Here is a 45,582-nt window from a genome sequence, read left to right as displayed (position 1 = left end):
CAAGTAACTGTCGTTTTTTGCGTGCACAGCGCGGCTCGCCGGCGCCCTTGTCGCGGTCGCGCAACAAGGCCCGAAGCGGTCGTGCGAGCGTGCCTCGGACGCCTGCGTCACAGTCTTGGAGGGGCAGGCGCGAGCCGAGGTGGCGTGCGGGATTCTTGGAGATAAGGCGAGATTCTAACGCCAAACGCGGCCACAGCGGGACTTATCCACAGGCTGGGTTTGTGGGTCGCGGGGCCGGATCGGAGCGGCCCGGCACAGGCGAGCGACTCGTAAAGTATTGACCATCAACGGAAAAACGGTTTAAATAGCGGGTTCCGCGAAAACCAATCCTGTATTCCCGGCGATTGCGTTCGCCCGAATGCCTCCGGTTAAGGGCACGCGGTCCCCTGAATTTCGACATTCTCGAACAAGTGAGAACATCATGAAACGTACTTACCAACCGTCCGTGACGCGCCGCAAGCGCACCCATGGCTTCCGTGTCCGCATGAAGACGGCAGGTGGCCGCAAGGTCATCAACGCTCGCCGCGCGAAGGGCCGCAAGCGCCTCGCCATCTAAGGCAGGTTGCGCGCTGTGTCCGCCGTCCGCAGTCCTGCGGAAGGTGCCGTCGAGCCGGGTGCGAATCCGTCGCAGACGAAAGCCGCCTTCCCGAAAGCTGCGCGACTTCTGAAAACGGATGAATTTTCATCCGTTTTTCGTTTGCGCCCCTGGCGGCGCTCCGCGCACTTCGTGATCTACGGCAAGCCGACCGGTCAGCCTGCACGTCTGGGGCTCGTCATCGGCAAGAAGTATGCGCCGCGAGCGGTTACCCGTAACCTCGTGAAGCGGCTGGCGCGCGATCAGTTTCGCCTGCGCCGGGCCGAATTCGCCGGTTACGACCTGCTGCTGCGGCAGCACACGCGCTTCGACAAGAAAGCGCTGCCGAGCGCGGCCTCCGCCCCGCTCGCGGCGATGTGCGCGGCCGAGATCCGCGAACTGCTCGACAGGGCAGTCCGGGAAATCGCGCGCCGTGCGTCGAAGCCCGCGTCCGAGTGACGCATCCGCGCCCGGCGCGGCGTTCGCGCCCGCCCGGCCGGTTTTGACGCGGCGTCGTACGGCGCCGCCCAAGGTATGGAAACGGTATTGATCGCCTTGCTGCGCTTCTACAAGGTTGCCGTGAGCCCGATGCTCGGCAACCGTTGCCGTTTTTATCCTTCCTGTTCGGATTACGCGCGCGAGGCAATCCAGTATCATGGCGCCGCGCGCGGCACGTATCTCGCCGTCAGGCGCGTGTGCCGATGCCACCCGTTTTCCGCGGGCGGCGTCGACCTCGTCCCGCCGCCCAACTCCGACACTCGCGCTCGCGGCGAAGCCGACGCGCGGTCCCATCGACTCTGAGACAACGCATGGATATCAAACGCACCGTCCTATGGGTGATCTTCTTCATGTCAGCTGTCATGCTGTACGACAACTGGCAGCGGGACCATGGACGCCCGTCGATGTTCTTCCCGAGCGCCACGCAGACGGCCCCGGCTGCTGCCGGCGGCGCATCGGGCACGGGCGCGACGAAGACCGCAGGTGACGTGCCGGCCGCCGCAGCCGGCGCCGCACCGTCGACGACGGCCCCGGCCGCGCAGGCGCAGCTCGTGAAGTTCTCGACCGACGTGTACGACGGCGAAATCGACACGCGCGGCGGCACGCTCGCGAAGCTGACGCTGAAGAAGCAGGGCGACGGCAAGCAGCCCGACCTGTACATCACGCTGTTCGACCACACGGCCGGCCACACGTATCTCGCACGCACGGGCCTGCTCGGCGGCGATTTCCCGAACCACAACGACGTCTACACGCAGCTGAACCCCGGCTCGACGTCGCTGACGGGCGACCAGAACACGCTGAAGCTGTCGTTCGAATCGCCGGTGAAGGGCGGCGTGAAGGTCGTGAAGACCTACACGTTCACGCGCGGCAGCTATGTGATCGGCGTCGACACCAAGATCGACAACGTCGGCACGGCGCCCGTCACGCCGACGGTCTACATGGAACTGGTGCGCGACAACACGGCCGTCGAAACGCCGATGTTCTCGCATACGTTCCTCGGGCCGGCGGTCTATACGGACGCGAAGCACTTCCAGAAGATCGATTTCAGCGACCTCGACAAGAACAAGGCGAACTTCGAGAAGGCCGCCGACAACGGCTGGGTTGCGATGGTGCAGCACTACTTCGCGTCGGCCTGGATTCCGCAGCAGGGCGCGAAGCGCGACATCTACGCTGAAAAGATCGATCCGACGCTGTATCGCGTCGGCGTGAAGCAGCCGGTCGCCGCGATCGCGCCGGGCCAGTCGGCCGACGTGCAGGCGCGCCTGTTCGCCGGTCCGGAAGAAGAGCGCATGCTCGAAGGTATCGCGCCGGGCCTGGAGCTCGTGAAGGACTACGGTTGGGTGACGATCATCGCGAAGCCGCTGTTCTGGCTGCTCGAGAAGATCCACAGCTACGTCGGCAACTGGGGCTGGGCGATCGTGCTGCTGACGGTGCTGATCAAGGCCGTGTTCTTCCCGCTGTCGGCTGCGAGCTACAAGTCGATGGCGCGCATGAAGGAAATCACGCCGCGCATGCAGGCGCTGCGCGAACGCTTCAAGAGCGATCCGCAGAAGATGAACGCCGCGCTGATGGAGCTGTACAAGACCGAGAAGGTCAATCCGTTCGGCGGCTGCCTGCCGGTCGTGATCCAGATCCCGGTGTTCATCTCGCTGTACTGGGTGCTGCTCGCGTCGGTCGAAATGCGCGGCGCGCCGTGGATTCTGTGGATTCACGACCTGTCGCAGCGCGATCCGTTCTTCATCCTGCCGGTGCTGATGGCCGTGTCGATGTTCGTGCAGACGAGCCTGAACCCGACGCCGCCGGACCCGGTCCAGGCGAAGATGATGAAGTTCATGCCGATCGCGTTCTCGGTGATGTTCTTCTTCTTCCCGGCTGGCCTCGTGCTGTACTACGTCGTGAACAACGTGCTGTCGATCGCGCAGCAGTACTACATCACGCGCAAGCTCGGCGGCGTCAAGAAGAAGCCGGCCTGACGCTTGATGCATTCGCGGGCGGCCAGCCGCCTGCGATGCTCGCAAAAAAAGCCGCATGGTTCGCGACCATGCGGCTTTTTGTTTCCCGGTGACGGTGACGGCGCGTGCGGTGGCTGTCGCTCAGGCCTTCTTCGCTTCGAGTTTCGGATCGCCGTAGAACTGCTCGACGAGTTCCTGAACGAGGTAGCGCTGGTGTGGAGACAGCGCCTCGATCTTCGATGCGAGTTCAATCGTCTCGGGCGTCGGCGGATAGCGTTCGTCGCGCGGCAGCGGTTGCGGCGTCGGATGTTCGACCACGCTCGGCGACGGCCCGTAATGCAGCCAGTGCACTTCAACGCGCAACCATTCGGCCAGCGTTTCGAGTTTGTCCGACGTCGGGATCGTGCGGCCCGTCAGCCATTTGTGCGCGGTTTGCGGCGAAACGGGGTGCGTTCCGCGGTGACGCAGATTGAATCGGTTCGCCAGCTCCGTCGCGCCCGTGACCTTCTCCGGGCTGCGCCGCAGGGCGAATTTCAGGCGTTCCGAGAACGCGGCTTTTTCTTCGGATGTCGGCATGGGGGAGATTGTGCAATTTCATCGCCGCATTTCAGACAACCATATAAGATAAACATATCTCATTCGGACGAATCCCGACCGGGATCAGGATGGTGGATGAAATTGAGGGACGCAGTGTCGAGCCGCTCCAGCAAACATACTTGTCCGAAATGGCGGGTGGCTCATCACGCTGGACTGATACTTAGCTTATCCCCGGCGGGATAAATTCGGGCGAGTCCGAATCGGGCGCCGCGGCCGGTGGCTGATGAGCCCGCACGCTACAATGCCGGCGTTCCTCTGCCCGAACTGTTGCGCGGGCGCACCATTGACTCGCTGATTACCCGATTGCTCTGATTGCCATGCTCGCTACCGATTCCGATCCGATCGTCGCCATTGCCACTGCTGCCGGCCGGGGCGGCATCGGCGTCGTCCGCGTGTCGTTCGGGCGCGGCGGCGAGGCGGCCGCGCTGCCGCTGGTCGACGCGTTGTGCGGGCAGACACTCGCGCCGCGCCATGCGAGCTACGTGCCGTTCCTCGACGCGCACGGCGCGCCGCTCGACCGCGGGATCGCGCTGTATTTCCCGGCGCCGCATTCGTATACCGGCGAGCACGTGCTCGAACTGCAGGGGCATGGCGGGCCGATCGTGATGCAGTTGCTGCTGCAGCGTTGCCTGGATGCAGGGCGCGACTTCGGGCTGCGGCTCGCGGAGCCGGGCGAATTCACGCGGCGCGCGTTCCTGAACGACAAACTCGACCTTGCGCAGGCCGAGGCCGTCGCCGACCTGATCGAGGCGAGCACCGAGGCGGCCGCGCGCTCGGCCGGGCGTTCGCTCGACGGCGCGTTCTCGCGGCAGATCCATGCGCTCGTCGAGGACGTGATCACGCTGCGGATGCTGGTTGAGGCGACGCTCGATTTTCCGGAGGAGGAAATCGACTTCCTCGAAGCGGCCGACGCGCGCGGCAAGCTCGCGAGGATTCGCGAACAACTCGCACACGTGCTCGGCGACGCGCGGCAGGGGGCGCTGTTGCGTGAAGGGCTGTCGGTCGTGCTGGCGGGGCAGCCGAACGTCGGCAAGTCGTCGCTGCTGAATGCGCTGGCGGGCGCCGAGCTGGCGATCGTCACGCCGATCGCCGGCACGACGCGCGACAAGGTCGCGCAGACGATCCAGGTCGAAGGGATTCCGCTGCACATCATCGATACGGCCGGGTTGCGCGAGACGGAAGACGAAGTCGAGCGGATCGGCATTGCACGCACGTGGAGCGAGATCGAGCGTGCGGATGTCGTGCTGCATCTGCTCGATTCGCGCACGGGGATGACGCCGGACGACGGGACGATCGCCGCGCGGTTTCCGGCCGGCGTGCCGGTGGTGCGCGTGCTGAACAAGACGGATCTGACCGGCGTGCCGGCGTGCGTCGAGCATCCGGCGGCGGAAGGCGATCTGACCGAGGTGCACCTGTCGGCGAAGCGCGGCGACGGGATCGATATGTTGCGTGCCGAGCTGCTGCGGATTGCGGGGTGGCAGGCGGGGGCGGAAGGCGTGTATCTCGCACGCGAGCGGCATCTGATCGCGCTGCGGGCCGCGCAGGAACATCTTGCACAGGCGGCGGATCATGCGGAGCAACGCGCTCAGTCGCTCGATCTGTTTGCCGAGGAGCTGCGGCTCGCGCAGGAGCAGCTCAATGCGATTACCGGGGAGTTTACGTCGGATGATCTGCTGGGGGTGATTTTCAGCAGGTTTTGTATCGGGAAATAGAAACGAAAAGGATTGCAGGCCGGGAATGGCACGGCCATTGCCCGGTTATAGCGCATGTCTGCATCCGCGTGACGACTGCCAACCAGGTTGCCACAGTGGTTTTTACAGGCGCGGACGTGCCGCTAGCAGCCGATCGATGAACGCTGGCGGAAGCGGTATATATACAGAATCATCTCCGCCGTCGCCTTTTGAAAAGGCCACGTAGGCATCGCTATAGCTATTCCAGGAAATTTCGGGAGTAGGTGTGTTAAATGTGTGCTGAGCTAGCAACCTTCCGGTTTGCGCGCGGTATACGCGGCCAACGTACCGAGAATCTCCACCCGGAACCCAGGCTAAAAGGCACAGGTCGGCAATATATATTCCATCTGGAGATGTCGATTTTCTACATTCTTCCCCTTGAGGGGTTCTGTCAAAGGCAAAGATGCCGATCAGTGCCGCAAAGAGCAGTGCGCAGATAATTTTTGAACAATTCGTCATGATTTGTTGTTGATTTTGATCATAGCCGAATTTTTATGAATGGGGAGATTGGAATGTATCTTTTGTCGGAGTAGATGATAAAGTCACCACCTCTGCCATGCATTTCAGACCATCTTCTAAAATCGCTGTTCTCCACTGGATAGTAAACATTCCCTTTGATGGATGGATTGCCCCTGGCGACGGCGTATTTGACATATGGGACATGCTCGGAGTTCAAGAATGCAGCGGTTGCACTGTATGGGACGACGATGATGCCGTCGCTACTCCAGTGCCCTAAATATTGAGATCGCTCGCCTGACTTGTCGGTAAATGTATAGGTGTCTTTCACATACACCCACAGTCCCGTCACTTCGGCTGTCGTTCGGCGCGAATCCACATCCCATGAGAAGCGCGCACTTCCGAGCGCTGCATATATATTAAAGGAACCGAGCGCCCCGGATAAGTCATCGGGTACACCATTGTTGCGAAGCTGTGCATCCAGTTGAGTTCCAATTTTTTGCCCGAGCGTGCTGTCTACTCTTGAGTATTGAAATTGAAATCGTCGGTGGATGCTGCGAAGATCATTCCCGCAAATGTCGTCGGTATAGAGTCGCGTTGCACAGTCTTTGTACGGGAGCAGCAGCTTGTAGAGTTGGTTTATGGATTTTTGTGAGCGAATTTCTTCATTGATCAGGTGGTCGAATTGCTGCTTTGCCCGGGGGAAACGAAGAACCCAATCCAATTTAACGGTAGACATGTCGTACATGTCGGAGGGGTATGATAGTCCGTCTTGATTGATTTCCACCTCTTCGTCCGAAGAGGTGCGCGAGTAACTTAATTTTCCGGAAAACCATCGCTCCATCAGTGCGGCAGATGTCGGGAGGTATATCTTGCGCATTGTTGCGGGAATTTCCTGGATATCGAACGCTGGTACGGAATCGTCCCTTTTTAGTTTCACGATGGTGGGTTTGGGAGAATCGGGGGCATTGAGCCATGCTTGAAAGCGTGCCAGCGACTTGCCGACCCTCTCCAAACCATCAACCATTTTGTCAAGCGAGTCGCGCTTTGGCTCGGTGGATGCATGCTTGGGTTCGGCTACTTTCGGTTTTTGTAGTATCGGAAGCGGTGGTGCAGGCTTATCCATGGAAAGCGCGATGTTTGGAACGATTTTGCACCCATCTGCGCCGTCATGAAATTTCCATTTCCAAATGAACTTATTTATTGTGAAGTAGGGAATTTTATCCAGATCTGATGGAATTTCTGCTTTAGCTCCGTTGATGTTGGGCGGTATGCGTAATGCCTGTTACGCTAACGTGCTCATGCCCCGGAAATCAATCGAACTAGTTTGAAATGGTTATCCAGATGGTTGAGTTTCAGACGAAATATTCTTTGAACTTTCCCGGCCATCTAAGCGCGCTGGGCGCATGAGATCGCCGATGGGTAAGTCGATACCCGCAGGAACTGCGCTCTTTAAAATTCTTCTTGGCAAGGCAGTTGGAGCGAGCGTTAGCCCGCATCTAAACCACGAACTCGAGGAGAGGCCTAACGTTTCGTGGAATGGGCGTCTGTGGGTCGCCACGACGCTCGTGCCGCTGATGTCCACCGGGGCGGTGCCGACACGTCGGGTCCTTTCGAACTTCTCGCTGTCAATTTCGCCGCAGCGAGGGCGATATGCTGGACGACGGTCGAGGCATGACTGATCGAAGATCAGCCCACAAAGATGCGCGCCTCGAGCGTCCGGACCGTCACCTCTATCAATCCCAATGCCGATGATGGTGATAATACCCACCCCCACCGTAATACCCGCCACCATCCGGCACGACGATACAGCCGCTCAACAACACGGCGACGCCGGCAATCAGCAAAAGGGCCTTCTTCATCGCGTTCACCTGCTCGGGTTCAATATGAAACCCAGCATAGCGAGCGGCCCCGGCCCGGGCTGTAAGCGATCGTATCCCCGCGCCGCAATCCGTAACGGCGGATTATTCCGGTCACAATGACCGTAACAATTGGCCAAACAACAGACGTTTTCAGGCGACGACGACCCGGTTTCGCCCCGTATCCTTCGCCCGATACAGCGCGGCGTCGGCGGCTTCGATCAACGCGTCGGGGGTCGACAGATCGTCGGCCGACACGGTCGCGCAACCCACGCTGACGCTCACGCGTCCGGCCGGCGAGTCGGGCATCGCGAGGTCGAGCCGCAGCACCGCGTCGCGCACTTCGTCGGCCACCACCCGCGCACCGCGCGCGCCGGTGTTCGGCAGCACGACCGCGAACTCCTCGCCGCCGTAACGCGCGACGATATCGGCCGGCCGCCTCACCGCGCCGGTCAGTGCATTCGCGACGGCGATCAGGCACGCATCGCCCTTCACGTGACCGAACGCGTCGTTGTATGCCTTGAAGTGGTCGACGTCGACCATCAGCAGCGACAGCGGTTCGCCCTGCCGCCGCGCCTGCAGGAACAGCGTGTGGAAATGATCGTTGAAATGGCTGCGGTTGAACGCGCCCGTGAGCCCGTCGCGCGCGGACGAGCGGATCAGCGTCGCGTGCGCTTCGAACAACTGCTGATACAGCATCGTCACTTCCCACGCGAGCACGCACACGAGCACGCCGGGCGTGAACATGCTGAACACGCGCGCGACATACCAGCCGACCGTGAAGCGGTTCGTGCTCAGCAAGTTCAGCGTCGTATCGGTGAGGCACGCGAGCACCGCGATCGCGAGCCACAGGTCGAGCGTCGTGCGCAGCCGGCCGGTGACCAGTACGGCCACGAGCGCGAGCACATTGAGGATCCACACGACGAGCGCGATGCCGTTGACGGGCAGCACGGCAGCGTCGCGGGGCGGATGGAACGCGGGCGGCAGCGACACGTTCAGCGCGATCGCGCACAGGAGCGCCGCGGCGACGGCCGGGCCGCCGACCAGCGCGATCGTCCAGCGGCGCGTCTCCTTCGCGCCGACCGGGGCGCGCGTCAGCCGCTCGCGGGCGAACAGCGCGGCCATCACGAAGCACGGAAAGCCGGCATGCCAGAAGATCCACATCCATGCGGCGCTTTGCGGGCGCGCGCCGAGCAGGCCGTGCGGCGCGAACACGCCGGGAAAGGTGAGCAGTTGCAGCGCGACGGCGAGCGCGGTGAACGCGTAGGCGCCGCCGAGCGCACCGAGCACGGGCTGGCGCGTGACGGTGAATTGCGCGCCGAGGAAGAACGCCGCGATGCTCGCGGTCGTGAACACGGTGAGCGCGCACATCGGCATGAACGGCTCGACGGGCGGCAGCGCGACGTTCGCGTGCGGCGCGGCGATCCCGAGCGTGAGCAGGATGACGAGCGCCGTCAGCGCGCCGAACCACAGCTGACGTTGCGTCGTGTGCTGGATCAGGATGCCTTCCATGGAGTCCCCCGGACACGCGTGCGAAGCGCCCGATCTTGCGCCGGGCGGCACGCATCCCGATCGCGGCGCGACCGGTGCGGCCCGATCCTATCGCGTTATTGGCATCCGCTCAAATGCCGAGCCCCGGGCCGAAGTTGCCGGCGACGCAGCGCGTGACGGCGTCGACGTCCGCGTAGTCCTGTTCGGGCAGGCCGTCGAGCATCGACAGCACCTCGTTGCTGGCGCCGGCGTCGCGCGCGGCATCGACGATCGCATCCTTGTTCGCTGGATAGCGGACGGCCGCCAGCACATCGGCGATCTGCAGATCGATCGTTTCGTTCGGGATATCGTGCGGGGGAATGGCGGGCTTGTCGTTCACGTCGGTGTCTCGCGGGTGGGGCGGGAATGGGATCGAGCGCAAGAGCTGTACCCGCATCGCATGTTACCCGGTCCAGATGGCCCGGCCGGCGCGGGCGGCGAATCGGCGGTGATCGAAGTCAGTGCCCGCGTCGCACGCGGCGCCACGGATGCTTCCAGTCGATGTGCGGCGCGTTCTCGTCGCGCGGATGCTGGCGACGGTGCTCCTGCCAGAGTTCGTCGGAAAACAGCGCCGCCACGATGACGAGCGGCAGCACGAGGAAAATTCCGAGGATGACTTGCTCGATCACGATAGCCTCCTTGCGGTGGCAGGAACCCTTGCTCCCATTCTAGGCTCTGAACTGCGCCCGCGTTCAAATTCTTACAGTGCGAAACGGGCCCGAACGCGGCCGCGCCGCGCGGGCGTTCCGCACGTGCGCCGGCCTCAAAAAGGACATGACCATGCAACTCCAGAACGATACCAACACGCTCGCGCTGCGGCCGCTGGAGCGCCAGGACCTGCGCTTCGTCCACGAGCTGAACAACGACGCGAAGATCATGCGCTACTGGTTCGAGGAGCCGTACGAAACCTTCTCGGAACTGTCGCAACTGTACGACCGCCACGTGCACGACCAGCGCGAACGCCGTTTCGTCGCGGTCGACGCGCAAGACGAACTGGTCGGCCTCGTCGAGCTGATCGAGCTCGACTACATCCACCGCCGCGGCGAGTTCCAGATCATCATCGCGCCGCAGTGCCAAGGGCGCGGCTACGCCGGCCAGGCGACGCGCCTCGCGATCGAGTACGCGTTCAAGGTGCTGAACATGCGCAAGCTTTACCTGATCGTCGATACGTCGAATGCGGCGGCGATCCACGTGTACGAAAAATGCGGATTCCAGCACGAGGCCGAATTGAAGGAAGAATTTTTCGGGAATGGCGCGTATCACAACGCTTATCGCATGTGCATTTTCCAGCGCGATTATTTCGAGCGCCAGCAAATCGGGTCGAATAAGGCAGGGTAAACACCACGCGGACGAAAGGCGCTTGCGACGGGGCTTCAAGGCGCCGAATGGATGCGGGGAACTACGGATAAATACGGATGCGCTTATACCTGGCATTTTTCTTGTATAAGGTAAATGCGATTCCGCACTGCGGTAAAGGCGAATCGTTTCGGATGACTTTATGTGCAACGCATCAAAATGATCCGGATAGCGAAATGGATTATCCAAACCGTTCAATCGATGCATTGTAACTTTGCTGAAAGCCTTGCCGGATAACGGTTTCCGCCCGGCGGCCAAGGCCTATCCGCCATTCGGCGACGCTTGCCGCGCGCGCCCGTCGCGCCAAAAGCCGCCTGCGCACGGGGTGCGACAATCCGCCGCTATTGCGGTCGCACAACAAATGTGCTTGCTATCGTTTACCGGTCTTCTAAAGTGAAAAACGTGGGTTCACGATCACCTTTAAACACATAGCTAACCCGGCCTGGTGCCCGCAAGCCTGGAGACAGAACATGACGAAGCGTACCGGTGTCCTTTTTGCCCTTCTCGGCGCATTTTGCGCTGTGTCGATTGCGCAGGCCGGCGGCGATTCGGCCGTCAAGCCGAAGCAGGAAATCCAGCTGACGAAGAATGCATGGGGCTGCCTGTCGAAAGACAATCTGGATTCCGTACTGAATCACGAACGTGACGGCAAATCGCAGGCGAAGCAGCAGTACTTCGACGACTTCCGCTGCCTGTCGGTGCCGGAAGGCCAGCGTTTCCGCGTGGTGGCGGTCGACCAGGGCGACGTGCAATTCGTCAGCGCGGACAACAGCGACCAGCAAGGTCTCTGGACCGATTCGCGCTTCGTCAAGCAGTAACCGTCCATTCGCCGCGCAGTCGTACGACGCGCGAGCGCGCCGGCCCGACGAGCGGGTGGCGCGAACCGAACACGGCCCGGCGCATGCCGGGCCGTTGCGCTGTGAACGGCGCATGACGCACGCCGGACGGCGCGCATTCGGTATCATCACGGCCCGACCGAACCGAATGCCCGCCCGGGCCGCATCCGCATGGCGCTGAAATCCACGATCTACAAAGCCGAACTGCAAATCGCCGACATGGATCGGCATTACTACGCCGATCACGCGCTGACGGTGGCGCGCCATCCGTCGGAAACCGACGACCGGATGATGGTGCGCATCGTCGCGTTCGCGCTGTTCGCGCATGAGCGGCTCGAATTCTGCAAGGGGCTGTCGGACGTCGACGAGCCCGACTTGTGGCAGAAGGACCTGACGGGCGCGATCGACGTGTGGATCGAGGCCGGCCAGCCGGACGAACGGCGCATCTCGAAGGCGGCCGGCCGTGCCGGGCAGGTCACGGTGATCGCGTACGGCGGCAAGACGTCGGATATCTGGTGGCAGGGCGTGCGCAGCAAGGTCGAACGGCTGCGCAACGTGCAGGTGCTGTCGCTCGCCGACGGCGTCGCGGCCGCGCTCGGGCGGCTCGCGGCGCGCACGATGCGCCTGCAGTGCACGGTGCAGGACGGCACCGCGTGGGTCTCGAGCGCCGACCACGATCCGGTCGCGGTCGAATGGACGGTGCTGAAGGCGCGCGAGGGCGCGTAAGGGTCCGTCAGGGCCCGCGCGTCGGCCGCGTTCAGCCGAGCGCGGCCGGCGGCCCCTTGAATTCGACCATGTTCCCTTCGGGATCGAACAGGTAGATCGACGGCCCGTAACCGCCGGCGCCGTAGCGTTCGGCCGGCGCGCCCGGTCGCGCGCCATGCGCGGCGAAATGGGCGATCAGTGCGTCGGGATCGAACGGCTCGACGCGCAGGCACAGGTGGTCGAGGTTGCGCCCGGTGCCGGGCGGCCCGCTGTCGGGACGGTCGATCGGGCCGCCGACCGTCAGCAGGTCGATCAGCGCGTCGCCGGCGCGCAGTTGCACGAGGCCCAGATCGGGCTGCTCCTTTTCCACATGGCAACCGACGGCATCGCAGTAAAAGCGTGTCATTGCCGCCATGTCGGTCACGCGCAGCACGATGTGATCGATTCCGCGGATGGTGGGCTTCATGGGCGGGACTCCTTCGCAGTCGACGAGCATCGAGTGTAGACGCATCGCGCCTGCGCTGCCGGCCGGCACGCGACACAATCGACGGACGAAAAAAAGCCCGTTCACGCAGTGCGGAACGGGCTTAATCCATATCAGGAGGAGACATGGAGGAGACAGTTCCAACTATACACACGGCGATGGTGCGACGCAATATTCCGATTGCAAAAAAACGTCAGGACGGCGATTTGTCGCATCCGCACTGCAGCAAAACGGTGACGGGACGATGACGAAAACCGCGCCGGAGCGGCCGCCGCGCGGGTTTCGTCGGATTTATTTCGATCGATACGGCCCCGATTCGCCGACACGAATCACAGAGCAAGATTCAGGGCGCGACGGCATGTGCCGATGGCTAGAGTAGGCACCATCTACACTAGAGAGTGCGAGGTTCAGATGAAAACCGCCTATCCGACCGACGATGCCCGCTGGGCCGCCGTGACCACGCGCGATCCGCATGCGGACGGCGCGTTCTTCTATGGCGTCCGCACGACCGGTGTGTTCTGCCGCCCGACCTGCGCGTCGCGGCAGCCGCGCCGCGAGAACGTGTCCTTTTTCGCCGATCCGGCGGCCGCCCGCGCGGCCGGCTTCCGGCCCTGCAAGCGTTGCCAGCCGGAAGGGCTGCCGCGCGAGCTGGAAATCGTCAATCGTGCGTGCGCGGTGCTCGACGCGCAGGCCGAGCGGCTCACGTTGCAGCAGTTGAGCGACGCCGTGCACGTGAGCCCGTTTCATCTGCAGCGGCTCTTCAAGCGCGTGGTCGGCGTGTCGCCGCGGCAGTACCAGGCCGCGCAGCGCGGCGCCGCGCTGCGCCAGGCGCTGCAAAGCGGGCAGCCGGTCACGCAGGCGGCCGTCGATGCGGGGTTCAACTCGCCGTCGCGGCTCTATGCGTCGGTGCCGCGCGAGCTGGGGATGGCGCCGTCCGCGTTCCGTCGCCAGGGCGCCGGCCTGCGGATCGACTTTGCGACCGCGTCGACGTCACTCGGCACGGTGCTCGTCGCCGCCACTGAACAGGGCATCTGCCGGATCGCGTTCGGCGACGATGCGGCGTCGCTCGTCGGCGAACTCAAGGACGCATTCGCGCGCGCCGAACTGGTCGAATCGTCCGCGCGGCTCGCGCCGTTCGTCACGCAGATCCGCGCGTACCTCGACGGCACGCGGCACGCGTTCGACCTGCCGCTCGACATCGCGCCGACCGCGTTCCAGCAGCGCGTGTGGGAAGCGCTGACGCATATCCCGTACGGCGAAACGCGCAGCTATTCCGAGATCGCGGAGGCGCTCGGCTCGCCGCGCGCGGTGCGGGCGGTCGCGTCCGCGTGTGCGTCGAATCCGGTCGCGCTCGCGATTCCGTGCCACCGGGTCGTGCAAAAGGGCGGCGCGCTCGCCGGCTATCGCTGGGGTGTACGCCGCAAGGCGACGCTGCTCGCGGCCGAGGCGCGTCATGTTCACAACGATGAAGCCGAAGCCGAGACGGAGGGCAGTGCGGTTTGAGCATCGACACGATAACGATCACGTCCGTCGGGAACGGCGGCCTGGTGCCGCCGTCCGCGCAGATGGAACTGCGCTACAAGGCGCCGTACGACTGGGCGCGCGTGCTGCGCTTCTTCAGCGGGCGCGCGATTCCGGGCGTCGAGCAGGTTGCCGACGGCGTGTATCGCCGCATCGTCGATCTGCACGGCGAGGCGGGCCGCCTCACCGTCAAGAAGCATCCGCGCAAGCATTGCCTGATCGCGATCGTCGAAGGGGCGGTCGCGCGTCGCGTCGACGATGCGTTCGCCGCGCGCGTCGCGACAATGTTCGACCTCGGCGCCGATCCGGCCGCGATCGGCGGCGGCCTCGCGCGCGATCCGTGGTTCGCGCCGCTCGTCGAGGCCGCGCCGGGGCTGCGCGTGCCGGGCGCGTGGTCGGGGTTCGAGCTGGCCGTGCGCGCGATCGTCGGGCAGCAGGTGAGCGTGAAGGCCGCGACGACGATCGTCGGCCGGCTCGTCGAACGGGCCGGCGAACGCGTGATGCCGGAAGACGACGGCGCGCCCGCGTGGCGTTTCCCGACGCCCGACGCGCTGGCCGCGTGCGATCTTGACAAGATCGGGATGCCCGGCAAGCGCGTGGCCGCGCTGGCCGGCGTGGCGCGCGCGGTGGCGGCCGGCGACGTGCCGGTCGATCGCGCGCATGCCGATCTCGCGACGCTGCGCAGCGCGTGGCTCGATCTGCCCGGCATCGGCCCGTGGACCGTCGAATACATCGCGATGCGCGCATGGCGCGATCCGGATGCGTGGCCGGCATCCGATCTCGTGCTGATGCAGTCGATCGCCGCGCGCGACCCGGCGCTCGACCGGCTCGCCAGCCAGAAACGCCGCAGCGAAGGCTGGCGGCCGTGGCGCGCGTATGCGGCGCTGCATCTGTGGAACGAAGTGGCCGACCGGGCGGGCGGCGCGCGCGGCGGATAAGCGCGGCGGCCCGCGGCCGGGTGCGACCGCAGGAAGGCGGGCTGCAACCCATTGCGCGGGCGGTGCCAGCATGCGCCGAGTGCCGGCGTGACGCGGCCCGTCATGGCGATTCCATGCCTTCGGCACCGGCCGGAGGCCGCGCGTGCGACGCCTCCGCATGCGTCGTTTTCCGATCCATTCCGCGACACGGTTGCACCTGCCGCCAACCGTTCGCCGTTCCCATTCCGTCCGACGAATTCCGCTGACCGGCGTGCCGATCGCCCTCGTCCCGACCCGGCGATATGCGCCAGCGCTACCGCGCCCGGCCCGCCCGATCGCCCGCTCAGGCCCGCGCGCCGTGCTCGCGGCCACCTCAAGCGCGGGTTCCGGCGAGATGTTAAAGTGCCCGCTACCAACGAAGCGACCAACAATCCAGTCGGCCGCGCGCGGCGTTCTGCGCGCGGCCGTCACGCACTTGCGTCTCCATGTCGAACACCATGACTCACCGCCAGTCCGAACTGTTGCTGAAACGCCTCGACGCGCTGAGCTCGGGCCCGACGCGGCAGCATCTGCCCGACGGCCTGCGCGGCATCGAAAAGGAAAGCCTGCGCGTGACGCGCGACGGGATGATCGCGTTCACGCCGCATCCGCGCGCGCTCGGTTCGGCGCTCACGCATCCGGCGCTGACAACCGACTATTCCGAAGCGCTGATCGAACTGATCACACCCGCGGAGCGCGACGCCGCGCTCACGCTCGAGCGCCTCGACGATCTGCATCGCTACGTGTATGCATCGCTCGGCGACGAGATGCTGTGGAACGAGTCGATGCCCGGCTTGCTGCCGGCCGACGACGAGATCCCGATCGCCAACTACGGCACGTCGAACATCGGCCGCCTGAAGACGGTGTACCGGCGCGGCCTCGCGTACCGCTACGGCCGCACGATGCAGTGCATCGCCGGCATCCACTACAACTACTCGCTGCACGAGGAAGTGTGGCGGCGCCTGCATGCGGACGAAGAGTCGACGGCGACGCTCGTCGATTACCAGTCGGAACGCTATCTCGCGCAGATCCGCAACTTCCGCCGCCGCAGCTGGCTGCTGATGTACCTGTTCGGCGCGTCGCCGGTGCTCGACACGAAGTTCCTGCGCGGCAAGCCGCACAAGCTCGACACGTTCGACGCCGATACGCTGTACCGGCCGTATGCGACCAGCCTGCGGATGAGCGATCTCGGCTACTCGAACACGACGGCCCAGGCCGCGCTGCACGTCGACTACAACACGCTGCCCGGTTATCTCGACGCGCTGTCGAAGGCCGTGAGCGAGCCGTATCCGGCGTACGAGGCGATCGGCACGCATCGCGACGGCGAGTGGATCCAGATCAACACGAACGTGCTGCAGATCGAGAACGAGTTCTACTCGACGATCCGGCCGAAGCGCGTCACGTATTCGGGCGAGCGGCCGCTGCATGCGCTCGCGTCGCGCGGCGTGCAGTACATCGAAGTGCGCTGCCTCGACATCGACCCGTTCGAGCCGACCGGCATCGCGCTGGAGACCGCGCGCTTCATCGACGCGTTCCTGCTCGCGTGCGCGCTCGACGAAAGCGCGCCGCTCGACTGCGACGCGTACAAGGAAGCGAACGCGAACTTCGGCAGCGTGACGCTGGACGGCCGCAAGCCGGGGCTCACGCTGACGCGCGAAGGTCAATCGGTCACGCTGCAGCAGTGGGCCGATGAACTGATGGCCGATATCGAGATCGTCGGCCGCCGCCTCGACGAAATCCGCGGCGGCGACGAGCATGCGCGCGCGATCGCCGCGCAGCGCGAGAAGCTCGCCGATCCGGAACGCACGCCATCCGCGCGCGTGCTGCGCACGATGCGCGAGAACGGTCAGTCGTTCCTCGCGTTCGCGCTCGCGCAGAGCGAAGCGCATGCCGCGCATTTTCGCGCGCGCCCGCCGTCGGCCGAGACGCTGCACGCCGAGCAGGCGCTTGCCGCGAAGTCGCTCGCCGAGCAGGCCGAGCTCGAAGCGAAGGAGGCCGGATCGTTCGACGCGTTCGTCGCCGCCTATCGCGCCTATACGCTGAACCGCTTCAGCGTGTGACGGTCGCGCATGCGGCCGGCGCAGGGTGCGCCGCGCCGCTGCCGCGCGATCCATCCGGTTCCATCAGTGATCCGGTCAGTGATGCGCATACGTGCCGCGATCGACTGCGTGCGGCAGCGCCGGCTTGCCTGATTCCCCGTGCGCCCGGCCGTCGCTGCCGTAACCGGCGGCGTCGCCCTCACCGCGCGCCTGCGCGGCGCGCTGCATGAGCGCCTGCATGTTCCGCGGAAAGTCGGGACTGCTTGCGAGGCTCGCCCGGTAGCCGGCGGCCTGCAGTTCCACCAGTTCCTGACGGACCTGCGCGCGGGTGAGCGTCGACGCGGCTTGCGCGTGAGCGGCGAACGCCGCGCCGATCAGCACGCACGCGCATGCCGCGTGTTTCATCGTCTTCATCGTGTTGGCTCCGTGAGGTTCCGCCGCCGCGCCATCGGCGGCGCGGGCGGAAACGATGCAGCCAGTCTAGGCTTCGGACGCCAAACGAAACATCCTCGTGGCGGGCAGTCACCTTTTCCGGTCGCGCAACATTGCGCGCACCGGTGAGGCGGCCGCGGCGGGCTGCCTGTCGAACGCGACAGCGGCGCGCCATCTGCCGGCCATCGTGCGGCGGCCGGTTTACATCGGCTCGCCCGCATCGGGCTTCTCCCCCTTGTACAAGCGCGTTGCGCCTCCTAACCTCTTTTAAGCGACCGATCGGTTGGCCGCGCAACGTCGTTGCGTACGCAAGCGCCCGAGCGTGGTCGTGACCGCAGGACATCGCCTTGTACCGAACCCGGCGCATCGACATGCGAACCCGGGTCGGCCGCACAAGGCATGGGACCCGAGTAGACGCTGAAGCGCCGACTCGGGTCGACATCTGGAGACACGATGAACCCCACCGACGCCCTCCCGCCCGGCATCGTCTTCGCGCAGCCGCTGACGCCCGTCGCGCACTCGCTGCTCCTGTCGTTCCTCGTCGCCGCGATCCCGATCGCGGTCGCGCTGATCGCGCTCGGCGTGCTGCGCCGCCCCGCGTGGCAGGCGTCGCTCGCCGGGCTCGTCGCGGGCCTCGCGGTCGCGATCGGCGCGTGGGGGATGCCGGCCGGGCTCGCGTTCAACGCGGTCGGCGCCGGCATGGCGCTCGCGGTCGTGCCGGTGATGTGGATCGTCTTCAACGCGCTGCTGCTGTACAACATCGCGGTGAAGTCGGGCCGCTTCGACCAGTTCCGGCAGTGGATGCTCGACAACCTGCCCGACGACCGCCGCCTCGTGCTGCTCGTCGTCGCGTTCTCGTTCGGCTGCCTGCTCGAAGGGATCTCCGGATTCGGCACGCCGGTCGCGATCACGAGCGCGCTGCTGATCGCGCTCGGCTTCCCCGCGCTCGAAGCGCTCACCTATACGCTGCTGTTCAACACGGCGCCGGTCGCGTTCGGCGCGCTCGGCGTGCCGATCACCGTGCTCGGCGCGGTCACGTCGCTGCCGCCCGCGACGCTCGCGCAGATGGTCGGCCGCCAGTTGCCGTTCTTCGCGCTGCTGCTGCCGTTCTATGTGGTCGGCGCGTATGGCGGGCTGCGCTCGATCGCGAAGCTGTGGCCCGCGCTGCTCGTGTCGGGCGGCAGCTTCGCGATCGCGCAGTTCGTCACGTCGAACTTCCTCGGCTACCAGCTCACCGACGTGCTGTCGTCGCTCTCGTCGCTGATCGTGACGATCGGCTTCCTGCAGCTGTGGAAGCCGCAGCCCGATCCGCAATACGCGCTCGCGCGCAGCGTGCCGGCCGCCGCCGGCGCCGCGCGCGCGGGCTTCGGCGGCTGGCTGCCGTGGCTCGTCGTGTCGGTGGTCGTGATCGTGTGGGTGCACGCGAACATCGCGGCGATCGGCGACGTGAAGATCAAGTGGCCGGGCCTGCACAACGCGGTGTACGTGTCGCTGTACCACAAGCCGTATGCGGCGATCTGGGATTTCCAGCCGCTCGGCACGGGCACCGCGATCCTGCTGTCGGCGATCATCACGGCCGCGCTGACGCGCACCGGGCCCGGGGCGTTCATCGAATGCGTGGGGAAGACGTGGCGGCAGACGTGGATCGCGATCGTCACCGTGATGATGATCGTCGGCCTCGCGTACCTGCTGAACTACTCCGGCATCAGCTATACGCTCGGCACCGGCGTCGCGTCGACGGGTGCGTTGTTCCCGCTGGTGTCGGCATCGCTCGGCTGGATCGCGGTGTTCCTGTCCGGCAGCGACACGTCGGGCAACGCGCTGTTCGGCAACCTGCAGGTCGTCGCCGCGCGGCAGCTCGGCCTCGACCCGGTGCTGATGGCCGCGACGAACTCGTCGGGCGGCGTGATGGGCAAGATGATCTCACCGCAGAATATCGCGACGGGCGTGTCGACGACGGACCTGAAAGGGCAGGAAGGCGTCGTGTTCGCGCGCACCTTCTGGCACAGCGTGATCCTCACGCTGCTGCTCGGCGTGCTGGTGTTCCTGCAGCAGCACGTGCTGACCTGGATGATTCCGGCGCTGCCGAAGTGACGCACGGCGCCACGACAGAAGAAAGGCACGAGGAAAACAACGAGGGAAGGCGCGGGAAGAGCGCTAGGTCATGTGCGGAAGCGGTGAACGCGCGGCGGCTCAGCGTGCGTTCGCCCGCCGCGCCGGTTGTCCGTGGTCGGATGCGCCGGCTGCTTCAGCACGGCCCGGCAGGATGCACGCGAGGAACGCGTCGATCGCGGGGCTCTGGCGGCGCGCCTTCAGGTAGTACACGTATTCGTCGATCGTCGTGTCGACGCCGCGCAGCGCGATCACGCGCAAGTCCGGATGGCGTTCGGCTTCGCCGAGCGGAAAGAGGCTCCCGCCCACGCCATGCAGGATCGCCTCGCGAATCGCTTCGCGGCTGCCGATCTCGGCAACCGACGTGGCCGCGACGCCGGCCGCTGCGAGGATCGTCTCCGTGCAGCGGCGCGTGACCGACCCTTCCTCGCGGATCAGCAGCCGCACGTCGGCGAGCTGCGCCGCGTCGATCGAATCGAACCGCGCGAGCGAATGATGGCGGTGCACGACGAGCACGAGCGGATCGGTCGAGATCACCTTGCGTTCGAGGCCGTCGGCGTCGTTGCGCTGCGACGAGACCGCGAGATCGATGCGGAATTCCTGCAGCGCCTGCAGGATTTCCTCGGAGTTGCCGATCCGGCACGTGAGCGCGATCGACGGGTGCGCGCTCGAGAAGCGGCCGACCGCGTCCATGATGTAGTACGGGCCCGTCGCGCCGATCCTCAGATGGCCTTCGAACAGGCCGCCGATGTTGCGTAGCATGATGTCGGCCTGCGCCTCGAGCGCGATCATCTTCTCGACGAGCGGCAGCAGCTCGATGCCCGTCTCGGTCACCTCGAGCTTGCGGCCGCTGCGGTAGAACAGCTCGACGCCGTACAGTTGCTCGACCTGCCGGATCTGCGCGGCGATCGTCGGCTGGCTCACGCCCAGGTGGCGCGCGGCGCGCGTGATGCTGCCCTGCCGGACGGTCGCGTGGAACGCCTTCAGCTGATCGAACACGACTCGGCTTCTCCCCCCTCTTCATCGCGCGTCAGCGTAGCGTACGCATGTGTCGGCCGGATGAAAGGCGCGCCGTGCGAGACTTCGAAAAAAAGCTGGGGATGACGGCAAGAAACCTGCGGGAACCGGTCACGGCCGGGACATGCCGGTGCGGGGTAATAACGACGACGCAGATCGCCGGCCCCGCTCGCCCGGCGCCCCCACTCCCACCGACCACAGGGTGCTCTTCATGTCCTCGAACAATCGACGCGATTTCTTGCGCCTCGCCGCGCAGTCGGCCGGCGCGATGGCCGCCTACGCGGGCTTCCCGCCCGCGATCCGCAATGCGCTGGCGATGCCGGCCGCCTATCGCACCGGCACGATCCGCGACGTCGAGCACGTCGTGATCTTCATGCAGGAAAACCGTTCGTTCGACCATTACTTCGGCGGACTGCGCGGTGTACGCGGCTTCGACGACCCGCGTCCGCACCTGCTGCCGAACGGCGCGCCGGTGTGGCAGCAGCCGCCGGCGTCGGTGTTCACGAAGAACTACCATTCGCGCGGCCTCGATCCGCAGGCGCCGTACGTGCTGCCGTTCTACCTCGATCCGAAGCAGACGACCGAATTCCAGCCGGGTACCAATCACGGCTGGAGCAGTGGCCACCTGTCCTGGAACAACGGCCAGTGGGACCAGTGGGTGAACCAGAAGCAGGACGTGCTGACGATGGGCTACCTGAAGCGCCAGGATCTCACGTACCACTACGCGCTCGCCGACGCGTTCACGATCTGCGATTCGTACTTCTGCTCCGCGCACGCCGACACGGCGCCGAACCGCATCTACCTGTGGACCGGCACGGTCGACTCGCGCAACGTCTACGGCAGCGCGACGAACGGCCCGGGCATCGGCGAGCGCAACGACGTGAACGGCTACACGTGGACGACCTACGCGGAACGCCTCGAGAACGCGAAGATCAGCTGGAAGGTGTACCAGGGCGGCACCGGCATCCCGGGCGACCCGACCGACAACTACACCGACAACTCGCTGATGTTCTTCAAGCGCTTCCAGGTGAAGGAAGGCGCGAGCGGCCCGCTGGTCGACAAGGGCGCGTCGGACCACACGCTTGCCGAGCTGAAGGCCGACGTGCAGGCCAACCGGCTGCCGCAGGTGTCGTGGATCGTGTCGCCGTACAAGTACAGCGAGCATCCGCAGGCGTCGCCGACGGACGGCGCGTTCTACATCAACATGGTGCTCGAGGCGCTGACGTCGAACCCCGAAGTGTGGGCGAAGACGGTGTTCATCCTGAACTACGACGAGAACGACGGGCTGTTCGACCACGTCGTGCCGCCGGTGCCGCCGGCCACGAGCGGCGTGGGCGGGCAGGGCATCGTGTCGTCGAACCTGCTGTCGAACCTCGGCGACGAACTGCTCGACCTGAACAAGTACCCGGGCGAAATGAGCCCGCTCGTGCCGGGCGCCGACCCGGGCGGCATCCAGCCGATCGGCCTCGGGCCGCGTGTGCCGCTGATCATCATCTCGCCGTGGACGAAGGGCGGCTGGGTCTGCTCGGAGACGTTCGACCATACGTCGGTGCTGCGTTTCCTCGAGGCGCGGTTCGGCGTGAAGGAGCCGAACATCAGCGCGTGGCGCCGGTCGATCTGCGGCGACCTCACGTCGGCGTTCGACTTCTCCGCGCGCCCCGACACGCGCACGGTCAGCTTCACCGTGCCGCAGCACATCGCCACCGCCGGCCAGGCGTACCAGGTGCCCGCGCAGCAGTCGATGCCGACGCAGGAGCCCGGCACGCGTCCGGCGCGCGCGCTGCCGTACGAGCTGTTCGTGCACAGCCGCGTCGGCGCGCATGACGACACCGTGTCGCTCGACTTCGCGAACACCGGCGACGCGGGCGCCGCGTTCTACGTGTACGACCGCCGCAACCCGGCGACGCCGCCGCGCCGCTACGCGGTGTCCGCGCGCGACCGCTTCGTCGATACGTGGAGCACGTCGGCCGCGCGCGGCGACTATCATCTGGCCGCCTACGGCCCGAACGGCTATCTGTGCGAATTCCAGGGCAACACGCGGCTCGCCGCCGACGGCCGCCACGCGAACCCCGAAGCGAAGATCGGCTACGACGTGCGCAATCGCCACGTGTATCTGCAACTGCGCAACAGCGGACGCGCGACGTGCCGCGTGTCGGTCGACAACGCGTACAGCCATGCACATGCACGCACGTACACGCTGGAGCCGGGCGAGCGCGTCGACGCGCACTTCGAGCTGTCGTCGAGCCACGGCTGGTACGATCTGACGATCACCGCGACGACGCTGCGCGGCGGCGACGACAAGGTCGTGCGCCGCTTCGCGGGCCACGTCGAAACGGGTCGGCCGAGCCACAGCGATCCGGGTCCGGTGAAGCGTACGGCCTGACGGCTGTGCAGGCGGTGGCGCGCGACGCGGGAGGGTTCGCCCGCATCGCGCGACCGCCGCGTGCCGGTTGCATGGCGATTGCGAATGTGAGTCGTACGCCGGACTGGCTTTTGGAAACTGAAAACTGTTGACAATTTGGCGGGGTGAGAGGTATACAACGACCACTCGCCGACATGGCGCCCTCGTTTTCACCTGCAGCCCCGCTGCCTGCCCGACCATGACTGCCCCGAACGCGCTCAGCGCCATCGAACTCCTGCAAAGCCAGTCGCTCGCGATGATCGTCCAGGACATGCTCGAGCGCGAGATCGTCTCCGGCGAATATGCACCGGGCGAAAAGCTCAACGAAGTCGATATCGCGACCCGGCTGAACGTGTCGCGCGGCCCGGTGCGCGAGGCATTCCGCGCGCTCGAACAGGCCGGCCTGCTGCGCAACGAGAAGAACCGCGGCGTGACCGTGCGCGTCGTGCCGCTGCGCGAGGCCGAGGAGATCTACGAAGTGCGCGCGATGCTCGACGAGTCGGTCGCGCGCGCGCTTTCGAAGCGCATCTCGCCCGATACGCTGAAAGTGCTGAAGGGCATCGTCCAGTCGATGAAGGGCGCCGCGAAGACGCACGACGTCACGCGCTATACCGAGCTGAACGTGCAGTTCCACGACGCGATGGTGGTCGGCGTCGGCAATACGCATCTCACCGATACCTACCGGCGGCTCGTGCGCCAGTTGGGCCTGCTGCGCCAGGCGGCGATCGAGGCCGAGAAGGGTGCGATCGCCGTGTCCGCGGCCGAGCACGACAAGATCGTGCAGGCGCTCGCGGCCGGCGACGAGGACAAGGCCGTCGCGCTCGTGCGCGAGCACGTCGCGCACGGCCTCGCGCGGATGCGCCGCATGCATGAGCAGGGGCTGCCGGTGACGGGCAAGGCGGCGCGGGAGAGGGCGGGCGCGTAGGCTGTCGCGTTACCGGTCACGCACGTTCACGACGAAAGGCCGCGGAGCGGCTGGATCACGACCGTCGCTTCGCTCGACGTTGATGATGTCCGGCCGAATGCGGTGATCGCCGGCAACCGATCATTTGCCGCGCCGTTTATCGAAGAAATCGTCCAGTACCCAGCCGGTTCCGGATTCACAGCGCACTCGGGTGTATGCATAGATCTTTGCAACGCGATCCGCCTACGGGGCGGGTACTTCGATACGTTATCCGAATGATGTAATCACGCCTTATCCGCCTTCCCCGCCGCGCTCGCAAACTTCGCGAGCCACGTATCAACCGCCGACGGCCCCCGGCCGTCGTCCTCCGCGCGCTCCTTGCGACGAATCGCATTGCGCACGACGTGCGCGCCGACATAACGGATCGGCTCCGGCGGAAAATGGCCGAGCGGGCCGCGCACGATCGGGCTGCGCGTCCACGCGTTGTCGAGGCCGAGCACGAGCGATGACAGAATCTGCCCACCCATGTAGGTTGGCCCGACGCCGTTGCCCGAATAGCCGAAGCCGTAGAACACGTTCGGCGCATCGTCGAGGTGGCCGAAGAACGGGAAGCCCGTCACCGAGCGATCCGACGGTCCGTTCCAGCTTGCGGTAATCGGCACGCCCGCAAGCGACGGGAAGAATTCGCGCAGGCTGCGCGTGAGCTGCGCCTCGTACGGCGAGCGGCGGTCGAACACGGGCGCGATGCGGCTGCGCCACGAGAACGTGTTGCCGCCTTTGCCGAGCATCAGCCGGCCATCGACGGTCGTGCGGTAGTAGTACACGAAGATCCGCGAATCGAGCACCGACACACCGTCCACCAGTCCGGTCTGCTCCAGCAGATCCGGACATTTCTCGGTGATGACCATATCGCTCGACACGACCGCGATCGTCCGTTCGAACTGCGGAAAGCGGCTCGCCATCCACGCGTTGATCGCGAACACGAGCTTGGCCGCGCTCACGCTGCCGGACGGCGTGCGCACGACGGCCGGCTGGCCGGGTGTGAAGTCGAGCATCGGCGTGCGCTCGTGGATCCGGATGCCCATCGCAAGCGCGACGCGGCGCAGCCCGCGCACGAGCTTGCCGGGATGGACGGTCGCGGCGAGCGGCGAGTAGACCCCGTCGAGATTGCGCGCGGAGCCCGAGCGGCGCGCGACTTCGGCGGGCGGCAGCGGCTCGTAGCTGTGGATGCCGCACGCGGCGAGCGCATCGAGCACCGGTGCGAGCGTGCCGACCTGCGCGCGCGACGTCGCGGTGTACAGCGTGCCGTCGCGCCGCAGCTCCGCATCGATGTCGTGCGCGCGGCAGAAATCGGCGATGTGCTGCACGGCCGCTTCCGACGCCTTCACGAGCCGGATCGCCTCGGCTTCGCCGAACAGGCGCCGCAGCGTCAGGAATTTCGCGGACCACGTGAGCAGGCAGCCGCCGTTGCGTCCGCTCGCGCCGGCGCCGCACAGGTCGGCCTCGAGGATCGCGATGTCGAGCGCGGGGTGCTGCTGCTTCGCCTGGATCGCGGTCCAGAGGCCCGTGAAGCCGCCGCCGACGATGCACACGTCGGCCTGCGTCGCACCTTGCAGCGCGGGGGCGAGGTCGCCGTCGTTGAACAGCGCTTGTTCGATCCAGAAGGGGCGCATCGGGGTCGTACCAGTGAGGGTGAGGTCGCCGTGCCGCACACGGCGCAAAAACGAAAACCAGTGCAAACGCGAAACCGACACCGCCGCACCGCGATGCACGCCGGAGGGCTGCACGCCGCGCGCCGTCCTGCGGCCCGATTCGTCGAGTCAGGCCATCGCTTCCGTGGACATTCGGCGCACGCCTATCGCCTTCAGCGTGTCGGCGATCGCTCCCGGAATACCGGCTTCATCGAAGTGGCCGATGCAGCGAACGCGGAACGCGTCGACCTCGGCGAGCGTGCCCCGAGACCGAATGTAGCCGCGCTTTTTGACCGCCTGATAAAAACCACGCCGCGGCCCGAGGCGGCCGGAGTGGTGGCCACCCTTCATGCTCCTCACCCGTCCGCCGTTTGCTTTCTGGCTTTCTGTTCTGTGCATATTGTTGACAATCTACAAATCATCCATTTTAATGTCAAGCCTGGAAACACTTCCCATCGGCGCGGCGCGGGCGCCGACGGCTCACCCCTTCGATCGGAAAGGACTGAACGTCATGACTGAAACGCCTGTATCCGTGGAAGTGAATGGGCGCCGCTACAACTGGATGAGCCGGCCCGTGGTGGTCGTCTGCGTCGATGGCTGCGCATACGAATATCTGGAGGAAGCGACCGAGGCCGGCGTCGCGCCGTTCCTGCGCACGCTGCTGAAGCCGGGCACGGCGCTCAAGGGCGAGTGCGTGGTGCCGAGCTTCACGAACCCGAACAACCTGTCGATCGTCACCGGCGTGCCGCCGGCGATCCACGGGATCAGCGGCAACTACTTCTACGATCGCGACACCGGCACCGAGGTGCTGATGAACGATCCGAAATACCTCGTCGCGCCCACCGTGCTCGCGGCCTTCGCCGAACAGGGCGCGCGCGTCGCGGTCGTCACCGCGAAGGACAAGCTGCGCCGCCTGCTCGGCAAGGGGCTGAAGGGCGTCTGCTTCTCGTCGGAAAAGGCCGACGAAGCGAGCGTCGCCGAAAACGGCATCGACAACGTGCTGGAGCTGGTCGGCAAGCCGGTGCCCAGCGTGTACAGCGCGGATCTGTCCGAATTCGTGTTCGCGGCCGGCGTGCGCCTGCTCGAGACGCGCCCGATCGACCTGATGTACCTGTCGACCACCGACTACGTGCAGCACAAGTGCGCGCCCGGCACGCCCGGCGCGAACGCGTTCTACGCGATGATGGACACCTACCTGCAACGCCTCGACGCACTTGGCGCGATCGTCGCGATCACCGCCGATCACGGGATGAACGCGAAGCACGACAACACGACCGGCGAGCCGAACGTGATCTATCTGCAGGAGCTGTTCGACGAATGGCTCGGCCCCGATGCGGCGCGCGTGATCCTGCCGATCACCGATCCATACGTCGTGCACCACGGCGCGCTCGGTTCGTTCGCGACCGTCTACGTGCCGGCGACGGCCGACACCGGTGCGCTGCGCGCGCGGCTCGCCGCGGTCGACGGCATCGAGGTCGTGCTGGCGGGCGCCGAAGGCTGCGCGCGCTTCGAGCTGCCGCCCGCGCGGATGGGCGACCTGATCGTGATCTCGAAGCAGGACGTCGTGCTCGGCACGCGCCGCATCAAGCACGACCTGTCGGGCCTCGACGTGCCGCTGCGCTCGCACGGCGGAATCTCCGAGCAGATCGTGCCGCTGATCTTCAGCAAGCCGGTTGCGGCCCACGTCACGGGCCGAGCGCGGCTGCGTAACTTCGACGTCGTCGACATCGCGCTCAACCATCTGCAGTGACGCAGGCGATCCGCCAGGAGACTATCATGAACGCCATTGCAGCATCGGCCGATGTCCGCACGCCACATCGTGAAGCACTGCGAATCGACGGTGAAAAGATCTATCGCGACGCGGTGATCGACGTACGCAACCCGTACGACGGCGTGCGGGTGGGCACCGTGCCGAAGGCGACTCTCGACGACGTACGCCGCGCATTCGCGGTCGCGCGTGCGTACCGGCCGACGCTCACGCGCCACGAGCGCGCGGCGATCCTGCGCCGCGCGGCCGACATCGTGCGTGCGCGCACCGCGGAGATCGCGGCGCTGATTACGGCCGAGGCCGGCTTGTGCATCAAGGATTCGACGTACGAAGCGGGCCGCGTGGCCGACGTGCTGACGTTCGGCGCCGGCGAAGTGCTGAAGGACGACGGGCAGATCTTCTCGTGCGATCTGACGCCGCACGGCAAGAAGCGCCGTGTGTACACGCAGCGCGACCCGCTGCTCGGTGTGATCTCGGCGATCACGCCGTTCAATCATCCGATGAACCAGGTCGCGCACAAGATCGTGCCGTCGGTCGCGACGAACAACCGGATCGTCGTGAAGCCGTCGGAGAAGGTGCCGCTGTCGTGCTACCTGTTCGCGGACCTCCTGTACGAGGCCGGCCTGCCGCCGCAGATGCTGCAGGTGATCACCGGCGACCCGAAGGAGATCGCCGACGAGCTGATTACGAACCCGGCGATCGACATGATCACGTTCACCGGCGGCGTGTCGATCGGCAAGTCGATCGCCGCGCGGATGGGCTACCGGCGCGCGGTGCTCGAACTCGGCGGCAACGATCCGATCATCGTGATGGAAGATGCCGATCTCGACGAGGCGAGCACGCTCGCGGTGTCGGGCTCGTACAGGAATTCGGGGCAGCGCTGCACGGCGATCAAGCGGATGCTCGTGCACGAGGCGGTCGCCGATCGCTTCACGGAGCTGGTCGTCGAGAAGACGCGCGCGTGGTCGTACGGCGATCCGTCCGATCCGTCGGTCGATATGGGCACGGTGATCGACGAAGCGGCCGCGAAGTTCTGCGAGCAGCAGGTGAACGACGCGCTCGTGCGTGGGGCGCGGCTGCTGGTCGGCAACGTGCGCGACGGCGCGCTGTATGCGCCGACCGTCGTCGATCGCGTGACGCCCGACATGCCGCTGGTGAAGCACGAAACCTTCGGGCCGGTGTCGCCGATCATGCGCTTTCGCGACATCGACGAAGCGATCCGGATGTCGAACAGCACCGACTACGCGCTGTCGTCGTCGGTATGCACGAACCGCTTCGACCACATCACGCGCTTCATCACCGAGCTGGAAGTTGGCAGCGTGAACGTGCGCGAGGTGCCGGGCTATCGGCTCGAACTGACGCCGTTCGGTGGCGTGAAGGATTCGGGGCTTGGGTACAAGGAAGGCGTGCAGGAAGCGATGAAGAGCTTCACGAATACGAAGACGTATTCGCTGCCGTGGTAAGCGGCATGTAAGGCGCGCGCGCCGGCGTGGCGGCCGGTGCGGGCGTTATTCGATCGGCTCATATCGTTAGCGGATTTGCGTTTTTGCCGCACCCAGACGCATCGGTAGAATTCGCGGACCTCTCGAACGGCGCAGGCGCGTCGGCGGGACGATCCTCTCCAATCATTCGGGGTCCGCACCATGAAATTCCTCCGCTCCATCCTGGTCGTCGCGTTGCTGCAGGCCGTCGCGGCCACCAGCGCGCTGGCTGCCGACGACCTGTCGCAGATCAAGTCGACCGGCGTGTTCCGCGTCGGCACCGAAGGCACCTACGCGCCGTTCACGTACCACGACGAGACCGGCAAGCTGACGGGGTTCGACGTCGACATCGCGACCGCGATCGCGCAGCGCCTCGGCGTGAAACCGCAGTTCGTCGAAGGAAAATGGGACGGGCTGATCGCGGGCCTCGACGTGAACCGCTACGACGCGGTCGTCAACGAAGTGTCGATCACCGACGCGCGCAAGGCGAAATACGATTTCTCGACGCCGTACATCACGTCGCACGCGGTGCTGATCGTGCGCGCGGACAACACGACGATCCGCTCGTTCGACGACCTGAAGGGCAAGAAGTCCGCGAACACGCTGACCAGCAATTTCGGCAAGCTCGCGGCCGCGCACGGCGCCGACGTGGTGCCGGTGCAGGGCTTCAACGAATCGATCGACCTGCTGACGTCGGGCCGCGTCGATGCGACGATCAACGATTCGCTGTCGTACCTCGATTTCCGCAAGCACAAGCCCGACGCGAAACTGAAGATCGCGGCGACCGACAAGACCGGCGCGGGCGACGCATCCGGCGTGCTGCTGCGCAAGGGCAGCCCCGCGCTGGTGGCCGCGATCGACAAGGCGCTCGCGGACATCAAGGCGGACGGCACCTACGCGAAAATCTCGCAGAAGTACTTCGGCCGCGACGTGTCGCAGCCGTGACGCGAGGCTGAACGATGCCGGCCTGGCTGCACCTGATGGTGGAATCGCTGCGTCCCCTGCTGGTTGCAGGGCTCGTGTTTACGGGTCCGCTCACGCTCGCGTCGTTCGCGATCGGCCTGTTGCTCGCGTTCGGCGCGGCGCTCGTGCGGCTGTTCGGGCCGCGTTGGGCGCAGGCGGTCGTGCGGTTCTATATCTGGCTGTTCCGCGGCTCGCCGCTGCTCGTGCAGTTGTTCGTGATCTTCTACGGATTGCCGAACGTCGGCATCGTGCTCGATCCGCTGACGGCCGCCGTGATCGGCTTCTCGCTGAACGTCGGCGCGTACAACGCGGAGGTGATCCGCGGCGTGATCGAGTCGATCCCGAAAGGGCAGTGGGAAGCCGCGTACTCGATGGCGATGACGCGCGCGCAGGCGCTGCGCCGCGCGATCCTGCCGCAGGCCGCGCGCGTCGCGCTGCCCGCGCTGTCGAATTCATTCATTTCGCTCGTGAAGGACACGTCGCTCGCGGCCGTGCTGACAGTCCCCGAGATCTTCCAGGCCGCGCAACGCATCGCGGCCGTGACCTACGAGCCGCTGATCCTCTATACCGAAGCCGCGTTGATCTATCTGCTGTTCAGCTCGGTGCTGTCGTCGCTGCAACGCCGGCTGGAGCTTCGCTTCGGCCGCCACGCGCTGTTCCACGCGGAGTTGCGATGATCCGCCTTGAACGCATCGACAAGTCGTTCGGCGCGCATCGCGTGCTGAGCGGCATCGACCTCGCGTTGCAGCCGGGCAGCGTGACCGCATTGATCGGCCCGTCCGGCAGCGGCAAGAGCACGCTGCTGCGCTGCGTAAATCTGCTCGAAGTGCCGGAGGCCGGCGCGCTGGTCGTCGGCGATGCGCGCATCGACTTCGTGCCGGCGCACCGGCCGTCGCGCGACGCGGTGTTCGCGGTGCGCAAGCAGACCGGCATGGTGTTCCAGAACTTCCAGTTGTTTCCGCACCTGAGCGTCGTGCAGAACGTGATGGAGGGGCTCGTGACCGTGCAGCGCCGGCCACGCGAACAGGCGCGCCAGCGGGCGCTCACGCTGCTCGACAAGGTCGGCATCGCGGACAAGGCCGACGCATGGCCGGCCACGCTGTCGGGCGGACAACAGCAGCGCGTGGCGATCGCGCGGGCGCTCGCGCCGTCTCCGCAGGTGCTGTTGTGCGACGAGCCGACGTCGGCGCTCGATCCGGAGCTGTCGGTCGAAGTGGTCGATGTGCTGCGCCAGCTCGCGCGCGAAGGCACGACGATGCTGATGGCCACGCACGACCTGCGTCTGGCCGCGTCGATCGCGCACGATGCGGTGTTCCTCGCCGACGGCCGCATCGTCGAAGCCGGGCCATCGCGCGACGTGTTCGGCCGGCCGCGCGATCCGCGCACCGCGAAATTCGTCGCGACGCTCGCGCAACGCGCGCCGGTGTTCTGACGCGACACGCGGTACGCGATGCCGTGATGCTCAGCCCGGCGCGTACCCGTCGAGCACGGCGGCGACGATCGCCTCCGGCGCATCCTCCTGCACCAGATGGCCCGCGTGTGGAACCCGGATCAGCTTGCCGTTCGCGATGCGATCGGCCAGCGCCTGCCCTTGCTCGAGCGGGATCCACATGTCGTCCTCGCCCCACACGATCCGCACCGGAAAGTCCGGCGGCGCGTAGCGGGCCTCCGCTTCCTCGATGTAGCGCTGGCGCATCTGCGCGATCTGGCGATAGAACGCGGCCTGGCCGGCCGGCGTGAACCATGGCTCGCGGTAGATCGACAGCACGTCGTCGCGCAACGGCCGCGCGACCGCCTGGCCGATATAGGCCGACAGGAGCGCGTGATGCGCGTACGCGGGCAAGCCGGTGAACGCGGCTCCGTGCTGCGCGACGTGGCGCACGAACGGCGACCCTTGCGGCGCGATCGCGACCGGATTCACGAGCGTGAGGTCCGCATAGGCGATGCCGTCGAGAAAGTGCGCGCGCAGCACGGTAGCGCCGCCGTAGTCGTGCGCGAGCACGCGCGGCCGCGACAGTTTCCACTCATTCAGCAGCGCGCCGAACAGCGCGTTCTGGCGGCCCAGCGATACGTCCGCGTCCGGCATGTCGGACCGGCCGTAACCGAGCAGGTCGTAGAAATACACGCGATGGCGGCGCGCGAGCCACGGCGCGATCCGGCGCCATACCTGCGACGAAAACGGCGTGCCGTGCACGAGGACGAGCGGCGGGCCTTCGCCGAGCGTGCCCCATGCAATCCGGTGGCCTTCGAAATTGAAGCGGTTCGGGAGTTCGAGCATCGGCTTCTCCGTGATAACCTGTTTCGGTTGTTAAAAGGTTACGCCGGATTCTCCGGATATGAAACCCATAGGTGAAAATAAATGGTTACTCGATCCGACCCGGCGCGACATGAGCACGAATGGCGCGCGGCCGATTTCGTCGGCGGCCATCCGGCGCTCGACTTCCTGAACACGGTGGCCGACACGGGCAAGACGCGCGACGAGGAGAAGCTCGTCGACTGGCCGGCCGTGCGCGCGTGGGCAGCGAAGGCGGGGTTGCTGGCGCCGGACGATCTGGCGCGGCTGCTGCGTCATCCTCGGCAGGACGGCCCCGACGAGCTGGCGGCGCTGCACCGCTTTCGCGACGACGCGTACGTCGCGATCGCGCATCTGACGACCGAAGGCGGCGGCAGCGCGGGCGCGCGTGCGGCGGACCGGCTCGCGGTGACGATCCGCGAGGCGATCGGGCGCAGTGCGTTCGACGCGGTCGGCGGCCGTTTCGCGTGGCGGCTCGACGCGCGTACCGCGTCGCGCTGGATCGATGCGGTCGCGCTCGGTTTCGAGCATCTGATGCGCAGCGACGATTTCGCGCGCGTGCGGCAGTGCGGCCGGTGTACGTGGTTCTTCGTCGATCGCGGCCGCGGCGTCGGCCGGCGCTGGTGCGACATGCGCACGTGCGGGAATCGCGCGAAGGTGGAGGCGTTCAGGGAGCGGTGACGCGCGCGTCGCGACGGTTGCCGCGCCGCGCGTGCGTCATTGAGCGGTTTCGTGCGGCCGATGGTGGTCGGGCCATAACGTCGCGGCGATGAACAGCCCCGCTGCAAGGAACGGCGCACCGATCGCGAACAGGATGGCAGTGAGGCCCCAGCGATCCCAGAAGCGATCGACGAGCGCGCGCTCGGGGGTGACGGGGTCGTACAGTACGTTGACCGCGTCGCCTTCGTGCAGGCCCGGGTGCGACGACGCCGAGCCCTGGGCGAACGTGATCAGCCGACCGCTGTCGGTGGTGAACGCGACGACGGCCGCGTACGGCGCCGTGCGCGACCGCGACGACCGCCCGTTTTTCGCGATCTCGACCACATGGCCGGTCGAACGCGCATAGTGGTGGACGATCTGCCACTGATGCAGGCCGGCCGCGCCGGCGCCGGCGAGGAAGCCTGTGCCGATCGCGATCGGAATCAGCACGATCGCGACATCCCAGCGGCGCTGCGTCGGCTTGCGTGCGGCGCGGGGCGGCGCCGGGTCCGATTGGCGGCGGCGACGCTCGCCGGCAATCAGCAGGCCGCCGATCGCGAACGCCGCGACGGCGAGCAGCGCCGGCACGGCCACCGGAAACCAGCGTTGCGTGAAATCGTCGATCAGCGCGAGGCGCTCGGGGTGGTCGGGGTCGAGCAGGACGTCGACGTTTTCGCCGATGTCGTAGGCGGGGACCGTCGACGCGGTATTGCCGGCGACTTCGCGGCGCTGGCCGTCGTTCGCGAGGTACGCGACGATCGGGCGGTACGCGCGCATCGCATCGCTGTCCTGGACGATGCGCACGACCGTGCCCGGCGCGCGGACCAGGTGCCCGGGTTCCCGGCTGGCGGTGATGGCCAGTGCGCCGGCCAGCACGGACAGGACGACCCCGATCATCAGCGCGACCAGCGCGTTCTTACCCGGCATGACGCGATCCGGTTCGTGCGTCGCGCGGATTCGGGTGTGCCCGGGTGAGCGGCCCATCGCGACGGACAGGCCGATATTGGCGCAACCATGCCCTCTGAATGGTCGCGCGTCGTTCACATGCTTCCATGTCTGACGTCCCATGCTCTCTCAGTGCCGGCGGGCCAACGACGATGCCTGGCGCCGGTCGTGTGATATTTGTCGGACGATTCTAGCGGAAACGATGCGCGACGGGCGTGCGGTCGCGTACCGCCGCGAAGGGCGCACGCCGCGAGTGCGGCGCGCCAAAACGGAAAAAGGCCGGTCAGCTTTCGCTGACCGGCCTTTGGAATTCCTGGTGGGGCGTGAGTGACTCGAACACTCGACCTACGGATTAAGAGTCCGCTGCTCTACCAACTGAGCTAACGCCCCCAACAGAAGAAAGATTATGCCGGGGTTTTCAGGGCATGGCAAGCCCTTTCTGCAGATTTCCTGAAAATATTTCGTCAAGACAACGGCGGCTGTCGGCGCGGTAACGAGCGGTCGCAGTTTGCGCGCTCCCGGTATGATGACGCCACACGCGTTGCGCGGCGGTCGCGCAACGTTTTCTGGACATTCGAAGATGGACGAAAACGCAGTCCGCGAATTGCTGGATCGCCTGCTGGCCCCGTGGGTCCGCTCGCTGGGTCTGGTCCCCGTGTCGATCGGCGACGACAGCGTCACGCTGCGCCTGCCGTTTTCCGGCGAGTTCCGTCATTCGGGCGGCGTGATCTGCGGCCAGGTGTTCACGGCGGCCGCCGACACCGCGATGGTGGTCGCGATCTCGGCCGCGCTGGGCGAATTCCGGCCGATGACGACGGTGTCACTGAACACGAATTTCATGCGTCCGGTGCGCAAGGGCGACGTGCTCGTCACCGCGCGCGTGCTGCGGATGGGCCGCAACCTCGTGTTCGGCGAAGTCGAACTGTTCGACGAGGACGGCACGATGGCCGTTCACGCGACGTCGACCTACGCGCTCATCAGCTGAGCGGCGCGATGTTCGACCAGATCGTCTTCGCGGGCGGCGGCAATCGTTGCTGGTGGCAAGCCGGCTTCTGGGACGTCGCGCAGCCGGCCCTCGGCCTGCGCCCGCGTGTGATCACCGGCATCTCGGCCGGCGCGGCGACCGCATGCATGCTGTATACGCGCGACGCCGCGTGGGTGATGCGCTATTACGAAGAGGCGCTGCGCCACAACCGGAAGAATGCGTACTGGGGCAACCTGTTCGGGCGCGAGCCCGTGTTTCCGCATTACCGGATCTACCGTCAGGCGCTGCTCGACATCTACGGCGAGCCGTTCGCGAAGCTCGCCGCTGCGCCGGAGATCCGCATCGGCGTGTCGCACGTGCCGCGCTGGCTCGGCGCGCGCAGCGCGGTGGCCGCCGGCCTCGTCGCATACAACATCGAAAAGTACGTGCGCAAGACGCTGCACCCGACGCTCGGGCGCACGCTCGGCTTTCGGCCCGAATTCGTGCGCGCGCAGGCCTGCATGCACGTCGACGAACTCGCTGACCTGATCCTGCAGTCGTCCTGCACGCCGCCGTTCACGCCGGTACTGCGGCGCGGCGGCCGGCCGGTGCTCGACGGCGGGATGGTCGACAACGTGCCGGTCGATGCGCTCGACCCGTCGCCGGGCGACGTGCTGGTGCTCGTCACGCGGCTGTATCCACGTCCGCAGATGTTCACGGTCGCGCATGGCGACCAGCGGCGGCTGTATGTGCAGCCGTCGAGCAAGGTGCCGATTTCGAGCTGGGATTACACGAGCCCGTCGCAGATGCGGCATGCGTACGATCTCGGGCGGCGCGACGGCGAGCACTTTCTCACGCGCGTCGGCGCGATGACGGGCGGCCGCGTGGCCGCCTGACGAACGATCGGGAAGGGAGTAAAGGGCAAAAGGGGCCGCGCGACGCGCGCAGCCCGTGCGATCAGCGCTTGCGGATCGGCGTCAGCGCTTCCGGGTTGGCGACGCTCGACATGTCGCCGTCGTCGAACGCGAGAATGTTGCGGAATGCGGCACTGAAATACAGCTCGTAGCTTTCGCGTTCGACGTAGCCGATGTGCGGCGTGCAGATCACGTTTTCCATCCGCAGCAGGCTGTAGCCCTGCAGGATCGGCTCGCTTTCGAACACGTCGATCGCGACCATCCCCGGACGGTTGTGCGACAGCGCGTTGACGAGCGCGTTTTCCTCGAGCAGCTCGGCGCGGCTCGTGTTGACGAGCAGCGACGTCGGCTTCATCCGCATCAGGTCTTCCTGCTTCACGATCCCGCGCGTGTCGTCGTGCAGGCGCAGGTGCAGCGACAGCACGTCGCTCTGTTCGAACAGCGCCTCGCGGCTGTCGGCGGCCGTGTAGCCGTCGGCGCGCGCGGCTTCGAGCGAATGCTCGCGGCCCCAGATCAGCACGTTCATCCCGAACGCCTTGCCGTAGCCGGCGACGAGCCGGCCGATTTTGCCGTAGCCCCAGATGCCGAGCGTCTGGCCGCGCAGCACCTGACCGAGGCCGAAGTTCGGCGGCATCGCCGACGTCTTCAAGCCCGACTGCTGCCAGGCGCCCTGCTTCAGGTTCGCGACGTATTGCGGGATGCGGCGCTGGGCGGCCATCACGAGCGCCCAGGTCAGCTCGGCCGGCGCGACCGGCGAACCGGTGCCTTCGAGCACCGCGACGCCGCGATCGGTACACGCGTCGAGATCGATGTGGCTCGACACGCGGCCGGTCTGGCTGATCATGCGCAGGTTCGGCAGCTTGGCCAGTAGCTGGGACGTAATCGGGGTCCGTTCACGAATCAGCACGAGCGCCTCGACTTCGGCCAGACGGCTGGCGAGCTGTCCGAGGCCGCGCACCGTATTGTTGAAGACCTTTACGTCGTGGCCGGCGAGCATCTCGAAGCAGTTCAGCTTGCGGACGGCGTCCTGGTAGTCGTCGAGGATGGCAATTTTCATGGTGAACGGGGTGTCGCGCGTTGAAAGCGGCAAGGGCGGCGGCGCAGCTTGCGCGGCCGTCTCGCCCGGCCGGGGCCGACATGATGCAACGTCGGCCGCCTTGGTGGTGTCTTTTTAACAGGTTGTTACGCTCCGCCGCAATCGGCCCTGCCGCCCCCGGCGCCGCTCCCGGCCCGTGCAAACGGGTGCGCTGTTGTGTCGCATCAAACACGTCCTTTCTGATTCGGCCGTTTACTCGCCGAGGTTCACCCAATTGTTGCTTCAAGCAGAATAATTGGATCAAGTATCCGCAGAAGGCGAGGATTTTTGACTATTTTTATCGTCAACCGGCGCCTTGTTGAGCAACTCTGCATCATTTCCGCTGTCGTAGGAGAATTACGCATTTGCTTCATCTTTTTGAAGTTGTAACAGCGGCAGGAGTCGTTTATGGATCATTTGCAGTCGATGCGCGTGTTCGTCAAGGTTGCAGATCTCGGCAGTTTCGCGCGGGCCGCGAGCGCAATGGATATCTCCAACGCGGTCGCGACGCGCCACGTCGCCGATCTGGAAGGCCGGCTCGGCACGCGTTTGCTTAACCGCACCACGCGCAGCCTCTCCCTGACGGAGTCGGGTCAGGTTTATCTGGAGCGTGCCCGCCAGATCCTCGACGAGCTCGAGGACGTCGAGCAGATGGTCGTCGCACGCAATCACGAGCCGGTCGGCACGCTGCGCATCGTCGCGCCGGTCGTGTTCGGCCTGCACAACCTCGCGCCCGTGCTGCAGTCGTACACGGAGAATTTCCCGAAAGTGGTGCCGGATCTCACGCTGGTCGACCGACAGGTCGATCTGGTCGAGGAAGGCTTCGACGTCGGCATCGTCGTCACGCGCCAGATGCGTAGCGCGAGCATCGTCACCCGGCGTCTGACCACCGGCTGCATGACCGTGTGCGCGACGCCCAGCTATCTGGAGAAGCACGGCGTGCCGATTCATCCGGAGCAGCTCGCCGAGCACCCGGCCCTGAGCCTGCCGACCGAATACTGGGGCGACGAGCGCGTGTTCACGGGGCCGGACGGCGAAGTGCGCGTGCGCCCGACCAACGTGATCGTCGCGAACAACACCGCGATGCTGCGCCAGTTCGCGTTGCTCGGGATGGGCGTCGCGATCCTGCCGAGCTACCTGATCGGCAGCGACATCGCGCGCGGCGCGCTCGTGCGGCTGCTGCCGGATTTCCGGCTGCCGCAGGTCGAGATCAACATCGCGTACCCGAGCCGGCGCCATCTGCCGGCGAAGGTGCGGACGTTCATCGATCACCTCGTCGAGCATTTCAGCCACTCGACCGACGCGACGATGGGCGAACAATGGGCCGCGCAGAGCGCGCCGCCGATCGGTGTCGAGATGCGTGCCGAGCCGCTCCCCGAATCGACCGGTCCGAACCTGCAGCCGCGTGTGGCGCGCTCGCCGCGCACGCGCGTGGCGATGCCGTCGCCGCTGTAACGGGGCGGCGCCCGGTAGCGTTACGGTCGGCGCAAATAAAAAACGCGGATCGATCGATCCGCGTTTTTTCATGGCTGCGTGCCGGCGCCGGGCACGCTCGATGCGGCGCCCGGCGGCCGGGCCGTCACGAACCCGTCTTGCGCGCCGTCGTCTTGCGGGCGGCGGTCTTGCGTGCCGGCGCCGGTTTCTCTTCGGCGCCTTCGGTCACGGTTTCGGCATCCTTCGTCGCCGATTTGGCCGTCTTCTTCGCGGCGGCCGCCTTCGGTTCCTTCTTCTCGAACTCGAAGCCGATCTTGCCGTCCGGCTGCTTCACGAGGAACGCCTTGAAGTTGCGGCCGGTACGCGACGACTTGAAGCCCGGCAGCAGATCCGTACGGCCGTCGGCCAGCAGCTTGCCCATCTGCTCGCGCGTGATTTCCTGCTGCAGGATCACCTTGCCGGAGCGGAAGTCGCAGGTCTTCGGGTTCGCGACCGAGTGCTCGCACACGTAGCTCATCCCGTGCTCGAACACGCGGCCCTTGCACTTCGGGCACGCGCCGACCGGTTCCTGCGCGGAGAAGTCGGGCGCTTCGCCTTCCTCGCCGCCCTGGTCCTGGCCGAAATCGAACTCGAGCTTGTAGTTCTTCGTCTCGTCGTCGAAGGACAGCTTGAGGATCGCCGAGAACGGGCGGCCCATCTTGCTGCGGAACCCGGACAGCGGCCCGATTTCCTTCTTCTGCAGCAGTTCTTCGACTTCCGGGATCTCGAATTGCCGGCTGCCCGGGATCTTCGAGATCGAGAAGTCGCACTTCGTGCACGCGAAGCGGCGGTAGTTCTCCTTCACCTGGCCGCCGCAGTTCGGGCACGGCGTCTGAAGGGTCGCGTAGTCGCCGGGAATCGTGTCGGAATCGTATTCCTTCGCGCGCTTGACGATCTGCTGCGTCATGCGGGCGATTTCCTGCATGAACGCGTCGCGGCCGAGATTGCCGCGCTCCATCTGCGACAGCTTGTATTCCCATTCGCCGGTGAGCTCGGGCGCGGTGAGTTCCTTCACGCCGAGGCCGCGCAGCAGCGTCATTAGCTGGAACGCCTTCGCGGTCGGGATCAGTTCGCGGCCTTCGCGCAGCAGGTACTTCTCGCCGAGCAGGCCTTCGATGATCGCCGCGCGCGTCGCCGGCGTGCCGAGGCCCTTGGCGGCCATCGCCTCGCGCAGCTCGTCGTCCTCGACCAGCTTGCCCGCGCCTTCCATCGCGGACAGCAGCGTCGCTTCCGAGTAGCGTGCGGGCGGCTTCGTCACGAGTGCGACGGCGGCGATTTCGTCCGTTTTCACCTTCTCGTCCTTCTGCACCGGCACGAGGTTCGCGTCCGCGCCTTCGGCGTCGCGGCCGTACACCTGCAGCCAGCCCGGCTCGACCAGCACCTTGCCCTCGGTCTTGAAGTGATGGCCGGCGACTTCGGTGATCCGCGTCGTCACGCGGAATTCGGCCGCCGGGAAGAACACCGCGAGGAAGCGCTTCACGACCAGGTCGTACAGCTTCTGCTCCGGTTCGGACAGCGACTTCGGCGCCTGCAGCGTCGGGATGATGGCAAAGTGGTCGCTGATCTTCGAGTTGTCGAAGATCCGCTTGTTCGGCTTCACCCAGCCCTTGTCGAGCACCTGCTTCGCATGCGGCAGGTAGTTGTTGCTTTCCTTGAGCATCTCGAGCGTGGACTGGACCGTCGACAGGTAGTCTTCCGGCAGCGCGCGCGCGTCGGTACGCGGGTAGGTCAGCACCTTGTGCTTTTCATACAGCGCCTGCGCGAGGCCGAGCGTGTTCTTCGCGGAGAAGCCGAAGCGCCCGTTCGCCTCGCGCTGCAGGCTCGTCAGGTCGAACAGCAGCGGCGACAGTTGCGTCGACGGCTTCGATTCCTCGGACACCGTGCCGACCTGGTCGCGGCAGGCGGCGACGATCGTTTCGGCGGCCGGCAGGCTCCACAGGCGGGAGTCGCGCTTTTCCGGATCGAATTCGTCGCGCTTGAATTTGGGGTCGTACCACTTGCCTTCGTAGAAGCCGCCCGCGCACGCGAATTCGGCCTTCACTTCCCAGTAGTCGCGCGGGACGAAGCGGCGGATTTTCTCTTCGCGTTCGACGACGATCGACAACGTTGGCGTCTGAACGCGGCCGACGGTGGTCAGGAAGAAGCCGCCGCCCTTGCTGTTGAACGCGGTCATCGCGCGGGTGCCGTTGATCCCGACGAGCCAGTCGGCTTCCGAGCGGCAGCGTGCGGCGTCGGCGAGCGGCTGCATGTCCGAGTCGCTGCGCAGGTTCGCGAAACCGTCGCGGATCGCCTGCGGCGTCATCGATTGCAGCCAGAGCCGCTGGACCGGCTGCTTCGCCTTCGCGTGCTGCGCGATCAGGCGGAAAATCAGCTCGCCTTCGCGCCCCGCGTCACATGCATTGATCAGGCGGTCGACGTCCTTGCGCTTCATCAGCTTCGTGAGGACCTTCAGGCGCGACTCGCTTTTTGCGATCGGGTTCAGGTCGAAATGCGGGGGGATGACGGGTAGATGCGCGAAGCTCCATTTCCCGCGCTTGACCTCGTACTCCTCCGGGGCGGCGATTTCCAGCAGGTGGCCGACAGCGGACGAAAGAACGAAATCGTCGCTCTCGTAATACTCGTCATGCTTGGTAAAGCCGCCCAAAGCGCGTGCGATGTCGTTCGCGACAGAAGGCTTTTCCGCAATGATCAGTGCTTTGGACATGACAGGTGTGTGTTGGTAGACCGGGTTCGCCGGTGTAGGTCCCTTTTACGACCGCTTTATAGCACACGCCGCAGCGACGGCGGCTCAGCGTGTAAAAAGCGGCTCATCATAGAGGGGGGCCGCAACGGCGGCAAGCGCCGGGCGCGGCGGCGCGCGCAAACCCGCGCCAAACCGCCGCGCCGGCCCGCGAATTCAGGCTTCGACGTTCAGGACGTCGCGCAATTTCGGTGCGTGCGGCGCACCAGGCACCGCGCTCAGGTCGGACAGCATGCGCTCGACGATCGCCGCGTGCGGCAGCACCGTGCCGAAGAAGCGTGCGGTGTGCGCATCCTCGATCAGGATGGTCGGGAAGTTCTCGACGTCGAGATCGTCGAGCCGGTCGGCATGGGTTTCGATGTCGATCCACGCGAAGCAGGCGTCCGGATGCGCGTCGGCGAGCTGGTCGAAGGCGGTCCGGTAGTCGCGGCACGTGCCGCACCAGTCGGCGCACAGGCACGCGACCAGCAACGTGCCGGGATCGGCGAGGCGCTCGGCGATCCGATCTGCGTCGGTGTCGAGATTCAGCGCGGGCATGGCATTCCTTGGGTAGCGTCGGCGGCCGGGCCGCCCCTATGCCGGGGAATGTAGCACGCCCCGCGCGGACGGGGTGGGCGCCGCATCAAGCTGCGCGAAGCGTCCGCCGGGGACACTGGCGACGCGGCCGGCCAGCTCCAGCGCGAGCAGCGCGCCATGCAGCACGTCGTCGGACAGGCCGCTGTGCTCGGCGAGCCATTCATACGTCACGGGCCCGTATCCCAGCGCGGCGAGCACTGCCTGTTCCGACGGGTTGCCCGGTGGCCGGGCTTCGATGCGAGGGGGCGGCGGCGCGCCCGCGACGGCGCGATCCGTTGGCGCGACGCCGGCAGCTTCGGGTTCGCGAATCGCACCGGCGTTCTCGCCCCGGTTGCCGGCCCGCGTCGCGCCGCCCGTTGCGCGCGCGGCCGGCTCGCCCAGCCCGTATTCCTCGAGCACGTCGAGCGGCGCCGCGGTGAGCTTTGCGCCGTCGCGGATCAGCGCGTGGCAGCCCTGCGCGAGCGGGGCGTGGATCGAACCGGGCATCGCGAACACATCGCGCCCCAGTTCGTTCGCGAGCCGCGCGGTGATCAGCGAGCCCGAGCGCGGGGCGGCCTCGACGACGAGCGCGCCGATCGCCAGCGCGGCGATCAGCCGGTTGCGCTGCGGGAAATGCGCGGCGCGGGCCGGCGTGCCGAGCGGCCATTCCGACACGATCGCGCCGTGCGCGGCGATTTCGTGGGCGAGCGCACGGTGCCGCGCCGGATAGACGAGATCGGCGCCCGTCGCGATCACCGCGACGGTGCCCGACCGGCCGTCGAGCCCGCCACGATGCGCGGCGCCGTCGATCCCGAGCGCGAGGCCCGAGACGATCGTGAGGCCCGCGTCGGACAACGCGTGGGCGAAGTGCGCGGCGTCGGCGAGCCCTTGCGGCGTCGCATGGCGGCTGCCGACGATGGCGAGGCCGTGTGCGTGCAGCAGGTCGAGCCGCCCCTTTACATATAGCAGCGGCGGCGGATCGTGCAGGTCGCGCAGCCGCGGCGGGTAGGCCGGGTCGCTCAGCGTGACGAGCCCGTTGCCCGGCCCGTCGAGCCACGCGAGCACGGCGCGGGTGCGCGTGTCGAGATCGTCGCGCTCGCTTGCGCGCACGGCCTGCGCGGCGGCGGGGCTGCTCACGGCGGCGATGGCTTCGTCGGACGCGCGCAGCAACGCCGCCGGCGAGCCGAATGCCGCGAGCAGCGCCTGTAGCACGGCGGCCGAGAGGCCGGGCGCATGCGCGAGCTGCAGCCAGGCGCGCAGCGCGGCGGGCGTCAGCGCTTGCGGGGACATGAGGCGGCCCTCGAATGCGGCGTCCAGCGGAGCGCGTGGCGCCATGATAAAATTTTCATCATCCGAAATACTCGACAGGGCCGTGCGCGCAGGCGCCCGGCCGATTGCAGGAGGCGCGATCCGCGGCATTGATATGCCACGCATCCGCCTCATCTTCATTGCATCCCGGCGGCGGCGCCAGCCGGCCGGATGGCCGATGCGGCGCGCCGCTCCACCGAATACCGAACACCATGGCTTTGCTCAATATTCTTCATTACCCCGACAAGCGGCTGCACAAGGTCGCGAAGCCCGTCGACAAGGTCGACGACCGGATCCGCAAGCTCGTCGCCGACATGGCCGAGACCATGTACGCGGCGCCCGGCATCGGCCTGGCAGCCACCCAGGTCGACGTGCACGAGCGCGTGATCGTGATCGACGTCTCCGAGGAGAAGAACGAGCTGCGCGCGTTCATCAACCCGGAAATCGTGTGGTCGAGCGACGCGAAGCAGACCTACGAGGAAGGCTGTTTGTCGGTGCCCGGCATCTACGACGAAGTCGAACGTCCCGACCACGTGCGCGTGCGCGCGCTCAACGAGCAGGGCGAGACGTTCGAGCTCGACTGCGAAGGGTTGCTCGCGGTGTGCGTCCAGCACGAGATGGATCACCTGATGGGCCGCGTGTTCGTCGAATACCTGTCGCCGCTCAAGCAGACGCGTATCAAGACGAAGATGAAGAAACTCGAACGCGCGATGTGATGCGCGTGCGCCCAGCCCGACCCCGAACGCTGTCATGACCCATACGTTGCGCGTGATTTTTGCCGGTACGCCGGAATTCGCCGCGGCCGCTCTTGCCGCGATCCACGAGGCCGGTTTCCCGGTGCCGCTCGTGCTCACCCAGCCCGATCGCCCGGCCGGGCGCGGGATGAAACTCCAGGCGAGCGCGGTGAAGCGCTACGCCGTCGAGCACGGGATGACCGTCGCGCAGCCGCCGTCGCTGCGCCGCGCGGGCAAGTACCCGGCGGAGGCGGCCGACGCGATCGAGCTGCTGCGCACGACGCCGCACGACGTGATGGTGGTGGCCGCGTACGGCCTGCTGCTGCCGCAGGAAGTGCTCGACATCCCGCGCGCCGGCTGCATCAACATCCACGCGTCGCTGCTGCCGCGCTGGCGCGGCGCCGCGCCGATCCATCGTGCGATCGAGGCCGGCGACGCCGAGACGGGCGTTACGCTGATGCAGATGGACGTTGGCCTCGACACCGGCGCGATGATCGAGGAGGCGCGCCTCGCGATCGCGCCCGACGATACGACCGCGACGCTGCACGACCGGCTCGCCGCCGACGGCGCGCGGCTGATCGTCGACGCGCTCGTGCGGCTCGAGCGCGACGGCACGCTGCCGGCGACGCCGCAGCCGGCCGACGGCGTGACCTACGCGGAAAAGATCGGCAAGCACGAAGCGGCGCTCGACTGGCGCAAGCCGGCCGACGTGCTCGCGCGTCAGGTGCGTGCGTTCGATCCGTTCCCGGGCGGCGTCGCGACGCTCGACGGCGCGGCCATCAAGCTGTGGGCGGCCGAGCCCGTGGCGGCGCCGGCCACGATTGCCGACGCGGCGCCCGGCACGATCGTCGAAGCCGCGCCGGAAGGCGTGGTGGTCGCATGCGGTAGCGGCGCGCTGCGCGTGACCCAGTTGCAGAAACCGGGCGGCAAGCGGCTGCCCGCGCGAGAATTCCTCGCCGGTTCGCCGCTCGCCGCCGGCCAGCGGTTCGCGCTGCCCGACGTGGACTGACACGGCCCGAGCGTCATTCGACCCGGTCCGCCGGCCCGGCGCAACTGGCCGGACGGCCGAGTCGCGCGGGGCGGCAGGCGCGCGTAGAATTTCCCTGCGCTCTCCAGTTTCGAGGTTTTCATGTTCGGCATCACCCATTTCGGCTTCTTCGTGTTCGCGGTTTTCCTGCTGAACATCACGCCCGGTCCCGATACGGCCTACATCGTCGGCCGCAGCGTCGCGCAGGGGCGCGGCGCGGGGCTGATGTCGGCGTTCGGCATTTCGGCCGGCTGCTGCGTCCATGCGCTCGCCTGCGCGTTCGGCCTGACCGCGCTGCTGGCCGCGTCGGCAACCGCGTTCACGGTGATCAAGCTGGTCGGCGCCGCGTACCTGATTTATCTCGGCGTGCGGATGATCATCGCGAAGCAGGCCGCCGCGCCGTCGGGCGCCGAAGCCGCGCAGGCCGCGGCCGCCAAGCCGCTGCGCCAGCTGTTCATGCAGGGTTTCTGGACCAACGTGCTGAATCCGAAGGTCGTGCTGTTCTTCGTGTCGTTCTTTCCGCAGTTCGTATCGGCCGACAGCCCGCACAAGGCCTGGGCGTTCCTGACCCTCGGCGCGGTGTTTGTCGCGATGAGCACGGTCTGGACGAGCGTGGTCGCGTGGGTGGCGGGCAGCGTCACGCAGCGCTTTTCCGGCAAGCCGGGCGTCAGGAAGTGGCTCGACCGCACGGTCGGCAGCGCTTTCGTCGGGCTCGGCCTTCGTCTCGCCGCTTCGCAACGCTGAGATTGAATTTTTCCGGCAAGACCTTATCTAACAAATCGCTTACAATTTTCCGCCGTGCGCTGTGATGCGCGGCGGGTCCCCTGACGGATAAGGAGTGGGTATGTTCAATTGGGTCAAAACGGCGATGCTGATGGCCGCGATCACGGCCCTGTTCATCGTGATCGGCGGGATGATCGGCGGCTCGCGCGGCATGACGATCGCGCTGCTGTTCGCGCTCGGCATGAATTTCTTCTCGTACTGGTTCTCGGA

43 protein-coding genes, 1 tRNA gene and 1 pseudogene (1 of these 45 only partly in view) are annotated in these 45,582 nt (G+C 66.3%); 27 read left to right on the top strand and 18 right to left on the bottom strand.

Annotation, left to right across the window (positions count from 1 at the left end; genetic code table 11):
* Positions 1-421: 421 nt before the first annotated feature.
* From rpmH to yidC, 4 genes are all read left to right on the top strand, one after another.
* Entirely contained in the window at positions 422-556 is a 135-nt protein-coding gene (gene rpmH, locus KR541_RS16505; RefSeq protein ID WP_004198824.1) for a 50S ribosomal protein L34, read from the top strand.
* Between the two features lie 15 nt (positions 557-571).
* Positions 572-1,033, top strand: a complete 462-nt coding sequence (gene rnpA / locus KR541_RS16500; protein WP_006489941.1) for a ribonuclease P protein component — start codon at positions 572-574, stop codon at positions 1,031-1,033.
* Positions 1,034-1,108: 75 nt separating this feature from the next.
* Positions 1,109-1,375, top strand: coding sequence for a membrane protein insertion efficiency factor YidD (yidD, locus tag KR541_RS16495; RefSeq protein WP_040142602.1), 267 nt, complete (start codon positions 1,109-1,111; stop codon positions 1,373-1,375).
* Positions 1,376-1,383: 8 nt separating this feature from the next.
* Positions 1,384-3,045, top strand: coding sequence for a membrane protein insertase YidC (gene yidC / locus KR541_RS16490; protein WP_050018235.1), 1,662 nt, complete (start codon positions 1,384-1,386; stop codon positions 3,043-3,045).
* Between the two features lie 120 nt (positions 3,046-3,165).
* On the opposite strand, the gene KR541_RS16485 is transcribed toward yidC, so the two are convergent.
* Positions 3,166-3,600 (bottom strand): transcriptional regulator, encoded by a 435-nt coding sequence (locus KR541_RS16485; RefSeq protein ID WP_050018236.1) that lies wholly within the window; start codon positions 3,598-3,600, stop codon positions 3,166-3,168.
* 338 nt (positions 3,601-3,938) lie between these two features.
* Here KR541_RS16485 and mnmE point away from each other — a divergent pair, with 338 nt between their 5' ends.
* Entirely contained in the window at positions 3,939-5,333 is a 1,395-nt protein-coding gene (gene mnmE / locus KR541_RS16480) for a tRNA uridine-5-carboxymethylaminomethyl(34) synthesis GTPase MnmE (protein ID WP_176016688.1), read from the top strand.
* Between the two features lie 496 nt (positions 5,334-5,829).
* Here the strand turns inward: mnmE and KR541_RS16475 are convergent, their stop codons facing one another.
* From KR541_RS16475 to KR541_RS16460, 5 genes are all read right to left on the bottom strand, one after another.
* Positions 5,830-6,933 (bottom strand): DUF6402 family protein, encoded by a 1,104-nt coding sequence (locus KR541_RS16475; protein ID WP_252996657.1) that lies wholly within the window; start codon positions 6,931-6,933, stop codon positions 5,830-5,832.
* 610 nt (positions 6,934-7,543) lie between these two features.
* Positions 7,544-7,669 (bottom strand): hypothetical protein, encoded by a 126-nt coding sequence (locus KR541_RS36935; protein WP_256097665.1) that lies wholly within the window; start codon positions 7,667-7,669, stop codon positions 7,544-7,546.
* Positions 7,670-7,819: 150 nt separating this feature from the next.
* Entirely contained in the window at positions 7,820-9,178 is a 1,359-nt protein-coding gene (locus KR541_RS16470; RefSeq protein WP_089488921.1) for a sensor domain-containing diguanylate cyclase, read from the bottom strand.
* A 109-nt stretch (positions 9,179-9,287) separates the two neighbouring features.
* A complete protein-coding gene (locus KR541_RS16465) occupies positions 9,288-9,536 on the bottom strand; it encodes a DUF2795 domain-containing protein (RefSeq protein ID WP_050011093.1) in 249 nt (82 codons plus the stop codon).
* Between the two features lie 118 nt (positions 9,537-9,654).
* The gene (locus tag KR541_RS16460; RefSeq protein WP_006489933.1) at positions 9,655-9,825 is read right to left on the bottom strand and encodes a hypothetical protein; all 171 of its coding nucleotides are present in this window, start codon (positions 9,823-9,825) and stop codon (positions 9,655-9,657) included.
* A gap of 151 nt (positions 9,826-9,976) precedes the next feature.
* Between KR541_RS16460 and speG the strand changes: the two genes are divergently transcribed.
* The 3 genes from speG to KR541_RS16445 all read left to right on the top strand — a co-directional run bounded on the left by speG (position 9,977) and on the right by KR541_RS16445 (position 12,114).
* Positions 9,977-10,534 carry a spermidine N1-acetyltransferase gene (gene speG / locus KR541_RS16455; RefSeq protein WP_050011094.1) on the top strand — a complete coding sequence of 186 codons (558 nt, stop codon included), beginning with the start codon at positions 9,977-9,979 and terminating at the stop codon, positions 10,532-10,534.
* Positions 10,535-11,022: 488 nt separating this feature from the next.
* A complete protein-coding gene (sap1, locus tag KR541_RS16450; RefSeq protein WP_050011095.1) occupies positions 11,023-11,370 on the top strand; it encodes a surface attachment protein Sap1 in 348 nt (115 codons plus the stop codon).
* Positions 11,371-11,559: 189 nt separating this feature from the next.
* The gene (locus KR541_RS16445; RefSeq protein WP_050011096.1) at positions 11,560-12,114 is read left to right on the top strand and encodes a YaeQ family protein; all 555 of its coding nucleotides are present in this window, start codon (positions 11,560-11,562) and stop codon (positions 12,112-12,114) included.
* Positions 12,115-12,145: 31 nt separating this feature from the next.
* On the opposite strand, the gene KR541_RS16440 is transcribed toward KR541_RS16445, so the two are convergent.
* Entirely contained in the window at positions 12,146-12,559 is a 414-nt protein-coding gene (locus KR541_RS16440) for a VOC family protein (RefSeq protein ID WP_006498690.1), read from the bottom strand.
* A gap of 429 nt (positions 12,560-12,988) precedes the next feature.
* On the opposite strand from KR541_RS16440, the gene ada reads away from it, so the two are divergent.
* The 3 genes from ada to gshA all read left to right on the top strand — a co-directional run bounded on the left by ada (position 12,989) and on the right by gshA (position 17,114).
* Positions 12,989-14,080: a bifunctional DNA-binding transcriptional regulator/O6-methylguanine-DNA methyltransferase Ada gene (ada, locus tag KR541_RS16435; protein WP_050011097.1), complete on the top strand. Its 1,092-nt coding sequence runs from the start codon at positions 12,989-12,991 to the stop codon at positions 14,078-14,080.
* On the top strand, positions 14,077-15,036 hold the full coding sequence (locus KR541_RS16430) for a DNA-3-methyladenine glycosylase family protein (protein WP_050011098.1): 960 nt from the start codon (positions 14,077-14,079) through the stop codon (positions 15,034-15,036). Before ada ends, KR541_RS16430 begins: the two co-directional genes overlap by 4 nt.
* Before the next feature lie 464 nt (positions 15,037-15,500).
* Positions 15,501-17,114, top strand: a complete 1,614-nt coding sequence (gene gshA, locus KR541_RS16425) for a glutamate--cysteine ligase (protein WP_050011099.1) — start codon at positions 15,501-15,503, stop codon at positions 17,112-17,114.
* Positions 17,115-17,189: 75 nt separating this feature from the next.
* On the opposite strand, the gene KR541_RS16420 is transcribed toward gshA, so the two are convergent.
* Positions 17,190-17,507 (bottom strand): DUF4148 domain-containing protein, encoded by a 318-nt coding sequence (locus tag KR541_RS16420; RefSeq protein WP_050011100.1) that lies wholly within the window; start codon positions 17,505-17,507, stop codon positions 17,190-17,192.
* 471 nt (positions 17,508-17,978) lie between these two features.
* On the opposite strand from KR541_RS16420, the gene KR541_RS16415 reads away from it, so the two are divergent.
* On the top strand, positions 17,979-19,619 hold the full coding sequence (locus KR541_RS16415; RefSeq protein ID WP_050011101.1) for an L-lactate permease: 1,641 nt from the start codon (positions 17,979-17,981) through the stop codon (positions 19,617-19,619).
* Between the two features lie 99 nt (positions 19,620-19,718).
* Here the strand turns inward: KR541_RS16415 and KR541_RS16410 are convergent, their stop codons facing one another.
* Entirely contained in the window at positions 19,719-20,636 is a 918-nt protein-coding gene (locus tag KR541_RS16410) for a LysR family transcriptional regulator (RefSeq protein ID WP_050011102.1), read from the bottom strand.
* A 229-nt stretch (positions 20,637-20,865) separates the two neighbouring features.
* On the opposite strand from KR541_RS16410, the gene KR541_RS16405 reads away from it, so the two are divergent.
* Positions 20,866-23,037 (top strand): phosphocholine-specific phospholipase C, encoded by a 2,172-nt coding sequence (locus tag KR541_RS16405; protein ID WP_216089624.1) that lies wholly within the window; start codon positions 20,866-20,868, stop codon positions 23,035-23,037.
* A 217-nt stretch (positions 23,038-23,254) separates the two neighbouring features.
* Positions 23,255-23,980: a phosphonate utilization associated transcriptional regulator gene (locus tag KR541_RS16400; protein ID WP_216089623.1), complete on the top strand. Its 726-nt coding sequence runs from the start codon at positions 23,255-23,257 to the stop codon at positions 23,978-23,980.
* A gap of 263 nt (positions 23,981-24,243) precedes the next feature.
* On the opposite strand, the gene KR541_RS16395 is transcribed toward KR541_RS16400, so the two are convergent.
* Together KR541_RS16395 and KR541_RS16390 are read right to left on the bottom strand one after the other, a co-directional pair.
* Positions 24,244-25,632 (bottom strand): FAD-dependent oxidoreductase, encoded by a 1,389-nt coding sequence (locus tag KR541_RS16395; RefSeq protein WP_216089622.1) that lies wholly within the window; start codon positions 25,630-25,632, stop codon positions 24,244-24,246.
* 147 nt (positions 25,633-25,779) lie between these two features.
* A pseudogene (locus KR541_RS16390) lies at positions 25,780-25,956 on the bottom strand (2-aminoethylphosphonate--pyruvate aminotransferase); the annotation flags it as partial.
* 205 nt (positions 25,957-26,161) lie between these two features.
* Here KR541_RS16390 and phnA point away from each other — a divergent pair.
* The 5 genes from phnA (at position 26,162) to KR541_RS16365 (ending at position 31,294) form a co-directional block, all read left to right on the top strand.
* Positions 26,162-27,400: a phosphonoacetate hydrolase gene (gene phnA / locus KR541_RS16385; protein ID WP_216089621.1), complete on the top strand. Its 1,239-nt coding sequence runs from the start codon at positions 26,162-26,164 to the stop codon at positions 27,398-27,400.
* A gap of 26 nt (positions 27,401-27,426) precedes the next feature.
* On the top strand, positions 27,427-28,881 hold the full coding sequence (phnY, locus tag KR541_RS16380; RefSeq protein WP_216089620.1) for a phosphonoacetaldehyde dehydrogenase: 1,455 nt from the start codon (positions 27,427-27,429) through the stop codon (positions 28,879-28,881).
* A gap of 180 nt (positions 28,882-29,061) precedes the next feature.
* Positions 29,062-29,844, top strand: a complete 783-nt coding sequence (locus KR541_RS16375) for an amino acid ABC transporter substrate-binding protein (protein ID WP_050011108.1) — start codon at positions 29,062-29,064, stop codon at positions 29,842-29,844.
* A 14-nt stretch (positions 29,845-29,858) separates the two neighbouring features.
* Positions 29,859-30,539: an amino acid ABC transporter permease gene (locus KR541_RS16370; protein WP_050011109.1), complete on the top strand. Its 681-nt coding sequence runs from the start codon at positions 29,859-29,861 to the stop codon at positions 30,537-30,539.
* A complete protein-coding gene (locus tag KR541_RS16365) occupies positions 30,536-31,294 on the top strand; it encodes an amino acid ABC transporter ATP-binding protein (RefSeq protein WP_216089619.1) in 759 nt (252 codons plus the stop codon). Before KR541_RS16370 ends, KR541_RS16365 begins: the two co-directional genes overlap by 4 nt.
* 30 nt (positions 31,295-31,324) lie before the next feature.
* Here KR541_RS16365 and KR541_RS16360 read toward each other — a convergent pair whose 3' ends face one another.
* Positions 31,325-32,140 carry an alpha/beta fold hydrolase gene (locus KR541_RS16360; RefSeq protein WP_089488916.1) on the bottom strand — a complete coding sequence of 272 codons (816 nt, stop codon included), beginning with the start codon at positions 32,138-32,140 and terminating at the stop codon, positions 31,325-31,327.
* Positions 32,141-32,221: 81 nt separating this feature from the next.
* Between KR541_RS16360 and KR541_RS16355 the strand changes: the two genes are divergently transcribed.
* Positions 32,222-32,836, top strand: coding sequence for a CGNR zinc finger domain-containing protein (locus KR541_RS16355; protein ID WP_050011112.1), 615 nt, complete (start codon positions 32,222-32,224; stop codon positions 32,834-32,836).
* Positions 32,837-32,872: 36 nt separating this feature from the next.
* On the opposite strand, the gene KR541_RS16350 is transcribed toward KR541_RS16355, so the two are convergent.
* On the bottom strand, positions 32,873-33,922 hold the full coding sequence (locus KR541_RS16350; RefSeq protein ID WP_216089618.1) for a DUF3592 domain-containing protein: 1,050 nt from the start codon (positions 33,920-33,922) through the stop codon (positions 32,873-32,875).
* Between the two features lie 191 nt (positions 33,923-34,113).
* Positions 34,114-34,189, bottom strand: a tRNA-Lys gene (locus KR541_RS16345).
* A gap of 190 nt (positions 34,190-34,379) precedes the next feature.
* Here KR541_RS16345 and KR541_RS16340 point away from each other — a divergent pair.
* Complete coding sequence (locus KR541_RS16340) at positions 34,380-34,784, top strand: PaaI family thioesterase (RefSeq protein WP_050011114.1); 405 nt, start codon at positions 34,380-34,382, stop codon at positions 34,782-34,784.
* An 8-nt stretch (positions 34,785-34,792) separates the two neighbouring features.
* Positions 34,793-35,659, top strand: a complete 867-nt coding sequence (locus KR541_RS16335; protein ID WP_124631135.1) for a patatin-like phospholipase family protein — start codon at positions 34,793-34,795, stop codon at positions 35,657-35,659.
* A 61-nt stretch (positions 35,660-35,720) separates the two neighbouring features.
* Here the strand turns inward: KR541_RS16335 and KR541_RS16330 are convergent, their stop codons facing one another.
* Positions 35,721-36,734 (bottom strand): D-2-hydroxyacid dehydrogenase family protein, encoded by a 1,014-nt coding sequence (locus KR541_RS16330; protein WP_050011116.1) that lies wholly within the window; start codon positions 36,732-36,734, stop codon positions 35,721-35,723.
* A gap of 426 nt (positions 36,735-37,160) precedes the next feature.
* Here KR541_RS16330 and KR541_RS16325 point away from each other — a divergent pair, with 426 nt between their 5' ends.
* Positions 37,161-38,207, top strand: coding sequence for a LysR family transcriptional regulator (locus tag KR541_RS16325; protein ID WP_124631136.1), 1,047 nt, complete (start codon positions 37,161-37,163; stop codon positions 38,205-38,207).
* Between the two features lie 124 nt (positions 38,208-38,331).
* On the opposite strand, the gene KR541_RS16320 is transcribed toward KR541_RS16325, so the two are convergent.
* From KR541_RS16320 to dprA, 3 genes are all read right to left on the bottom strand, one after another.
* The gene (locus tag KR541_RS16320) at positions 38,332-40,929 is read right to left on the bottom strand and encodes a DNA topoisomerase III (RefSeq protein ID WP_050011118.1); all 2,598 of its coding nucleotides are present in this window, start codon (positions 40,927-40,929) and stop codon (positions 38,332-38,334) included.
* A 192-nt stretch (positions 40,930-41,121) separates the two neighbouring features.
* Positions 41,122-41,502 (bottom strand): thioredoxin family protein, encoded by a 381-nt coding sequence (locus tag KR541_RS16315; protein WP_050011119.1) that lies wholly within the window; start codon positions 41,500-41,502, stop codon positions 41,122-41,124.
* 36 nt (positions 41,503-41,538) lie between these two features.
* On the bottom strand, positions 41,539-42,855 hold the full coding sequence (dprA, locus tag KR541_RS16310; protein WP_176016698.1) for a DNA-processing protein DprA: 1,317 nt from the start codon (positions 42,853-42,855) through the stop codon (positions 41,539-41,541).
* Between the two features lie 185 nt (positions 42,856-43,040).
* On the opposite strand from dprA, the gene def reads away from it, so the two are divergent.
* The 4 genes from def to htpX all read left to right on the top strand — a co-directional run.
* A complete protein-coding gene (gene def, locus KR541_RS16305) occupies positions 43,041-43,544 on the top strand; it encodes a peptide deformylase (RefSeq protein ID WP_006485794.1) in 504 nt (167 codons plus the stop codon).
* Between the two features lie 34 nt (positions 43,545-43,578).
* A complete protein-coding gene (gene fmt, locus KR541_RS16300) occupies positions 43,579-44,571 on the top strand; it encodes a methionyl-tRNA formyltransferase (RefSeq protein ID WP_124631139.1) in 993 nt (330 codons plus the stop codon).
* Between the two features lie 120 nt (positions 44,572-44,691).
* Entirely contained in the window at positions 44,692-45,333 is a 642-nt protein-coding gene (locus tag KR541_RS16295; protein ID WP_124556226.1) for a LysE family translocator, read from the top strand.
* A 100-nt stretch (positions 45,334-45,433) separates the two neighbouring features.
* Positions 45,434-45,582, top strand: the 5' portion of a protein-coding gene (htpX, locus tag KR541_RS16290) for a zinc metalloprotease HtpX (protein ID WP_011546484.1). Its footprint extends 709 nt past the window's final position; the window shows 149 of its 858 coding nt (coding positions 1-149); its start codon is at positions 45,434-45,436; the stop codon falls past the right edge of the window.

Source organism: Burkholderia sola, assembly GCF_905400185.1.
GTDB classification, from domain to species: Bacteria; Pseudomonadota; Gammaproteobacteria; order Burkholderiales; family Burkholderiaceae; genus Burkholderia; species Burkholderia sola.
This window is presented reverse-complemented; position numbering and strand designations above follow the sequence as displayed.

What these genes read in the sequence shown, in the direction of transcription:
- rpmH (WP_004198824.1), top strand. Translation starts at nt 422, where the DNA reads ATGAAACGTACTTACCAACCGTCCGTGACGCGCCGCAAGCGCACCCAT.
- yidD (WP_040142602.1), top strand. Translation starts at nt 1,109, where the DNA reads ATGGAAACGGTATTGATCGCCTTGCTGCGCTTCTACAAGGTTGCCGTG.
- yidC (WP_050018235.1), top strand. Translation starts at nt 1,384, where the DNA reads ATGGATATCAAACGCACCGTCCTATGGGTGATCTTCTTCATGTCAGCT.
- KR541_RS16485 (WP_050018236.1), bottom strand. Translation starts at nt 3,600, where the DNA reads ATGCCGACATCCGAAGAAAAAGCCGCGTTCTCGGAACGCCTGAAATTC.
- mnmE (WP_176016688.1), top strand. Translation starts at nt 3,939, where the DNA reads ATGCTCGCTACCGATTCCGATCCGATCGTCGCCATTGCCACTGCTGCC.
- KR541_RS16475 (WP_252996657.1), bottom strand. Translation starts at nt 6,933, where the DNA reads ATGGATAAGCCTGCACCACCGCTTCCGATACTACAAAAACCGAAAGTA.
- KR541_RS36935 (WP_256097665.1), bottom strand. Translation starts at nt 7,669, where the DNA reads ATGAAGAAGGCCCTTTTGCTGATTGCCGGCGTCGCCGTGTTGTTGAGC.
- KR541_RS16470 (WP_089488921.1), bottom strand. Translation starts at nt 9,178, where the DNA reads ATGGAAGGCATCCTGATCCAGCACACGACGCAACGTCAGCTGTGGTTC.
- speG (WP_050011094.1), top strand. Translation starts at nt 9,977, where the DNA reads ATGCAACTCCAGAACGATACCAACACGCTCGCGCTGCGGCCGCTGGAG.
- sap1 (WP_050011095.1), top strand. Translation starts at nt 11,023, where the DNA reads ATGACGAAGCGTACCGGTGTCCTTTTTGCCCTTCTCGGCGCATTTTGC.
- KR541_RS16445 (WP_050011096.1), top strand. Translation starts at nt 11,560, where the DNA reads ATGGCGCTGAAATCCACGATCTACAAAGCCGAACTGCAAATCGCCGAC.
- KR541_RS16440 (WP_006498690.1), bottom strand. Translation starts at nt 12,559, where the DNA reads ATGAAGCCCACCATCCGCGGAATCGATCACATCGTGCTGCGCGTGACC.
- ada (WP_050011097.1), top strand. Translation starts at nt 12,989, where the DNA reads ATGAAAACCGCCTATCCGACCGACGATGCCCGCTGGGCCGCCGTGACC.
- gshA (WP_050011099.1), top strand. Translation starts at nt 15,501, where the DNA reads ATGTCGAACACCATGACTCACCGCCAGTCCGAACTGTTGCTGAAACGC.
- KR541_RS16420 (WP_050011100.1), bottom strand. Translation starts at nt 17,507, where the DNA reads ATGAAGACGATGAAACACGCGGCATGCGCGTGCGTGCTGATCGGCGCG.
- KR541_RS16415 (WP_050011101.1), top strand. Translation starts at nt 17,979, where the DNA reads ATGAACCCCACCGACGCCCTCCCGCCCGGCATCGTCTTCGCGCAGCCG.
- KR541_RS16405 (WP_216089624.1), top strand. Translation starts at nt 20,866, where the DNA reads ATGTCCTCGAACAATCGACGCGATTTCTTGCGCCTCGCCGCGCAGTCG.
- KR541_RS16400 (WP_216089623.1), top strand. Translation starts at nt 23,255, where the DNA reads ATGACTGCCCCGAACGCGCTCAGCGCCATCGAACTCCTGCAAAGCCAG.
- KR541_RS16395 (WP_216089622.1), bottom strand. Translation starts at nt 25,632, where the DNA reads ATGCGCCCCTTCTGGATCGAACAAGCGCTGTTCAACGACGGCGACCTC.
- phnA (WP_216089621.1), top strand. Translation starts at nt 26,162, where the DNA reads ATGACTGAAACGCCTGTATCCGTGGAAGTGAATGGGCGCCGCTACAAC.
- phnY (WP_216089620.1), top strand. Translation starts at nt 27,427, where the DNA reads ATGAACGCCATTGCAGCATCGGCCGATGTCCGCACGCCACATCGTGAA.
- KR541_RS16375 (WP_050011108.1), top strand. Translation starts at nt 29,062, where the DNA reads ATGAAATTCCTCCGCTCCATCCTGGTCGTCGCGTTGCTGCAGGCCGTC.
- KR541_RS16370 (WP_050011109.1), top strand. Translation starts at nt 29,859, where the DNA reads ATGCCGGCCTGGCTGCACCTGATGGTGGAATCGCTGCGTCCCCTGCTG.
- KR541_RS16365 (WP_216089619.1), top strand. Translation starts at nt 30,536, where the DNA reads ATGATCCGCCTTGAACGCATCGACAAGTCGTTCGGCGCGCATCGCGTG.
- KR541_RS16360 (WP_089488916.1), bottom strand. Translation starts at nt 32,140, where the DNA reads ATGCTCGAACTCCCGAACCGCTTCAATTTCGAAGGCCACCGGATTGCA.
- KR541_RS16355 (WP_050011112.1), top strand. Translation starts at nt 32,222, where the DNA reads ATGGTTACTCGATCCGACCCGGCGCGACATGAGCACGAATGGCGCGCG.
- KR541_RS16350 (WP_216089618.1), bottom strand. Translation starts at nt 33,922, where the DNA reads ATGGGACGTCAGACATGGAAGCATGTGAACGACGCGCGACCATTCAGA.
- KR541_RS16340 (WP_050011114.1), top strand. Translation starts at nt 34,380, where the DNA reads ATGGACGAAAACGCAGTCCGCGAATTGCTGGATCGCCTGCTGGCCCCG.
- KR541_RS16335 (WP_124631135.1), top strand. Translation starts at nt 34,793, where the DNA reads ATGTTCGACCAGATCGTCTTCGCGGGCGGCGGCAATCGTTGCTGGTGG.
- KR541_RS16330 (WP_050011116.1), bottom strand. Translation starts at nt 36,734, where the DNA reads ATGAAAATTGCCATCCTCGACGACTACCAGGACGCCGTCCGCAAGCTG.
- KR541_RS16325 (WP_124631136.1), top strand. Translation starts at nt 37,161, where the DNA reads ATGGATCATTTGCAGTCGATGCGCGTGTTCGTCAAGGTTGCAGATCTC.
- KR541_RS16320 (WP_050011118.1), bottom strand. Translation starts at nt 40,929, where the DNA reads ATGTCCAAAGCACTGATCATTGCGGAAAAGCCTTCTGTCGCGAACGAC.
- KR541_RS16315 (WP_050011119.1), bottom strand. Translation starts at nt 41,502, where the DNA reads ATGCCCGCGCTGAATCTCGACACCGACGCAGATCGGATCGCCGAGCGC.
- dprA (WP_176016698.1), bottom strand. Translation starts at nt 42,855, where the DNA reads ATGGCGCCACGCGCTCCGCTGGACGCCGCATTCGAGGGCCGCCTCATG.
- def (WP_006485794.1), top strand. Translation starts at nt 43,041, where the DNA reads ATGGCTTTGCTCAATATTCTTCATTACCCCGACAAGCGGCTGCACAAG.
- fmt (WP_124631139.1), top strand. Translation starts at nt 43,579, where the DNA reads ATGACCCATACGTTGCGCGTGATTTTTGCCGGTACGCCGGAATTCGCC.
- KR541_RS16295 (WP_124556226.1), top strand. Translation starts at nt 44,692, where the DNA reads ATGTTCGGCATCACCCATTTCGGCTTCTTCGTGTTCGCGGTTTTCCTG.